The sequence below is a fragment of the Streptomyces sp. H39-C1 genome (assembly GCF_027158125.1).
Lineage (GTDB): Bacteria > Actinomycetota > Actinomycetes > Streptomycetales > Streptomycetaceae > Actinacidiphila > Actinacidiphila fildesensis.
The window spans coordinates 113,821-164,527 of the sequence record NZ_JAPVLS010000009.1 but is presented as its reverse complement, the minus strand read 5'-3'; the positions used below and the strand labels follow the sequence as shown (position 1 = coordinate 164,527).

Annotated in this window: 40 protein-coding genes, 2 tRNA genes and 1 pseudogene (1 of these 43 cut by a window edge); 32 read left to right on the top strand and 11 right to left on the bottom strand. The window is 71.4% G+C overall.

All coding sequences use genetic code 11. The annotated features are described in order from the left end of the window. From O3W51_RS08925 to O3W51_RS08905, 5 genes are all read left to right on the top strand, one after another. Positions 1-3,360, top strand: a 3,360-nt coding sequence (locus O3W51_RS08925) for an Rne/Rng family ribonuclease (protein WP_269285060.1), incomplete at its 5' end; no start/stop codon positions are given. 262 nt (positions 3,361-3,622) lie between these two features. After that, positions 3,623-3,943, top strand: a complete 321-nt coding sequence (rplU, locus tag O3W51_RS08920) for a 50S ribosomal protein L21 (RefSeq protein ID WP_138359423.1) — start codon at positions 3,623-3,625, stop codon at positions 3,941-3,943. Positions 3,944-3,957: 14 nt separating this feature from the next. Beyond that, on the top strand, positions 3,958-4,215 hold the full coding sequence (gene rpmA / locus O3W51_RS08915; RefSeq protein ID WP_138359421.1) for a 50S ribosomal protein L27: 258 nt from the start codon (positions 3,958-3,960) through the stop codon (positions 4,213-4,215). A 136-nt stretch (positions 4,216-4,351) separates the two neighbouring features. Next, the gene (gene obgE / locus O3W51_RS08910; RefSeq protein ID WP_138359419.1) at positions 4,352-5,782 is read left to right on the top strand and encodes a GTPase ObgE; all 1,431 of its coding nucleotides are present in this window, start codon (positions 4,352-4,354) and stop codon (positions 5,780-5,782) included. A 111-nt stretch (positions 5,783-5,893) separates the two neighbouring features. Beyond that, positions 5,894-7,456 carry a glycosyltransferase family 2 protein gene (locus O3W51_RS08905; protein ID WP_269285057.1) on the top strand — a complete coding sequence of 521 codons (1,563 nt, stop codon included), beginning with the start codon at positions 5,894-5,896 and terminating at the stop codon, positions 7,454-7,456. A gap of 103 nt (positions 7,457-7,559) precedes the next feature. Here O3W51_RS08905 and O3W51_RS08900 read toward each other — a convergent pair whose 3' ends face one another. Continuing rightward, positions 7,560-11,129 (bottom strand): bifunctional glycosyltransferase/CDP-glycerol:glycerophosphate glycerophosphotransferase, encoded by a 3,570-nt coding sequence (locus O3W51_RS08900; protein WP_269285055.1) that lies wholly within the window; start codon positions 11,127-11,129, stop codon positions 7,560-7,562. Positions 11,130-11,252: 123 nt separating this feature from the next. On the opposite strand from O3W51_RS08900, the gene galE reads away from it, so the two are divergent. The 6 genes from galE (at position 11,253) to O3W51_RS08870 (ending at position 17,319) form a co-directional block, all read left to right on the top strand. Continuing rightward, a complete protein-coding gene (galE, locus tag O3W51_RS08895; RefSeq protein ID WP_138353134.1) occupies positions 11,253-12,233 on the top strand; it encodes a UDP-glucose 4-epimerase GalE in 981 nt (326 codons plus the stop codon). Between the two features lie 167 nt (positions 12,234-12,400). Next, positions 12,401-13,531, top strand: a complete 1,131-nt coding sequence (gene proB, locus O3W51_RS08890; RefSeq protein ID WP_244809168.1) for a glutamate 5-kinase — start codon at positions 12,401-12,403, stop codon at positions 13,529-13,531. Between the two features lie 156 nt (positions 13,532-13,687). Continuing rightward, positions 13,688-14,140 (top strand): hypothetical protein, encoded by a 453-nt coding sequence (locus tag O3W51_RS08885; protein WP_138353135.1) that lies wholly within the window; start codon positions 13,688-13,690, stop codon positions 14,138-14,140. Positions 14,141-14,311: 171 nt separating this feature from the next. Beyond that, positions 14,312-15,619 (top strand): glutamate-5-semialdehyde dehydrogenase, encoded by a 1,308-nt coding sequence (locus O3W51_RS08880; protein ID WP_138353136.1) that lies wholly within the window; start codon positions 14,312-14,314, stop codon positions 15,617-15,619. Between the two features lie 95 nt (positions 15,620-15,714). Beyond that, positions 15,715-16,149, top strand: a complete 435-nt coding sequence (locus O3W51_RS08875; RefSeq protein WP_138353137.1) for an SCO2583/SCO2584 N-terminal domain-containing protein — start codon at positions 15,715-15,717, stop codon at positions 16,147-16,149. Between the two features lie 66 nt (positions 16,150-16,215). Beyond that, entirely contained in the window at positions 16,216-17,319 is a 1,104-nt protein-coding gene (locus O3W51_RS08870) for an SCO2583 family membrane protein (RefSeq protein ID WP_138353138.1), read from the top strand. A 75-nt stretch (positions 17,320-17,394) separates the two neighbouring features. Here the strand turns inward: O3W51_RS08870 and O3W51_RS08865 are convergent, their stop codons facing one another. After that, entirely contained in the window at positions 17,395-18,540 is a 1,146-nt protein-coding gene (locus tag O3W51_RS08865) for a M48 family metallopeptidase (protein WP_198357365.1), read from the bottom strand. 136 nt (positions 18,541-18,676) lie between these two features. Here O3W51_RS08865 and O3W51_RS08860 point away from each other — a divergent pair, with 136 nt between their 5' ends. The 6 genes from O3W51_RS08860 to O3W51_RS08835 all read left to right on the top strand — a co-directional run bounded on the left by O3W51_RS08860 (position 18,677) and on the right by O3W51_RS08835 (position 22,592). Next, complete coding sequence (locus O3W51_RS08860; RefSeq protein WP_187144878.1) at positions 18,677-18,829, top strand: hypothetical protein; 153 nt, start codon at positions 18,677-18,679, stop codon at positions 18,827-18,829. 8 nt (positions 18,830-18,837) lie between these two features. Beyond that, a complete protein-coding gene (nadD, locus tag O3W51_RS08855) occupies positions 18,838-19,440 on the top strand; it encodes a nicotinate-nucleotide adenylyltransferase (RefSeq protein WP_138353140.1) in 603 nt (200 codons plus the stop codon). A 27-nt stretch (positions 19,441-19,467) separates the two neighbouring features. Then, positions 19,468-21,201 carry an LCP family protein gene (locus tag O3W51_RS08850; protein WP_198357366.1) on the top strand — a complete coding sequence of 578 codons (1,734 nt, stop codon included), beginning with the start codon at positions 19,468-19,470 and terminating at the stop codon, positions 21,199-21,201. 139 nt (positions 21,202-21,340) lie between these two features. Beyond that, a complete protein-coding gene (gene rsfS / locus O3W51_RS08845; RefSeq protein ID WP_138353142.1) occupies positions 21,341-21,775 on the top strand; it encodes a ribosome silencing factor in 435 nt (144 codons plus the stop codon). Next, complete coding sequence (locus O3W51_RS08840; protein ID WP_232485017.1) at positions 21,772-22,425, top strand: histidine phosphatase family protein; 654 nt, start codon at positions 21,772-21,774, stop codon at positions 22,423-22,425. Before rsfS ends, O3W51_RS08840 begins: the two co-directional genes overlap by 4 nt. A gap of 94 nt (positions 22,426-22,519) precedes the next feature. Beyond that, positions 22,520-22,592: transfer RNA gene (locus O3W51_RS08835), tRNA-Ala, on the top strand. A 93-nt stretch (positions 22,593-22,685) separates the two neighbouring features. Here O3W51_RS08835 and O3W51_RS08830 read toward each other — a convergent pair. After that, complete coding sequence (locus tag O3W51_RS08830) at positions 22,686-23,183, bottom strand: MarR family winged helix-turn-helix transcriptional regulator (protein WP_138353144.1); 498 nt, start codon at positions 23,181-23,183, stop codon at positions 22,686-22,688. A gap of 44 nt (positions 23,184-23,227) precedes the next feature. On the opposite strand from O3W51_RS08830, the gene O3W51_RS08825 reads away from it, so the two are divergent. Beyond that, entirely contained in the window at positions 23,228-24,211 is a 984-nt protein-coding gene (locus tag O3W51_RS08825; protein WP_244809166.1) for an EamA family transporter, read from the top strand. A 5-nt stretch (positions 24,212-24,216) separates the two neighbouring features. Beyond that, positions 24,217-24,855: an NAD(P)-dependent oxidoreductase gene (locus tag O3W51_RS08820; protein WP_198357368.1), complete on the top strand. Its 639-nt coding sequence runs from the start codon at positions 24,217-24,219 to the stop codon at positions 24,853-24,855. Positions 24,856-24,906: 51 nt separating this feature from the next. Here O3W51_RS08820 and O3W51_RS08815 read toward each other — a convergent pair whose 3' ends face one another. Next, complete coding sequence (locus O3W51_RS08815; protein WP_306664960.1) at positions 24,907-25,869, bottom strand: helix-turn-helix transcriptional regulator; 963 nt, start codon at positions 25,867-25,869, stop codon at positions 24,907-24,909. A gap of 102 nt (positions 25,870-25,971) precedes the next feature. Here O3W51_RS08815 and O3W51_RS08810 point away from each other — a divergent pair, with 102 nt between their 5' ends. Beyond that, complete coding sequence (locus tag O3W51_RS08810) at positions 25,972-27,420, top strand: MFS transporter (RefSeq protein ID WP_187144877.1); 1,449 nt, start codon at positions 25,972-25,974, stop codon at positions 27,418-27,420. A gap of 126 nt (positions 27,421-27,546) precedes the next feature. Here O3W51_RS08810 and O3W51_RS08805 read toward each other — a convergent pair. Then, a pseudogene (locus tag O3W51_RS08805) lies at positions 27,547-28,613 on the bottom strand (alkene reductase). A gap of 89 nt (positions 28,614-28,702) precedes the next feature. On the opposite strand from O3W51_RS08805, the gene O3W51_RS08800 reads away from it, so the two are divergent. Then, the gene (locus O3W51_RS08800; protein ID WP_198357369.1) at positions 28,703-29,275 is read left to right on the top strand and encodes a MarR family winged helix-turn-helix transcriptional regulator; all 573 of its coding nucleotides are present in this window, start codon (positions 28,703-28,705) and stop codon (positions 29,273-29,275) included. Here the strand turns inward: O3W51_RS08800 and O3W51_RS08795 are convergent. Beyond that, entirely contained in the window at positions 29,265-30,617 is a 1,353-nt protein-coding gene (locus O3W51_RS08795; protein ID WP_307811308.1) for a glycosyltransferase 87 family protein, read from the bottom strand. The genes O3W51_RS08800 and O3W51_RS08795 overlap by 11 nt on opposite strands. Before the next feature lie 209 nt (positions 30,618-30,826). Between O3W51_RS08795 and O3W51_RS08790 the strand changes: the two genes are divergently transcribed. The 9 genes from O3W51_RS08790 (at position 30,827) to O3W51_RS08750 (ending at position 43,917) form a co-directional block, all read left to right on the top strand. Then, a tRNA-Ala gene (locus O3W51_RS08790) sits at positions 30,827-30,899 on the top strand. Positions 30,900-31,446: 547 nt separating this feature from the next. Beyond that, on the top strand, positions 31,447-33,408 hold the full coding sequence (locus O3W51_RS08785) for a S53 family peptidase (protein ID WP_198357370.1): 1,962 nt from the start codon (positions 31,447-31,449) through the stop codon (positions 33,406-33,408). Positions 33,409-33,662: 254 nt separating this feature from the next. After that, positions 33,663-36,551, top strand: coding sequence for a leucine--tRNA ligase (leuS, locus tag O3W51_RS08780; protein WP_138353149.1), 2,889 nt, complete (start codon positions 33,663-33,665; stop codon positions 36,549-36,551). A 168-nt stretch (positions 36,552-36,719) separates the two neighbouring features. Next, complete coding sequence (locus O3W51_RS08775) at positions 36,720-37,331, top strand: hypothetical protein (protein ID WP_164293976.1); 612 nt, start codon at positions 36,720-36,722, stop codon at positions 37,329-37,331. A gap of 114 nt (positions 37,332-37,445) precedes the next feature. Further along, the gene (locus O3W51_RS08770; RefSeq protein ID WP_164293977.1) at positions 37,446-38,291 is read left to right on the top strand and encodes a DegV family protein; all 846 of its coding nucleotides are present in this window, start codon (positions 37,446-37,448) and stop codon (positions 38,289-38,291) included. Between the two features lie 335 nt (positions 38,292-38,626). Further along, a complete protein-coding gene (locus O3W51_RS08765; protein ID WP_269285038.1) occupies positions 38,627-39,343 on the top strand; it encodes a ComEA family DNA-binding protein in 717 nt (238 codons plus the stop codon). Then, positions 39,340-41,961 carry a ComEC/Rec2 family competence protein gene (locus O3W51_RS08760; RefSeq protein WP_443048257.1) on the top strand — a complete coding sequence of 874 codons (2,622 nt, stop codon included), beginning with the start codon at positions 39,340-39,342 and terminating at the stop codon, positions 41,959-41,961. Before O3W51_RS08765 ends, O3W51_RS08760 begins: the two co-directional genes overlap by 4 nt. A gap of 43 nt (positions 41,962-42,004) precedes the next feature. Next, positions 42,005-42,634 carry a winged helix-turn-helix domain-containing protein gene (locus O3W51_RS08755; protein ID WP_138353153.1) on the top strand — a complete coding sequence of 210 codons (630 nt, stop codon included), beginning with the start codon at positions 42,005-42,007 and terminating at the stop codon, positions 42,632-42,634. A gap of 2 nt (positions 42,635-42,636) precedes the next feature. Then, a complete protein-coding gene (locus O3W51_RS08750) occupies positions 42,637-43,917 on the top strand; it encodes an MFS transporter (protein ID WP_138353154.1) in 1,281 nt (426 codons plus the stop codon). Between the two features lie 38 nt (positions 43,918-43,955). Here O3W51_RS08750 and O3W51_RS08745 read toward each other — a convergent pair whose 3' ends face one another. From O3W51_RS08745 to O3W51_RS08735, 3 genes are all read right to left on the bottom strand, one after another. Then, positions 43,956-45,404 (bottom strand): APC family permease, encoded by a 1,449-nt coding sequence (locus tag O3W51_RS08745; RefSeq protein WP_138353155.1) that lies wholly within the window; start codon positions 45,402-45,404, stop codon positions 43,956-43,958. Between the two features lie 212 nt (positions 45,405-45,616). Next, positions 45,617-46,048: a pyridoxamine 5'-phosphate oxidase family protein gene (locus tag O3W51_RS08740; RefSeq protein ID WP_232484971.1), complete on the bottom strand. Its 432-nt coding sequence runs from the start codon at positions 46,046-46,048 to the stop codon at positions 45,617-45,619. Between the two features lie 182 nt (positions 46,049-46,230). Then, on the bottom strand, positions 46,231-46,482 hold the full coding sequence (locus tag O3W51_RS08735) for a hypothetical protein (protein WP_138353157.1): 252 nt from the start codon (positions 46,480-46,482) through the stop codon (positions 46,231-46,233). Positions 46,483-46,539: 57 nt separating this feature from the next. On the opposite strand from O3W51_RS08735, the gene holA reads away from it, so the two are divergent. After that, positions 46,540-47,526, top strand: a complete 987-nt coding sequence (holA, locus tag O3W51_RS08730) for a DNA polymerase III subunit delta (RefSeq protein WP_138353158.1) — start codon at positions 46,540-46,542, stop codon at positions 47,524-47,526. 97 nt (positions 47,527-47,623) lie between these two features. On the opposite strand, the gene O3W51_RS08725 is transcribed toward holA, so the two are convergent. Both O3W51_RS08725 and rpsT read right to left on the bottom strand, forming a co-directional pair. Next, positions 47,624-48,478: a hypothetical protein gene (locus O3W51_RS08725; RefSeq protein ID WP_232484972.1), complete on the bottom strand. Its 855-nt coding sequence runs from the start codon at positions 48,476-48,478 to the stop codon at positions 47,624-47,626. Positions 48,479-48,680: 202 nt separating this feature from the next. Next, on the bottom strand, positions 48,681-48,947 hold the full coding sequence (rpsT, locus tag O3W51_RS08720) for a 30S ribosomal protein S20 (RefSeq protein WP_138353159.1): 267 nt from the start codon (positions 48,945-48,947) through the stop codon (positions 48,681-48,683). 197 nt (positions 48,948-49,144) lie between these two features. On the opposite strand from rpsT, the gene lepA reads away from it, so the two are divergent. Next, positions 49,145-50,707 carry the 5' portion of a translation elongation factor 4 gene (lepA, locus tag O3W51_RS08715; RefSeq protein ID WP_138353160.1) on the top strand. It continues 324 nt past the right edge of the window, so 1,563 of the gene's 1,887 nt are visible here — the first part of the coding sequence; it begins with the start codon at positions 49,145-49,147; its stop codon lies off the right edge, out of view.

The window sequence follows — 50,707 nt, the reverse complement described above, 5'->3', positions numbered from 1 at the left end:
CGTGGCCGCCGCTCCGCCCGCCAGCGCGTCGCTCCCCCCGCCCCGGCGGCCTCGTCGGCCGCGGGCGACGGCGCCCGCCGGCTGAAGCCGGGCGCGCTGGCACCGAAGGACGACACCTTCGCGCAGGCCGCACCGGCCGCGCAGCCCGTCGTGCCGGACGAGGAGGACACCGAGGCGCCCGCCGCGCCGCGTGCCGCCCGCCGCGCCACCCGTAAGGGCAACGCCGAGGCCGCCCCGCAGTTCACCCCGGTCGAGGAGGCCGTGGCCGAGGCACCCGAGGCGGAGGCCCCGGCCCGCAACCGCCGCACCCGCAAGCGCGCCGTCGCCGCCGAGCAGGCCGTCGAGGCCGCCCGTCCGGTCGAGCCCGCCGAGCCCGAGGAGACCGCCGCGCCGGTGGCCGTCGAGCCCGAGGAGGCTCCGGCCGAGCCGGCGCCGACCCGTGGCCGCCGCCGTGCGGTGCGCCCGCCGACGATGGTCTTCCAGCCGCCGGTCTTCCAGGCTGCCGAGCACGTCACCACCCCCGTCGCCGCCGAACCGGTCCAGGAGGAGCCGCCGGCTCCGGCCGTCCGGTCCCGTGACGAGGACGACGAGCAGGAGGGCGGTTCGCGTCGCCGCCGCCGTCGCCGCGGCGCCCCGGCCGAGGACGTGGTGACCGAAGCCGCGCCCGTCGAGGCCGAGGACGAGACCGCCGACGCGGTGTCCGAGGAGACCGTGTCCGACGAGGACGACGACGAGTCGGACGACCGTCCGTCGCGCCGCCGCCGCCGTGGTGGCCGCCGCCGTCGCCGTGGCGAGTCCGCCGAGGGCGACGAGCAGTCGGCCGAGGACGAGGAGCACGAGGACGACACCGAGGACGACGCCGAGGCGTCGGACGGTGGCCAGGACGACGACCACGGCTCCACCAGCAGCCGTCGCCGGCGCCGTCGCCGTCGCCGCAGTGGCGACTCGGGCGGGGACGACGGCACGGTCGCCGACGACCCGGAGCGCACGGTCGTCAAGGTCCGTGAGCCGCGCGCCAAGGCCGTGCCCAGCCTGGGCACCGGCTTCGACGAGGTGACCTCCATCAAGGGCTCCACCCGCATGGAGGCGAAGAAGCAGCGCCGCCGTGAGGGCCGTGAGCAGGGCCGCCGCCGCGTCCCGATCATCACCGAGGCCGAGTTCCTGGCCCGCCGCGAGGCCGTCGAGCGCGTCATGGTCGTCCGGCAGAGCGGTGAGCGCACCCAAATCGGCGTGCTGGAGGACAACGTCCTCGTCGAGCACTACGTGAACAAGGAGCAGGCCACCTCGTACGTCGGCAACGTCTACCTGGGCAAGGTCCAGAACGTGCTGCCGTCCATGGAGGCCGCCTTCGTCGACATCGGCAAGGGCCGCAACGCGGTGCTGTACGCCGGCGAGGTCAACTTCGAGGCGCTCGGCATGGGCCACGGTCCGCGCCGGATCGAGAGCGCGCTGAAGTCCGGCCAGTCGGTCCTGGTGCAGGTCACCAAGGACCCGATCGGCCACAAGGGCGCCCGCCTCACCAGCCAGATCTCGCTGCCCGGCCGCTACCTGGTCTACGTGCCCGAGGGCTCGATGACCGGCATCAGCCGCAAGCTGCCCGACAACGAGCGCGCCCGGCTCAAGACCATCCTCAAGAAGATCGTCCCCGAGGACGCGGGCGTCATCGTGCGCACCGCCGCCGAGGGTGCGAGCGAGGAGGAGCTGCGCAGCGACGTCGACCGGCTGCAGGGCCAGTGGGACGACATCCAGAAGCGCGCCAAGGGCGGCAACGCCCCGACGCTGCTCTACGGCGAGCCGGACATGACGGTCCGCGTCGTCCGCGACATCTTCAACGAGGACTTCACCAAGGTCATCGTCAGCGGTGACGAGGCGTGGGAGACGATCAACGAGTACGTCCACCATGTCGCTCCGGACCTGACCGACCGGCTCAGCCGGTGGACCTCCGAGGTCGACGTCTTCGCGACGTACCGGATCGACGAGCAGCTGCTGAAGGCGCTGGACCGCAAGGTCTGGCTGCCGTCCGGCGGTTCGCTGGTGATCGACAAGACCGAGGCGATGATCGTCGTCGACGTCAACACCGGCAAGTTCACCGGTCAGGGCGGCAACCTCGAGGAGACCGTCACCAAGAACAACCTGGAGGCGGCCGAGGAGATCGTGCGCCAGCTGCGGCTGCGCGACCTGGGCGGCATCGTCGTCATCGACTTCATCGACATGGTCCTGGAGTCCAACCGCGACCTCGTCATGCGGCGGCTGCTGGAGTGCCTGGGCCGGGACCGGACCAAGCACCAGGTCGCCGAGGTCACCTCGCTCGGTCTGGTGCAGATGACCCGCAAGCGGGTCGGCCAGGGCCTGCTGGAGTCGTTCTCCGAGGTCTGCGTGCACTGCAGCGGGCGCGGCGTCATCGTCCACATGGACCAGGCGACGACCACCGGTGGCGGCGGCAAGCGCAAGCGCCGCGGCAAGGCCGGGACCGGTGCGGGCGACGAGCACACGCACGAGCACGACACCGAGAACGAGAACGGCAACGACACCGAGAACGACGAGTACGAGGCGCACGAGGACGCGGACGAGTACCCGGAGCTGGAGCCGGTCGCGGTGACCGAGGCCGAGCTGGTGCCGACGGTCGCGACCGACGACGAGTGGTTCAGCAGCGCCGCCGAGGCCGAGGCCGCGGCGACGTCGCGTGGCCGTGGCGGCCGCCGCCGGGCGAGCCGTAAGGCCACCGCCCCGGCGGGCGCGCCCTTCGCGGACCGGCAGTCGCCGGCCGCCGAGGTGATCGAGTTCGTGATCGAGCCCGCGGCCGAGGCCCCGGAACCGGTCGTCGTCGAGCCGGTCGCGGAACCGGCACCCGTCGCGGAACCGGTCATGGAGCCGCAGGCCCCGGGCCGTACGCGCCGCCGTGCCACCCGCAAGGTGAGCGCCCCGGCGGGTTCGCCGGCCTCCTCCGAGGCCGAGCCCGTCACCGTGGTCGAGGCCGCCCCCGTCGTCGAGCCGACGCCGGAGCCGGTCGTGGAAGCGGCAGTGGAGGCGGCGCAGCCCGCTCCCTCCGCCGCACCGCCCCGCGCCCGCCGCCGTGCGACCCGCGAGGTGACCGCTCCGGCGGCCGAGGGCGCCGCAGTGGTGGTCGTCGGCACCGAGCCCGCCACCGAGGCCGCGGAGGCCGTCCAGGAGGCCGCTGAGGCCGACGGGGCGGTCACGGAGCCCAAGAAGCGGGCGCCGCGCAAGGCGGCCGCGAAGAAGGCGCCGGCGGCGAAGAAGGCCGTGGCGAAGAAGACGGCGGCCAAGAAGACCGTCGCCAAGAAGGCACCGGCCAAGAAGGCGGCCACGAAGAAGACCGCCGGTACGGCCGACAGCGAGTAGCTCAACTGCTGGTGTGACAAGCCGTCTTGAGACGGTGAAGGGCGGGCCCGGAGACCTCGGGCCCGCCCTTCCGCACTACGTCCGCCGGCCGCCCGGCCACCCGGTTTGACCCTGCGCCACGGGCCCCGTAGCCTTGGCCTTCGGCGTTTTTGCGCCCGCTCCTGAGCAAATCCCTCCCGGTCCGCCGGGAGAGGCCCCCCAATGCAGGACAGGGATGGCTGGCTTCAGGAGTACCCGATTCGAGCTTGAGAGTGAGTTCCGCGTGTACGCAATCGTGCGCAGCGGCGGCCGCCAGCACAAGGTGGCCGTTGGCGATGTCGTCGAGGTAGACAAGATTTCCACCGGCAAGGTGGGCGACGCGGTCGAGCTCTCGACGCTCCTCGTGGTCGATGGCGACTCCGTCACCAGTGACCCGTGGGTCCTGGCCGGAATCAAGGTCGCGGCCGAGATCGTGGACCACCACAAGGGTGTCAAGATCGACATCCTGCGGTACAAGAACAAGACCGGTTACCGCCGTCGTCAGGGTCACCGTCAGCAGTACACGGCGATCAAGATCACCGGTATCCCCGCGGCTGCGAAGTAAGGGACTGAGAAAACATGGCACACAAGAAGGGTGCATCGTCCACCCGTAACGGACGTGACTCCAACGCTCAGTTTCTCGGCGTGAAGCGTTTCGGCGGCCAGGTCGTCAACGCCGGCGAGATCATCGTCCGCCAGCGTGGCACGCACTTCCACCCCGGTTCGAACATGGGCCGCGGCAAGGACGACACGCTGTTCGCTCTCGCCGCCGGTGTGGTCGAGTTCGGCACCGCGCGTGGCCGCAGGGTAGTGAACATCGTTCCGGCCGCCGTCTAATACGGCTCCGCAACGAACACAGACACACCACTGAGGGCGGATCCCACTTCCCCGACGCGCACCGCGCGCGGGAAGAGGGTCCGCCCTTGGTGCGTTAGTACTGAGACAATCCCGTATTTATCTGGAGGCAATCCGTATGACCACCTTCGTGGACCGCGTCGAGCTGCATGTCGCCGCGGGTAACGGAGGCCACGGCTGCGCCTCCGTTCACCGGGAGAAGTTCAAGCCGCTCGGCGGTCCGGACGGCGGCAACGGCGGCCGTGGCGGCGATGTGATCCTGGTCGTGGACCAGGACGTCACCACGCTCCTCGACTACCACCACACCCCGCACCGCAAGGCCACCAACGGCAAGGGCGGCGCGGGCGGCAACCGCACCGGCTCCGAGGGCCAGGACCTGGTCCTGCCGGTGCCGGACGGCACCGTCGTGCTGGACCGGGACGGCAACCTGCTCGCCGACCTCGTCGGCCAGGGCACCACCTTCATCGCCGGCCAGGGCGGCCGCGGCGGCCTGGGCAACGCGGCGCTGGCCTCGGCCCGCCGCAAGGCCCCCGGCTTCGCGCTGCTCGGCGAGCCCGGCAAGGCCCGGGACATCGTCCTGGAGCTCAAGACCGTCGCCGACGTGGCACTGGTCGGCTACCCGAGCGCAGGCAAGTCCTCGCTCATCTCGGTGCTCTCGGCCGCCAAGCCGAAGATCGCCGACTACCCCTTCACCACCCTGGTCCCGAACCTGGGCGTGGTCACCGCCGGTGAGGTCGTCTACACGATCGCCGACGTCCCCGGCCTGATCCCGGGCGCCAGCCAGGGCCGCGGCCTGGGCCTGGAGTTCCTGCGGCACGTCGAGCGCTGCTCGGTGCTCGTGCACATCCTGGACACCGCCACGCTGGAGTCCGACCGGGACCCGGTGACCGACCTCGACGTCATCGAGGCCGAGCTGGCCGAGTACGGCGGCCTGGGCGACCGGCCGCGCATCGTCGTGCTGAACAAGATCGACGTGCCGGACGGCAAGGACCTCGCCGACATCATCCGGCCCGAGCTGGAAGCCCGCGGCTACCAGGTCTTCGAGGTCTCGGCCGTCTCCCGGCTGGGCCTGCGCGAGCTCTCCTTCGCCCTGGCGAAGATCGTCGCCGAGACCCGCGCCGCCAAGCCCGCGCAGGAGTCGACCCGGGTCGTCATCCGCCCGGTCGCGGTGGACGACGCCGGCTTCACCGTCACCGAGGAGGAGGGCTCCTACCGCGTCCGCGGCGAGAAGCCCGAGCGCTGGGTGCGGCAGACCGACTTCTCCAACGACGAGGCCGTCGGCTACCTCGCGGACCGGCTCTCGCGCCTCGGTGTCGAGGAGCGGCTGGTGAAGGCCGGCGCCCAGGCGGGCGACGAGATCATCATCGGCGAGGAGGAGAACGCGGTCGTCTTCGACTGGGAGCCGACGATGGCCGCCGGTGCCGAGATGCTGGGCCGCCGCGGCGAGGACCACCGCTTCGACCCGCCGCGCCCGGCGGTCAACCGCCGCCGCGACAAGAGCGACAAGGACGACGCGCAGCAGGAGTTCGACGACTTCGAAGCCTTCTGAGCAGTCGTTCCGAACAGCCCCCGAGGAGCGCCGGACCAGGCGCTCGTCGGGGACTTTCCGGCCGGCGCCGGATGAGATGATCTCCTGATGGTCAGGGACATGGGGTCGGGTATGGGACACGTCAGCATCGTTGTGATCGTCTACAACGACGCCTCCCGCATCGTGAGCGCCGTTGAATCCGCGCTCGCGCAGGGGTCCGAGGTCGGCGAGGTGATCGTCGTCGACGACTGTTCGACGGACGGCACCCTCGACGCGCTCGCGCCGCTCGCCGCGGACCCGCGGGTGCGGATCCTCCCCAGGGCGACGAACAGCGGGGGCTGCGGGACACCGCGCAACGACGGCATGGCCGCCGCCGCCTTCCCGTACGTGATGTTCCTCGACAGTGACGACATCCTGCCGCCGGGAGCGATCGGCGCCCTGCTGCCGATCGCCGAGCAGCGGCGTGCCGACGTCGTCGCCGGCCAGTGCCTGCGCGTGGAGCTCCCGGACGGCGCGACCACCGTCTGGGCCCCGCTGATCTACGACCGGTCGGCGGGTGCCGATCTGCCCGGCAGCGTGATCCAGGGGATCGAGGACCGGCCCCGCATGCTGTGGGACACCCTGTCCGTCAACAAGCTCTACCGCCGGGCGTTCCTGGAGAAGCACGCCATCACGTTCCCCGACGGCGCCTTCCACTACGAGGACTTCGTCTTCACCGCGCGGGTCTACGCCGCCGACCCGCGGCTGGCGGTGACCGACGAGGTCGTCTACCTCTGGCAGGTACGCAGGCAGGCGGCGAAGCTGTCGATCTCGCTGAGCCGCGGCGCCATCAGGAACTGGCAGTCCCGCGTCACCGCCCACCGCGGCGTCGTCGAGGTGCTGCGCAACGCCGGACGCGAGGAGCTGGCGCTGCATGCGCAGGCCAAGTTCTGCGACTACGACCTGCCGCTCTATTTGCGTGAACTCCCGCAGCGCGACCGGGAGTACGTGGCCGACTGGTGGCGGATCACCCGTGACTACCTGGCCGGGTTCGACTCCGAGGGCATCGCCTGCGCGGCTGTCGTCTCGCGCTGGATCGCCGGTGCGATCCTGGCCGCGCCGGAGCCGGCCGAGCTCGGCCGGCTGGTGGAGCTGACCGCCCGCCCGCCCCGGCTGATCCCCCCGTACGACCCGGCCGCGCTGCCCGTGGGTCTCGGTCTGCTGGCCACCGCCGAACTGCCGGTGGCCGTCGACGGCCGGGTCAGGGCGGGCGGCAGCACCCGGCTGAGCCTGCGCGTGCACGAGCTGTACGGGCGGCTCGCGGAGCTCGGCCCGCGCACGATCCATGTCGAGCTGGAGGAGCGGACCGGAAGCCGGCCCGCGGTCGGCGTGGAGGCACCGCTGGTCCCGGACGGCGACGGCTGGACCGCCGACGTACGGCTGTCGACACCGGCGCTGGCCTGCCCCGGGCAGCTGGGCGTGTGGAACGTACGGGCCGAGATCCGGTACGCCGACGGCGCCGCGACCCCGGTGGAGGTGCGGGCCGCCGGAGCCCAGGCGCCCCGCCGGGGCATCGTGGTGCGCCCCACCGGCCGGGTGCTGCTGGTCCAGACGCATGTCACCGGCGGCCGGGCGCTCGTGCTGCGGGTCGCGGACGGGCTGCAGGGCGCCCGCAGGGTCGCCGAGGCCCGGATGCGCCGGCTGCTCGGCCGCTGACGCTGCCGCCTTCCGGTCTTCTGCCTCCGCCTTCTGCCGGACTCACCCGAAAGGGCGGCCACCCCGAGGGGTGGCCGCCCTTTCGCGGCTGTGAGCGGGGAGGTCAGTCCTCCTTCGCCAGCTCCTGCATCCGGTCGATGACCCGGCCGGCGGCCTGGCCGTCGTCCAGGTCGCAGAAGACGTCCTGGAACTTCTTGTACGCGTCCTTGTACCGGTCCGTCACCGCGTCCAGGTCCTTGAGCGACGCGATCAGCTCGTCCGACGTGGAGATCAGCGGCCCGGGGGCCTCCTTCTCGAAGTCGAAGTAGAAGCCGCGCAGCTGGTCGCGGTAGTGCGCCAGGTCGTAGGTGAAGAACAGCATCGGGCGGCCGGTGTTCGCGTAGTCGAACATCAGCGACGAGTAGTCCGTGATCAGAACGTCCGCGGCGAGGAACAGCTCGCCGATCTCCGGATACTCCGAGACGTCCCAGACGAAGCCCTCGCCCGCACCCGGCACCGTGTCCACCACGTTCGGGTGGCGCCGGACCAGGAGCACGAAGTCGTCCCCGAGCTCCTGCTTGGCCTTCACCAGATCGACCTGGAGGTCGAGCTTGTACCGGCCGGGGCCGTAGTACTGGTCGTCGCGCCAGGTCGGGGCGTAGAGCACGACCTTCTTGCCCGCGGGGAGCCCGATGCGCTCGCGCACCTTCTGGGCGATCTCGTCGCGCTCCGGTGCGTAGAGCATGTCGTTGCGCGGGTAGCCCGCCTCCAGCAGCTCACCGTCGAACGCGAAGGCGCGCTTCAGGATCGGCGTGCTGAACCGGTTGGGGGAGACGATGAAGCTCCAGCTCTTCGACTCCTTCGCCACGTTCTCCAGGTACCGCCCGTTGGTGAACTGGACGTCCTCGATGTCGTGGCCGATCTTCTTCAACGGGGTGCCGTGCCAGGCCTGGACGACGACCTGGCCCGGACGCCGCTTCAGCCAGTACGGCAGGTGCGCGTTGGTGACGATGTACCGGCTGCGGGCCAGCGCCTCGAACCACTCGCGGCCCCACATGCGGACGGCCTTCGCGCCCGGCGGCAGTTCCACCTGCTCGTCGCGGACGACCCACAGGTGCTCCAGGTCGTCGCCGCGCCGCATCAGTTCCTCGAACACCGCGCGCGGCGAGTCGGAGAACTGCTTGCCGGTGTAGCTGTCGTACAGCACGGACTCGCGCAGCGGCTGGGTGCGGGCCTCGGGGTAGAACTGCGTCCGCAACTGGCGCTGCCGGTACGGGCCCTGCTCGTCGGTCCGCAGCGACGCGGTGACCTCGAGCGCCAGCCGGTCGTAGGAGTGCGCGGCCGCGACGTACTTGCGGCCGGCGACCATGGTCTCGGCGGGCAGGTCGTCGATCAGCGCGGGGCTGATGACGACCGGGGTGCGCTCGTTGTCCTCCACCGAGTTCTGGAACATCAGGTTCCAGCGGCCGGGACGCAGCGGCAGGGTGCCGGCCATCCCCGGGACGGCGTGCACGGTGAGGGTGGCGGTGAACCGGTTGTCGGCCACCGTCACGGGGAAGACCTTCTCCTCGTGGTGCGCCCGGTGCATCAACACCAGGTTCGCCGGGTCGGTGGCGCTGGTCGGGCACTCGCCCTCGACCAGCAGCGAGCCGTCCGACTGCCAGGTCAGCCGGTCCACGACGGGCCGTACGATCCGGTCGCTCAGCAGCAGGTAGCCCGGTGCGTTGCGGTGCAGGGCCAGCTCACGGGGGAGACCCGAGGCCGACGGTGCCAGCGCGTACCGGCCCGGCGCCAGATCGTCGTCGGCGATCAGCTGGCGTGCCTTGCGCTCACCGGGAACGATGATCTCGGTGCGCCAGGTCTCGCTGTCCGGCGCCTTGACCGAGGACAGTGCGACCTCCGTCATCCGGCCGTCGACGATGTCGTCCAGCGGGATCCGTACGGTGAAGGTCGTCTGCCCCTTGGGGGAGCTTCCGGTGATCTCCAGCGGGTACTCGTGCGAGCTGGGGGTCTTGAGGTGCTGCATGCTCAGCAGGCTGCCCTCGGCGAGCTTGCCGGCCGCCACTCCGCGGATCTCGATGAATCCGTCGGTCAGTTCGTGCCCGGTGACCCGGGCGCGGACCTTCTCCACCCGCAGCCGCAGCCGGCCGCCGATGAACAGCGGGACGATCCGGGTCTCGGCGTCGACGTAGTGCACCGGCGGGTGGGTGCCGGAGCCGAAGGCCCCCGGGTTCAGGGCGCCCTTGCGCAGCAGGCCGCGGCTGAGGTTGCCGATCGCGAAGCGCCAGGTCGACTCGTTCCAGTGGCCGCGCTGCTTGAGCTTCTGCGCGTTGACCGTCAGCTCGAAGCCGGACCAGTCGTACGAGTAGCGGTTCTGGCCGGAGGTCGACGTGGCCTCGGGACGGAAGACCGTACGCGCCGGAATGACCAGCGTGCGCTTGGACTTGCTGTTGCGCAGCGCGATGACCTTGAGCGACATCCGCCGCTTGTGGACGTTCAGGTTGCTGACGTAGGAGAAGCCCTCGATCTTCAGTTCGTCGCCGTGCCAGGTGATCGAGGACACCTTGGTGCGCAGCGCCAGTTCCTGCTTGAGGCGGTACACGTGATTCGGCACACCCACGGTGCGGTTGCCGAAGAACGGGAACTTGCCGTAGCGGCGGAACCGCCGGACGACCGGCAGGGACGCGCCGGTCTCCTTCTTCTCGTACGACAGGACTTCGAGCAGCTCGTCCAGCTTGCCGTGCCGGATCAGGTGCCACTTCAGCCGCATGAGGGCCGGCAGCGCGTCCAGGGCGCGGGGCTCCACCCGGCTCAGGAAGTCCGAGGCGACCTGCATGAAGAGGTCGCGGAACTCCTGGTCCGCGTCGGGCAGCACATTGATGAAGATCCGGATGTCGCTGGCGAGGGCCGTCTCGTCGTACCAGCGCTTGTACTTGCGGTACTCCTTGCCCGGCTGCGCGGCGAGGAAGCGGCTCACCGAGTCGACGGCGGCCACGCGGTCGCGGACCGACTTCAGCTCGGTGCGGCGCTGGGTGATGGACGGTGCGGCGCCGCCCTCACGCTGCCGCCAGTAGTACGTGGGCTCACCGAGGATGTCGACGCTGCGGGCCCTGAAGTGCGCCGGGACCGTCAACGGAGTGTCCTCGTAGAGCACACCTTCGGGGAATTCCATCGCGTACTTGTCCCAGAAGGTGCGGCGGAACACCTTGTTGGGGGCGAGCCGGTCGGCGATGAGTGCCGGGTCACGTGTGATGTGGGTCTTCAGCCGCGTCGTCGCCGTGGCCTTGCGGTGCATCGCCGACTGGGCGGTGCCTTTCGAGTCCAGCGTGAACACGTTGCCGGACGCGAAGTCCGACCCCGTCTCGTCCAGCGTCGACAGGAAGTGCTCGTAGGCGTAGTCCGGGATGATGTCGTCGCTGTCGACGAATGTGAGGTAATCCACCCCCGGAGTGCAGTTGCGTACACCGGTGTTACGGGCGTGGCCAAGGCCGCCGTTCGTCTGTTCGACAAGGCGGAACCGCGGGTCGCGGGCGGCGAAGGCGGTGGCGATCTCACCACTTCTGTCCGTCGAACCGTCGTTGACCATGATGACTTCGAGCTCACGGAGCGTCTGGCCGGCGAGGGATTCGAGGCACTCCTCGAGAAACATCTCGACGTTGTAAATCGGCACTACCACCGAGAGCCGAGGGACCATGGGTCAGGACAACCTTTCCGTGGCGGGAAATGACGAACCGAGGTCCTGCTCCGGGGGAGCGCAGCCTGCTGAGGGTTCACTCCGAGTTTATCGCATGGCTACTCACCGACTTAGACTGACCGGATGACCTGGATGATCACCGGCGGCGCCGGATATATCGGATCGCATGTCGTCAAGGCGCTCGTCGAGAGCGGTGAACAGGTGGTCGTCCTCGACGATCTCAGTACCGGTGACGCGGCGCGGCTGCCCGCCGGTGTTCCCCTGGAGCAGGGTTCCGTGCTGGACCGGGCGGCGCTGGACCGCGTCCTGGGGCAGTACGAGGTGCGCGGGATCGTGCACATCGCGGCGAAGAAGCAGGTCGGCGAGTCGGTTGAGCGCCCGCTGCACTACTACCGCGAGAACGTCGTCGGCCTGCAGACGGTCCTCGAGGCCGCCGCCGAGGCCGGGGTGAGCCGCTTCCTCTTCTCCTCCTCCGCCGCGGTCTACGGCATGCCGGACGTCGAGCTGGTCACCGAGCGGACCCCCTGCGACCCGATGAGCCCCTACGGCGAGACCAAACTCACGGGGGAGTGGATGGTCGGCGCGGTCGGCCGGGCGCACGGCATGGCCACCGCCTCGCTGCGCTACTTCAACGTGGCGGGCGCCGCCTCCGCGGAACTCGGCGACCCGGGGATCTTCAACCTGGTGCCGATGGTGTTCCAGCGACTGGCCCAGGGCAAGCCGCCACTGATCTTCGGCGACGACTACCCGACGCCGGACGGCACCTGCGTCCGTGACTACATTCACATCGAGGACGTCGCCTCCGCCCACGTCGCCGCGGCGCGCCGGCTGACCGCCGACCCCTCGGCGTCCCTGAAGCTCAACATCGGCACCGGCGAGGGCGTGTCGGTGGCGGAGATGATCGACCTCATCCGCGAGGTGTCGGGACACACCGACCTCGCGCCCGAGATCGTCCCGCGCCGCGCCGGCGACCCGGCCCGGGTCGTCGCCTCGGCCGAGCTGATCGGCAAGGAGCTGGGCTGGTCCGCCCGGTACGACGTCCGCCAGATGGTCACCTCGGCCTGGGCCGGCTGGCAGCTGCGGCACCCGGACCCGCAGGCCTGACCTGTGATCCGCCGGCCTGACCCGTATCCCGGACCCGTCGCCCCGGCGGGTGCCGGGGCGCGGTGTCCAGGGCGCGATACGCCCGGCCGCGCGGTGCCCCGGATCACGTAGATTGCACGGATCGGGGCAGGCGGACCGACGGGAACAGGCGAGCACAGGGGACGTACGTGGCAGCGGCGCGGCAGGACGTGGTGGAGGCCCGCAGGGTCGTGGTCAAGGTCGGTTCGTCCTCGCTGACGACGGCCTCCGGCGGGCTGGACGCGGATCGCGTCGACGCGCTGGTGGACGTGCTGGCGACGGCCCGGGAGAACGGCCCGAAGGAGATCGTGCTGGTCTCCTCCGGCGCCATCGCCGCAGGCCTCGCCCCGCTCGGTCTCGCGAAGCGGCCGCGCGACCTGGCCCGCCAGCAGGCCGCCGCCAGCGTCGGCCAGGGACTGCTGGTGGCGCGGTACACCGCGTCGTTCTCCCGCTACGGGATCCGGGTCGGCCAGGTGCTGCTGACCTCCGACGACATCAGCCGCCGCGCCCACTACCGCAACGCGTACCGGACCCTGGACCAGCTGCTCGTCATGGGCGCGGTGCCGGTCGTCAACGAGAACGACACCGTGGCCACCGACGAGATCCGCTTCGGCGACAACGACCGGCTGGCGTCCCTCGTCGCCCACCTGGTCCGCGCCGACCTGCTGGTGCTGCTGTCCGACGTGGACGGCCTCTACGACGGCGACCCGCGCTCGCCCGGCGCCACCCGGATCGACGAGGTTGCGGGACCCGCCGACCTCGAAGGCGTCACCATCGGCAGCGCCGGCAAGGCCGGGGTCGGCACCGGCGGCATGGTCACCAAGGTCGAGGCGGCCCGGATCGCGGCCGCCGCCGGCATCCCGGTCGTGCTCACCTCCGCCAGCCACGCCGCCGACGCCCTCGCCGGCCGCGTCACCGGCACGCTCTTCCACCGCACCGGCAAGCGGTCCGCCGACCGGCTGCTGTGGCTCGCGCACGCCTCCACCCCGCGCGGCGCGCTGCGCCTGGACCCGGGCGCGGTCAAGGCCGTCACGGAGCGCCGTACCTCGCTGCTGCCGGCCGGACTGACCGGCGTCGAGGGGCAGTTCGTGGCCGGCGACCCGGTCGACCTGCTCGACGAGTCCGGCCGGGCGGTCGCCCGAGGCCTCGTCAACTTCGATGCCAGGGAGCTGCCGCGGCTGCTCGGCCGCTCGACGCACGACCTCGCCCGCGAACTCGGACCCGCGTACGAGCGCGAGGTCGTGCACCGCGACGACCTCGTTGTGCTGCACCAGCACTGAGCGAACGGCCGGCCCGGCAGACCCAGTCGGGGACTTCTTGTCGAAAACGCCCCCGCGGTAGCCCGCACCCTGGTCAACTTTGAAGCGGAGGAGTCGCCAATACCGCCGCGGGGACGGGCGGCGCTCGCAAAGCAGAACGCCACAGGGAGGCCGCCGGTGAGACGAGGGCGCCCAGGTTCGTTCCCCCGGGGGACGACGGAACGGGCACTGGTCAGCGTCGACAGCGGAGCGGATACCAGTGCGGACCATCAGCCGGAAGCGCGCACCAGCTCCCGGCTCTGGCACGTCACGCTCAGCGTCTCCGGGCCCGGGGCCCCGCTCCCGGAGGTCAGACGCGCGCTGGAACAGCTCGCGCACGATCACCCGTTCCTGCTGACCAGCCGATATGCCCATGACCACGCCGAGATCAGGTACTGGGAGGAGGCCCGTGACCTCCACGATGCCGCGGCCATCGCGCTGCGCCTGTGGGGCGAGCACCGCTCGACGGCCAAGCTCCCGCCATGGGAGACGGTCGGCCTCGAAGTGATCGACCGTGAGACCTATCACCAGCGCATCTCCGAGGGCTACGGCCCCCCGCCGGCCGTGCCGGTGGGTGTCCACCCCTTCTAGGCCGTCTCTGTGTTTCCCCAGCACCCCTGACCACTGCCGAGTGGTGCCCCAGCCCGGCCCGGGTCCCGCCCCGGCCGGGCGGCGGGGGAGCCGGCAGGCCGGGGCGGCGGGCCGTCTCAACGGCCGGAATCCCGTCCCGCCGTCCCCGGGAGGCGCCGTAGGCTGCCTGACATGAGCAGTAGCCATGACGCCCCCTCCCTGCCCTCCCCCCTGCCCGAGTCCGCCGTGCTGCGGGCCGCCTACCGGGCCAGGGCCGCCGCGGCCGACCTCGCGCCGCTGCCGCGCTCGGTGAAGGACGACGCGCTGCTCGCCATCGCCGACGCGCTGGTGGTGCGGACGAAGGAGATCGTCGAGGCGAACGCGCGCGACGTGGCGCGGGCCCGGGCGGCGGGGAGCAGCGACACGGTCATCGACCGGCTGACGCTGACCCGCGAGCGGGTCGCGGCCATCGCCGCCGACGTCCGCGACGTGGCGGGCCTGCCGGACCCGGTCGGCGAGGTCGTCCGCGGCTCGACGCTGCCGAACGGGCTCGATCTGCGCCAGGTGCGGGTGCCGCTCGGCGTGGTCGGCATCATCTACGAGGCCCGGCCGAACGTGACCGTGGATGCGGCCGCCCTGTGCCTGAAGTCCGGGAACGCGGTGCTGCTGCGCGGTTCGTCCTCCGCGTACGCCTCCAACGAGGCACTGGTGAAGGTGCTGCGGGACGCCGTCGGCGGTGCCGGGCTGCCGGCCGACGCGGTGCAGCTGGTGCCGGGCGAGAGCCGGGAGTCCGTCAAGGAGCTGATGCGGGCCCGCGGCATGGTCGACGTCCTCATCCCGCGCGGCGGAGCGTCGCTGATCAGGACGGTCGTCGAACAGTCGACGGTGCCGGTCATCGAGACCGGTACCGGCAACTGCCACGTCTACGTGGACGCGCAGGCCGACCTCCCGATGGCGGTGGAGGTGCTCATCAACTCCAAGGCGCAGCGTCCCAGCGTCTGCAACTCCGCGGAGACCCTGCTGGTGCACCAGGACATCGCCGAGGCGTTCCTGCCGCTGGCGCTGGCGGCGCTGGCCGAGGCCGGGGTGACCGTGCACGGTGACGAGCGGGTGCTGGCGCTGGCCGAGCGGACCGGCTCCAAGGCCACCGTGGTGCCGGCGACCATGGAGGACTGGGAGACCGAGTACCTGAGCTACGACATCGCGGCGGGAGTCGTCGACTCGCTGGACGCGGCCGTCCACCACATCCGGCTCTGGTCGTCCGGCCACACCGAGGCGATCGTCACCACCTCGCAGCCCGCGGCCCGCCGGTTCACCCAGTTGGTGGACGCGGCCGCGGTCGTCGTCAACGCGTCGACGCGGTTCACGGACGGCGGTGAGTTCGGGTTCGGTGCGGAGATCGGCATTTCCACCCAGAAACTGCACGCCCGCGGCCCGATGGGGCTGCCGGAGCTGACGTCGACCAAGTACATCGTGACCGGCGACGGCCACATCCGGTAGCGGGGCGGTCCGTCCACAGGGCCAACTGGGCGGGGGGGCAGTGTATTTCATCCGCTCCCTGCCCAAAGCGCCGTTGGCCGGACTACCCTGGTGCGATGCCGGATGATGACGAGTTCGCATCCCTGGTCTTCGACGAGGACTTCGTACGGTCCGCGCCCGTGCACGAGCCCACCGCGCGCCAGCGCATGCTCGCCGCCGCGCGGGCCCGTGCCGAGGCCGAAAGCGTTTCCGGCGGCGGGTCCGCGCCGGCCGATCCCGTCCGGTACGACACCGGCGAATCCGACGACCTGTATCTGCAGCACGTCCGTATGGCCGAAGGCCGCCCGTACCGCGGCGGCAGTGTCCGCTGGCACCGTTCACTCGCCTGGCTGCTCGCCGTGCTGATGGGAATCGGCGTGGTGGCGCTGACCTTCGCGGCCGTGTACCGGGGTGCCGGGGGCGGCCGCCAGCCCGCCGTACCTGCGCCTCCGTCGAGCGGCCGGGTCGGCAGCCAGACCCTGCCGCCGGTCGCCGCGACCCCGCTTCCCTGAGCTGCTGTCAGAAGTTGTCGCGTATCACGGCGTTTATATGTGCCTCCGGAGACTTAACCTTGTGGTATGGCCGGTCCTGGAGACCCTCCTGAGGGCGCCCCTGAGGGAGTCCCGGGAGGTGGTGAGGACGAGTACCGATCCGTCGTCTTCGACGAATCGTTCGTTCGAGCTGCCCGTATCCAGGAGTACTCGGCCCGTGAGCGGCTGGACGGGACCTCGCGGGCGGTGCGCGTCCGCCATATGTGGCCCGTCGCCGGCGCCCCGCGCCAGGCCCTGATCCTGGTCGTACTCATCGCCGTCGCCTTCGGCACCGCGATCTACCTGGGCATACGTCATCCGTACAGCAGTTCGGGGCCGGATGCGGTGGAGCCGCTGCGGATCACGCTGATACCGCTGGTGCCGCCGGGCCCGGTACCGGCCGTGGACACGAAGTCGCTGTACGCGAACGATCCGGCCGCGCACTACCGGGCCGGTGCCGAAGGGCTTCCGCTGCCGACCGCGCGCCGTGTCGGGGACTTCACCGAGAGTCAGGTGATGCAGGCGCTCAGCACCACCAAGGAGTACCTGGTGGCCTCGTCGCTCGACCCGGAAGCGGTTACGGGCGGCGGTGTGCGCGCCGTCCGGGATCTGATCGATCCCGGCCAGGTCGACCAGTTCGACCGCAGCCTGAGCGCCCCGGGCGACGACGGGCAGCACGCGGCGACCGGCTGGCTGGTGCGGCTGGACCCGGCCAAGGTGCGGCTGGCCGACCAGAAGGTACGGGTGAACGGCACCATCGCGGTGGCCCAGGTCGGTGACGACCGGCTGGAGGTCGTCGCCGACCACACCTTCGTGTACGCGGTGCAGGGCGTCACCGGTTCCGGGGCGGCGCAGGGCACCACCTCGCTGTTCACCGTGCGGCGCGAGATGCGGTTCCGCTTCGACCGGGACGACCTGCGCGACCACCACATGGAAGTGGTGCAGGCCGATGTCGCCGCCGGACCGCTGTCCTGCACGGCCCCGGCCGCCGACTACTTCCGGCCGCTGCTCGCCGGCCAGTCGCCGCAGGGCCCGACCACCGCCGATCCGTACGACCGCGACCGTCCGGCAGTATCCGTCTGCGCGGGGCTGGCGAACGGCGCCACCGGTACCCCGGCGGCGCCCTCCACCACGTCCTCAGCAGCTCCCTAGGCCGCGCCCGAGGGCGTTACGGCCCGGAGGCGGTGCCCGGAGCCGGTGCCTGGAGCCGGTGCCCGGGAATCGGTGTCACTCCGCGCGGGGACCGTTCTCCGGGCTGTCCCCGGGGCCTTCCTGCGTCTCGTCCGCCGGCCGCTCCTGGGTGCTGGTCTGCGTGCCGCCCGGACCGGTGAACTTGTTCCTGAGCTTGCCGCCGATGTCGCCCGCGCCCGTCGATATGTCGCGGATCAGGCCCATCAGCGGGTCCTTGCTGGTCTTGACGTTCTCCGCGTAGTGGTTCGCCGACTCCTTGAAGGTGTCGTAGACCGAGGTGTCCTTGTCCTCGCTCCTGCGCGGGTAGTGCCCGTCCATCAGCCGCTGGTAGTCGCGGCTCGCCGCCCACTTCTTCAGCTCGGCGGCGCGCACCGTGGTGAAGGGGTGGGTGCGCGGCAGCACGTTCATGATCTTCAGGACGGAGTCGCGCAGGTCGCCGGCGGCCTCGTACTCGTCGGCCTGCTTCAGGAACGCGTCCACGTTCATCTCGTGCAGGTGGTTGCCGCCGGCGATCTTCATCAGCCCGCGCATCGACGCCTGCAGGTCCTGCCCGACCAGCAGCCCGGCCCGGTCGGCCGACAGCTCGGACTTGCGGAACCACTCGCGCAGCGCCGTGACGATCGCCAGGATCGCCAGGTTGCCCAGCGGGATCCACGCGACCCGCACGGCCAGATTCGTCAGGAACAGCAGGATGGTGCGGTAGACCGAGTGGCCGGAGAGCGCATGGCCCACCTCGTGGCCCACGACCGCCCGCATCTCCTCCTCGTCGAGCAGCTCGACGAGGCCGGTGGTGACCACGATGATCGGCGAGTCCATGCCGATGCACATCGCGTTCGGCTGCGGGTCCTGCGTGACGTACATCGACGGGACCTTCTCCAGGTCCAGGATGTAGCAGGCGTCGAGCAGCATGACGTTCAGGTGCGCGAACTGCTGGTCGCTCACCCGGACGGAGTCCGAGAGGAACAGCAGTCTCAGCGAGCGCTCGGGGAGCAGTCCGCTGAGCGCCTTGAAAGCGGTGTCGAAACCGGTCAGCTTGCGGAGCGCGACCAGCGCGGACCGGTCGGCGGGATGCTCGTACGCCCTGGAGGAGATCCCCGGGAAGCGCTTGCGCGTGCGGCTGGGCACCTTCGCGGCACCGCCACTGGACTCCGTGGAGTCGCTCGGATCGTTCGGCACGGACATAGTGACCCAACCCCCAGATAGCCAACCGGTACATACTCTGGACGCGCGGAGCCTGCGCTAAGTTCCACAGGGCCCGCCCGTACGATGTGCGTGAGTCTTCCCGTCCACCCTCGAAACCGCAAAGGTCCTGCCGACCATGACGTCATACGCAGCTGCCGCACTGACCACCCTCGCCGAGGAGTCGGGTGGGGGGAACCACGAGAGCCTCAGCCCGTATCTCACGGGCGGTGGCGCGCTGTTCGCGCTGCTCCTCCTGCTGTGGATCACGACCCGCTTCAACCGGGACTAGTCTCCGCGATGCCTGGGAACGTGAAGAAGCGGATCGGCGTGATGGGCGGAACGTTCGACCCCGTCCACCACGGTCACCTGGTCGCCGCCAGCGAGGTGGCGAGTCTGTTCCAGCTCGACGAGGTCGTCTTCGTGCCGACCGGCCGGCCGTGGCAGAAGGCCGACAAACCGGTCTCGCCACCCGAGGACCGGTATCTGATGACGGTGATCGCCACCGCCTCCAACCCGCAGTTCTCGGTGAGCCGCAGTGACATCGACCGCGGCGGCAAGACGTACACCATCGACACCCTGCGGGATCTGCGCGACGAGCACGCGGACGCGGACCTCTTCTTCATCACCGGCGCGGACGCGCTCAACCAGATCTTCTCCTGGCGGAACGCCGAGGAGCTCTTCTCCCTCGCGCATTTCATCGGGGTGACGCGTCCTGGGCATACCCTGGCGGATCCGGGCTTCCCGGAGGGCGGGGTCTCGCTGGTCGAGGTTCCCGCGCTGGCGATCTCGTCGACGGACTGCCGCCAGAGAGTGGCCAAGGGCGATCCGGTCTGGTACTTGGTGCCGGACGGGGTGGTGCGCTACATCGACAAACGCAGGCTCTACCGGGACGACGGGTAGCGGACGCATCGCAGTGAAGGGGTCCTCGTGAACGACGCAAACCCCCGTTGGCAATACGCCGAGGGAGGTCCTGAGAACGGTCAGGACCCGAACGCCCCGCAGGACCCGCCCGCGCCCCAGGACCCTTACTACCAGCAGCAGTACGGATACGACCCGTATGCACAGCAGCCGGAGCAGCAGCCCCGGCAACAGCAGCCGCCGCAGCAGCAGCCGGGGTACGCCGACCCGTACTACGCGGACCCGGCGCAGACGTACGCGGGGCAGCAGCAGGGCTGGATCCCGCAGCAGCAGCCGTATCCGGACCCCCAGTACGCGCAGCCGCAGCCCTTGCAGCAGCCGCCGTACCAGGACCCGCAGTACCAGCAGCAGCCGCAGTACGGCGCGCCGCCCGCTCAGCCGTACTACGCGGCGCCCGCCCCGGCCGCCGCCCCGCCGGCCGCCCCGGTGCCCGCGCAGGTCCCCGGGCCCGACGCCGTACCGCCGCGGCAGCAGGCCGGACAGGACTACCGCACCGAGCAGTTCGCCTTCGTCGACGAGGACGACGAGGAGTCGGAAGAGGTCATCGACTGGCTGAAGTTCTCGGAGTCCCGCACCGAACGCCGTGCCGAGACCAAGCGGCGTGGCCGCAAGCGCAAGATCGCCCTGGTGCTGCTGGTCGTGGTGGCGCTGGTCGGTGGCACCGGCTACCTCTGGAAGACCGGCCGGATCCCCGGCCTCGGCGGCTCGGGCAAGAACACGGCGGCGGCCGGCGCGGGCGGCCAGAAGCGCGATGTGATCGTGGTGAACCTGCGGCCGGTGGACGGCTCGGAGTCCTCCACGGCGCTGCTGGTTAGCAACCAGACCACCGGCAAGGGCACCACGGTGCTGCTGCCGAACACGCTCGCCCTCAGTACCGACGACGGCGGTTCGACCACCCTCGGCAAGCAGATCGACCAGGGCCAGGAGCCGACCCGGCAGGGGCTGAACACGCTCCTCGGGTCCGACATCAAGGGCAGCTGGCGGCTGGACACCCCGTATCTGGAGATCCTCGTCGAGTCCCTCGGCGGCATCACCCTGGACACCGACACCGCGGTGAACGGGACGCAGAAGGACGCGGGCAAGGTCCTGGTCACCCAGGGCAAGGCGCAGGAGCTGAACGGCCAGGGGGCCGTCGCGTACGCCACCCACCGCGGGCCCGGCGAGGCACAGGCCAAGCAGCTCATCCGCTTCGGCCAGGTCATGCAGGCCGTCCTGGCGAAGATGCCGAGCGACTCCGCCTCGGCGACGAAGACCGTCGAGGCGCTGAACTCGATCCCGGACCCGTCGCTGCCCGTCAACGCGCTCGGCGCCTCGCTGGCGCAGCTCGCGGAGCAGGCGAAGACGGGGACCTACAGCACCGCGCTGCTGCCGGTGCAGCCGAACGGGACGCTGAGCGCGCAGGCCACCGAGAGCGTCGTGAAGGACGTGCTGGGCGGCACCGTGAAGAACGCCGGGGCCTCGGCGCAGGCCAGGGTGCTGATCAAGGACGCCTCCGGCGACAAGAAGGCGGCGGGCCTGGCCCAGGCCGCGATCCTGAACGGCGGCGTGTACACCTACGTGGCGGGCGGTACGGCCCCGTCGTCGCAGCCGGCCTCCGAGGTGCTCTACGCCGACGACGCCCGCAAGGCGGCGGCCGCCGATGTGGCCAAGACCCTGGGGCTGCCGGCGGGCGCGGTGAAGAAGGGAACGGTCGCCGCGAATGCGGACATCACGGTCGTCCTCGGCAAGGACTACAAGGGCTGACACCCCCCTGAGCGGCGGCCCGGGACCGGCCGGGAATCCGCTCAGGGGGCCTGACCAGGCCTGATGGATAACGGGTCGGGGGCTGTCCGTGGGGCGTGAGACCCTGGAGAGACACGCCCTCGACCCGAAAGCCTCACCTGTGACCGCCACTGACCACTCCATCGAGCTCATCAAGGCCGCCGCGCAGGCCGCCGCCGACAAGCTCGCGCACGACATCATCGCCTATGACGTCAGCGACGTCCTCTCCATCACCGACGCGTTCCTGGTGGCCTCCGCCCCGAACGACCGGCAGGTCAAGGGCATCGTCGACGGCATCGAAGAGGCGCTCCTCAAGGAGCTGGGCACCAAGCCGGTGCGCCGCGAGGGCGAGCGCGACGGCCGCTGGGTGCTGCTCGACTACATCGACATCGTGGTCCACGTGCAGCACTCCGAGGAGCGCGTTTTCTACGCCCTCGAGCGGCTCTGGAAGGACTGCCCCGAGATCGAGCTGCCCGCCGACGCCGTCGCCACCCGCGGCAAGGGCGAGGAGCACGCGAAGCTGTACGCGGCCGAAGCGGATGGAGACCTGAGCTGAACGGGCACACGACGGGCCGCGGCCGCCGGATCGTTCTTTGGCGGCACGGCCAGACCGAGTGGAACCTGGAGCAGCGCTTCCAGGGCAGTACCGACATCCCGCTGACCGCGGACGGTATCGCCCAGGCCCGGCGCGCCGCCAGGCTGCTCGGCGCTCTCGAACCGGCCGCGATCATCGCGTCCGACCTGCAGCGCGCCTCCGCGACGGCCGCCGAGCTGGCCGCCGTGACCGGCCTCGGTGTGACCCACTACGAGGGGCTGCGCGAGACGTACGCGGGGGACTGGCAGGGTCTGACCCACACGGAGATCGTGGGGCGGCACGGCGAGCAGTACGCCGCCTGGAAGCGCGGCGAGCCGGTACGGCGCGGCGGCGGTGAGCTGGAGACCGAGGTCGCGGACCGGGCGGCGCCCGTGGTGCTGGGCGAGGCCGACAAGCTGGCCGACGGCGGCACTCTCGTGGTGGTCAGCCACGGCGGCACGATCCGCACCACGATCGGCCGGCTGCTGGGGCTGGAAGCGGGCAACTGGGAGGCCCTCGGGGGTCTGTCGAACTGCTGCTGGTCGGTGCTGGGCGAGGGAGCGCGCGGTTGGCGGCTGCTGGAGCACAACGCGGGCACGCTGCCCGAACCGGTGCTCGGCGACGACAACTGATCCACTCGCCGGTGGATCACCGGGCGGATTTCGCATCTGCCCCGGAGACCGGTTAAGCTTCTTCTCGTTCCCAGCGCGAGCCGCTGGAAACGGCGGGGCTGTAGCTCAGTTGGTAGAGCGCTTGCATGGCATGCAAGAGGTCCGGAGTTCAATTCTCCGTAGCTCCACGATAAGGATCCCGTCCGATCACTGCGATCGGGCGGGATCTTTGCGTTTCCGCAGGTCAGCCGCGTGTGGGTCCGGCTCTGGCCGGGCGCGGGTCAGTCGATGGTGTCGCCGAGGGACTCGGAGAGATGCCGCAGGGCGTTGGCGAGGGCCGCCCGCTCGGGTTCGGTCAGCGCGGCGAGCAGCCGGTTCTCGGTGGCGAGGTGGTCGGGCAGCACCTCGTCGATGAGATCGCGGCCGTCACGGGTGAGAGCGACATGCACCACACGGCGGTCCGACGGGCTGGGGGTGCGCGTCACCAGGCCGCGGTCCTGGAGGCGGTCCAGCCGCTGGGTGACGGCTCCTGAGGTGACCATGGCCGCCAGCATCAGCTCGGCCGGTGTCAGCCGGTTCTCGGGGCCGCTGCGGCGCAGCGTGGCGAGGACGTCGAACGACGCGGCGTCGAGTCCGTGCGCGGCGAACGTACGGCGGAGTTCGGCGTCGATCACCCGCGAGAGCCGTTTCAGCCGGCCGATCACCGCCATCGGCGAGACGTCGAGGTCGGGGCGCTGCGTTCCCCACTGCTCCAGCACGCGGTCCACATGATCTGCCACCTGAGTACTGTACCAATGTCTTAGCGATGAGATACATTGCCTTAGTGCTAAGTAATCGAGTCCGGATCATCGTCGTGACCGCGCTGGCGCCCGCGATCTGGGGCACCACCTACCTCGTCACCACCGAGCTGCTACCGCCCGACCGGCCGCTGCTGGCCGCGCTGCTGCGCGCGCTTCCCGCGGGCCTCGTGCTCGTCGCCCTCACCCGGCGGCTGCCGCAGGGGTCGTGGTGGTGGCGTGCCCTGGTGCTCGGCTCCCTCAACATCGGGGCGTTCCTCGCGCTGCTGTTCATCGCCGCCTACCGGCTGCCGGGCGGGGTCGCCGCGACCCTCGGCGCGCTCCAGCCCCTGCTGGTCGCGGGCCTGTCCTCCGGTCTGCTCGGCGAGCGGCTGTCCCCGCGCACCGTCCTGGCCGGCATAGCGGGCGTGGCCGGCGTCAGCCTGCTCGTGCTGCGGGCCGACGCGCGGCTCGACGCGATCGGTGTCGCGGCCGCTGTCGGCGGCGCCGTCGTGATGGCCACCGGAGTGGTGCTCAGCAAGCGGTGGACGTCACCCGCACCGCTGCTCGCCACCACCGGCTGGCAGCTCGTCGCGGGCGGCCTGCTGCTGCTGCCGGTCGCCCTCCTCGTCGAAGGCCCGCCCCCGGCGAACCTGACAGCCGAGAACCTGGCCGGCTACGGCTATCTCTCGATCATCGGCGCGGCATTCGCCTACGCCCTGTGGTTCCGGGGGATCCGCGACCTGTCGCCCACCAGCGTGACGTTCCTCGGTCTGCTCAGTCCCGTGGTCGCCACGGTGCTCGGCTGGCTCGTCCTGGACCAGGAGCTCACCGCGGCCCAGATCCTGGGCGGGCTGATCGTCCTGGCCGCCCTCGTCGTGGCCCAGACGCGGAACGCCGCGCACCGGCCGGGCCCCGGCGGACCGCCGCGGTTCCGGAGCGCCGGCACCGCTATGGGCGGCGCCCCCGAAGCCGGCGACGTCCGGAACCCCTCGTCCGTCCCCATCGACAACTCATCGAGCAGGAGCTGAGATTGATGCGCATCACCGTCTTCGGAGCAGCGGGCAACGTAGGGCGCCGGGTGGTGGCCGAGGCGCTGGCGCGGGGCCATCAGGTCACCGCCGTCGTGCGCGATCCGGCCCGCTTCCCCGAGCTGCCGTCCGCCGCCGACGCACGGGCGGGCAACGCCGCGAACGCCGACGACGTGGCCGAACTGAGCGCAGGCCAGGACGTGGTGATCGGAGCGACCCGTCCCGCCCCCGGCAGCGAGGGCGAACTCGTCACGGCCACCCGGGGGTTGCTGGCCGGGCTCACCGGGACCGGCGTCCGGCTGCTGGTCGTCGGCGGCGCGGGTAGCCTGACCGTGCCCGGCACCGGGGGCGTCACCGTCGTCGACGGACCCGGCTTCCCCGCCTCGTGGCGCCCGATCGCGCTGGCGTGCAACGAGCAGCTCGCCGTCTGCCGCGCGGAAACCGCGGTGGACTGGGCCTACTTGAGCCCGTCCGCGCTGCTGGAGCCGGGAGTGCGCACGGGCCGCTACCGGCTGGGCACCGATGAACTGCTGGTCGATGCCAAGGGCGACTCGGCGATATCCATGGAGGACCTGGCGGTGGCGCTGCTGGACGAGGCCGAGCGGCCCCGCCACCACAGGACCCGCTTCACCGCCGGGTACTGATCCCCGGGTGGCCGCCGGCCGCGCCCGCCGGTGTGCGGGTGTCCCGCCCCCTCACGGGAGGCGGGACTCCACCGGCTCCGCCACCCGGTCGGGCACCCGCTCGGCCACCCGTTCCGCCGCTCGCTCCGCTTCTCGTTCCGCCACGATCTCCGAGACCTTCCGCCGGTGCACGGGGCAGCCGATCATCGGCTCGGCCATGACGCGCAGCCGCTCGATCTGCGCGCGGCTCTCGTCGTCGGCCGGGGTGTAGACGACGATCCGGTGCTCGGCCATGCCGTCGATGGCCAGCGACACCGAGGTCAGGTTGATCAGCCCGACCGACGCGTGCCGGAACACCTTGAGCCGCGGTCCCGGCGAGGCGACGTCACCGCGTGCCCACATCTGCGCGAACTCCGGGCTCTCGTGGATCAGGCGCGCGATGAACGTCTCCCAGACCGGCTCCCCGACATGCCGGCCGTACGCGGCGCGCAGCTGACCGACCATGCGGGGCAGTTCCTCGTCGCTGTTCACCATCGACGAGCAGCAGTCCGGGATGGTGAACAGCTTCAGCAGCACATTGCGTTCCGCGCGCGGGACGAACGTGGTCGCCGGCCAGATGTCGCGGTAGGCGGCGTTGGAGGCCTGTACGTCGTAGCGCGCGCTGTAGACCACGGCGGGCAGCGGGTCCAAGGCGTCGAGGATGCCCTGCACCTCCTCGCCCACCACCTCCGCGTCGGAGACGTCCTGGCGGACGAACGGCACCCCGGCCAGCCGGTAGAGGTGCTCGCGCTCGGTCACGTCGAGCTGGAGCACCCGGCCGACCGCGTCCAGCACCTGCACACTGGCGTTGATCGGGCGGCCCTGTTCCAGCCACGTGTACCAGGTGACCCCGACCCCTGCGAGCTGCGCGACCTCCTCGCGCCGCAGACCGGGGGTACGGCGCCGCAGCCCCGGCGGCATGCCGACGTCCGCGGGGGTGATGCGGGCGCGGCGGCTGCGGAGAAAGGCGGCCAGGGCGGTGCGGCGTTGGGGCATCTCCCCATCCTCCATCGGCCCGGGCACGCTTGCCAGGTGCTGCCGGTACCAGCATCACAGGGCTCTCGTTACCAGTAGTGCGCCGCGCGCAGGCTGGCGGACATGACGAATTCCGTGCTCCCGTTCCCCGTCACCGACAAGGAGACCACCCCCGGCGCCGACCGGCGCCCGCGCACCGGCCTGCTGCTCGGCATCATCCTGACGGGCCAGTTCATGGCCCTGCTCGACGTCTTCATCGTGAACGTCGCCGCGCCCACCATCCGTACCGATCTGCACGCCTCGGGCGCCGGGCTGCAGCTCATCGTGGCCGGCTACACCATCGCGTACGCCGTGCTGCTGATCACCGGCGCCCGGATCGGCGATCTGCTCGGCCACCGGCGGGTCTTCCTGTCAGGACTGGCCCTCTTCACGGCCTCGTCGCTGGCCTGCGGCCTCGCGCAGTCCACGGGTCAGCTGATCGGCTTCCGGTTCGTCCAGGGCGCGGGCTCGGCCCTGATGATTCCGCAGGTGCTCAGCCTGATCCAGCTGACGTTCAGCGGCGAGGCGCGGTCGAAGGCGCTCAGCGTCTACTCGGCGGTGATCGCCTCGGGCGCGGCGATCGGCCAGTCGCTCGGCGGGGTGCTCGTCAGCGCGGACCTGTTCGGCACCGGCTGGCGGCCGGTGTTCCTGGTGAACGTACCGATCGGGCTGGTCATGCTGGTCGTCGCGCCGCGGGTGATCCCGGCCGACGTCCGCAGCGCCCCGGAACGGCGGCGCGGACTCGACCTGCCGGGACTGGTGACGCTGGCTGCCGCGGTGACGCTGTTCACCGTGCCGCTGGTGCTCGGGCAGGAGGAGGGCTGGCCGGTGTGGGGCTGGATCTGCCTGGGTCTGAGCGTGGTGCTGTTCGGGCTGTTCACGGTGCTGGAGTCGCGGCTGGCGCGCCGTGGCGGCGCCCCGCTGGTGTCCGGGCGGGTGCTGCGGGCGCCGGGGATGGCGCGGGCGGCGACGATGATCGGCCTGGCGATGGCGGTCAACGCGGGCTTCCTGTTCAGCATCGCCCTGCATCTGCAGACCGGGCTGGGGGACAGCGCGCTGCGCACCGGCCTCACCTTCGCCGTCGCGGCGGTGTTCTTCGGTGGAGTCGGCCTCAACTGGCGCCGTCTGCCGCAGAGCTGGCACCGGTGGCTGGCCCCGGCCGGCTTCGCCGTCGGGGCGCTCTCCTTCGCCGTGCTCGGCCTGGCGCTGCGCGGCGGCGGGCACGGCGGGTTCGCGCTCTTCGCCGGACTGGCGGGGATCGGCACGGGGCTGGGATCGGCGTTCAGCCCGACCCTCACCCGCGCGCTGGGGAAGGTGGCCCCGCAGGACGCGGCCGACGCCAGCGGGCTGCTGGCCACCGTCACCCAGCTCGGCATGCTGGTGGGCGTGGCCACCCTCGGCACCCTGTTCCTGAACCGCCTCGACGTCGCGGGGCCGCACCCGGCGGCCCATGCCTTCGCGGTGACCGCGGCGGCGCTGACCGTCGTCGCGGTGGCCGGGGCGCTGCTGGGGCTGCGGCGCGACAAGGCGTAGGGCCGGACGGAGCCGGGACCGCATCCCGGCTCCTCCCGCCCCCGGCCCCGCGCTCCGACCGCCTCGCTGCGAACCGTTCCGCTGCGAACCATTCCGCTCGGAACCGTTCGGCTCCGCCCGCTCCGTTCAGACCAGCGCGGGATAGTCGGTGAAGCCGCGCTCGTCCCCGCCGAAGAACGTGGCGGAGTCGGGGGTGTTGTACGGGCCGCCGGCCGCGAGGCGGCGCGGCAGGTCCGGGTTGGCGAGGAACAGGGCACCGTAGGACACCAGGTCCGCGGTGCCGTCCTCGATGAGGGCGAGCGCGTCGGGACCGGTGGGGCGCCGCTCGGACCAGACGTTGAGAACGAGGGTCCCGGCGTACTGCTTGCGCAGCCGCAGCGTCAGCCCGCGGTCGCCGCCCTCGACCAGGTGCAGATAGGCCAGGCCGAGCGGTTCCAGCGCGCGCACCAGCGCGCTGTAGACGGCCTCCGGCTCGGGCTCGGCGATGTCGTTGTACGGGTTTCCCGGGGAGATCCGCAGACCGGTCCGGTCGGCGCCGATCGCACCGGCCACCGCGCGGGTCACCTCGACGGCGAACCGGATGCGGTCCTCGCCGTCGCCGCCCCACTCGTCGGTGCGGCGGTTGGTGTTGGGGGCCAGGAACTGGTGGACCAGGTAGCCGTTGGCGCCGTGGATCTCGACCCCGTCGAAACCGGCCTCGACCGCGTTGCGGGCGGCGGTCGCGAAGTCGGCGATGGTCCGCCGGATCTCCGCGTCGTCCAGCTCACGCGGCGCGATGAACTCCTTCGGCCCCTCATGGGTGTACACCCGGCCCTCGGCGGCCACCGGAGAGGCGCTGACCGGGACGAGCCCGTCCGGCAGCAGGTCGGGGTGGCCGATCCGGCCGGCGTGCATCAGCTGGGCGAAGATCCGGCCGCCCGCAGCGTGCACGGCGTCGGTCACCGTCCGCCAGGCGGCGATCTGCTCCGCGCTGTGCAGCCCGGGGGTGTCGGGGTAGCCCTGGCCGACGGCGCTGGGCTGGATCCCCTCGGTGATGATCAGCCCGGCCGAGGCGCGCTGGGCGTAGTACTCGGCCATCGCCGGGGTCGGGGTGGCACCGGGACCGTAGCCCGGCTGCGGGTCATCGGGGCCATCGCTATGCGGTTGGGAAGCCGGGTACCGGCGAGGTCGATGGGGTCGAAGGCATTGGGCATGAGGGTCTCCCCAGGAGTTATGTGGTCGGCCAACCAATCAACCGCGCATCGCTCCAGCACATTCCTTGGCCGGCCAACATAATGGGTTCATGACCCCGACGAGCCGCCCTGCTGCCACCGAAGACCCCGCCTGTACGCCGCCGCGGGCCCCCGTCGGCCGTACCGGCATCAGCCACGCGGTGTTCCGCACCGCACGCGCCCACCGCATGGCCGCCGGCCGGCTGCTGCGCGGCGCCGGCCTCTACGCGGGACAGGAGCTGCTGATGATGCGGCTGTGGGACGCGGGACCCCAGCGGCAGTCCGAGCTGATCAAGCTGCTGGACCTCGACCCGTCGACGGTGACGAGGATGGTCCAGCGCCTCGAACAGTCCGGTCTGGTCACCCGCCGCCCCGACCCCGACGACGGGCGCGCGGTCCTCGTCGAGGCGACCGAGGCCGGCCACACGCTGCGCGCACCCGTCGAGGACGCGTGGCGGCAGCTGGAGGAGATCACCGTCGCGGGGCTGTCGGCGGCCGACCGCCGGGAACTGGCCCGGCTGCTGGCCCGGGTCGAGGACAACCTGCTCCGCCGTGGCATGGACGGGGCGGAAGAGACGGACGGGACGGGCGAGGCGGCTGCGATGGGGACGACTGCCGGGGTAGAGGGTTCGGTCAGCGGTTGACGTAGTCGTACGCGGCCGCCCGCCGCGACGACAGCACGGGTGTGGAGCGCCGTCGGCGCGGATCGTTGCGGAAGGCCTGGAACGCCACCGTGCCGGTCACCGCGAGGAACGCGGCGCCGATCGCTGGATAGACCGCGGACAGCGCCATCTGCCCGCCGCTCTGCCCCAGTTCGAACCGCCCGGCGCCGTGCGGGACCAGCCACAGCATGAACGAGCAGAACAGCAGCCCCACCAGGGCCGCCCCCGCCGCCCACAGCGCGTCCCGGCGGCGCAGCGCCTCGGTGCCGAGCAGGATCACCATCGGCACCCCCCACACCCAGTGGTGCGACCAGGAGATCGGGCTGACCAGCAGCGCGGTCACCGCGCAGGCCAGCGTCGCCCAGGCCACGTTGTAGGGCAGCCGGTCCCCGGCGAGCAGTGCCGCGACCGAGACGGCCAGGCCCGCGCAGCCGACGACGGCGGCCGCCAGCAGCCAGCCGCTGCCCGGGTCGCCGGTGTGGAGGGCGCGGGCGAAGATCCCGCGCAGCGACTGGTTGGCGGTGTCCTCGCCGAAGCCGACCCGGTCCGCCGCGAAGAGCATCTCGGTCCAGAACCGCCGTGAGTCGTGCGGTAGCGCCACCGCTGCCATCGCCACCGTCCCGACGAACGTGATGACGGCCACGGCGGCCCGCCGCAGGTGCGGATTCCAGGGGCTGTGGCCACGGCGCAGCCGCCGCCAGCCCAGCGCCACCCCGGCCACCGCCAGCAGCACCGCGAACAGCGCGGGCGTCAGCTTGATGCCCGCCGCGATCCCGGTCCCGAAGCCGGCCCAGCGATGGCCCGCGCGCCGCGTCAGGTCCCACAGCACCAGCACGGCCAGCAGCAGGTTGATCTGCCCGTACCGCAGGGTCGTCCACACCGGCTCGCACCACACCGCGACGGACGCGACGGCCAGCGTCACCGCCGCGGCCGGCAGCTTGGCCGGCCGCCCGGTCAGCCGCAGCGACAGATGCACCAGCGCCACCAGCAGGCCCAGGTTCGCCACCGTCGCCACCGCGCGCATCCCGCCCACGCCGATCCACGTCAGAGGCATGAACATCAGCGCGGCGAAGGGTGGATAGGTGGTCGGGAGGTTCGCGTACGTGGCCCGCATCTCGTACAGGTCGCCGCCGTTGCGCACGGTCGCGCCCTCGGCCCGGTAGACCATCAGGTCGATCATCGACACATGGGAGGCGCGCTGCGCCATCCAGAAGCCGGCGAAGGAGACCAGGCAGACCGCCGCGGCGAGCAGCGTCGGTCGCCGCAGAATGAACGTCCTGGCCGCAATCATGCGGGTGTCGGCGGTCAGCTGCGTCGCTGTCACAGTGCGCTGCTCCAGGGAGACTGGTGGGGGGCACGGGGCGCCGGTGAACCTGGCACGGAATCCCGACATTACCTGGCTCGGCCTCGGAACAGCAGAGCAACCGTTCCTCCAGGTGAGCCCCCGGCTTCCCGGTAAACGATTTGGCGAAACACCCCCAGGGCCGTGTAATGTATGCCGAGTCGCCGGGGGAACCCGGCGGGGTACACCGCGGGGCTGTAGCTCAGTTGGTAGAGCGCTTGCATGGCATGCAAGAGGTCCGGAGTTCAATTCTCCGTAGCTCCACAATCAGAAGGCCCGATCGCCGAACCGGCGGTCGGGCCTTCTTCTCGTCCGGCCTTCTCCTCGGTCTTCGGGTCTTCGCGTCTTCGGGTCGCAGCGCCGGCGCCGGACAGCGGCGGACCGCCCTGGCCGGCCGCCGGTCACCGCCGCTGCCGCGGTGAGCCGGGCGCGGTGCGCCCCGAGCGCGTGACCCCGGCCGAGCCCGCAGCCGCGGTCGTCCTCCGGCGGCCGGCTTCCGGCAACTCCGGCCACGCCGTTGCCGCCGCTGCTAACGTCGATCCGACCGGGTGCCGGATTCCCCGTCAGCACCCGCCGATCGGACCGCGGTTCCGGTCGGCCCGGCCACGGTTCCCACCGGCCGGGCAGCGGCTTCCGCCCCTCGTGACCGGCTCGTGCCGCTTACCGTTCGCTGGCGTTTCTTTGGCCTGCTCTTGGCAATTGCATGCCCCTGACATGAGCTTTTCGGCGAAAGAGTGGCGCTCTGCGGTACGAGCCGTACGCATAGCGGCGACACCGTAATCGGCGTCAACTCGCTTCGCATGGGGGTTTCATGAGATTTGAGCGCAAAAGAACGCGTGCCGGGCTGGCGGTGGCCGCAGCGCTGCCGCTGATGGCCGGCGCGCTCGCGCTGGGCACACCTGCCGCGCAGGCTGACCAACCGCACGACAGGCAGCTGCTCAGTGGCACCAAGCCGCTGTGGGCAACCGCCAATGCGGACAAGGGCGACACGGCGGACGCCAGCGGCGTTACCGCCCGTGTCTACCTGGCGGGCCGGGACGCGAAGGGCCTCACGGCCTATGCGACCGCGGTTTCCGACCCGAAGTCGGCTTCCTACGGCAAGTATCTGACCGCGGCGCAGACACAGGCGCGGTTCGGTGCGACGAAGGACCAGATAGCCCAGGTCACCGCCTGGCTGAAGTCCTCGGGCCTCAAGGTGACCGGTACCACCCAGCACTACATCACCGTGAGCGGTGACGTGGCGGCCGCGGAGAAGGCGTTCGGCACCCAGCTGCACAACTTCGCCAAGGACGGCAAGACTTACCACGCCCCGGCGACGACGGCGTCCGCGCCGGCGGCGCTGAACGGCGCGGTGCTCACGGTCGTCGGCCTGGACAACGCTCCCAAGATCGCCAAGCACGACGAGGCGCTGCCGCCTCCCGGCGCGGTGTTCAAGAACGCCGGGCCGTTCTCGAGCTACTTCGGCTCGAACACCAACAAGAAGCTCCCGTCCGCCTACGGCACCAAGGCGCCGTACGCGATCAAGGGCTACACCGGCAAGGACCTGCGCGCCGCCTACGGTGCGAAGAGCTACACCGGTAAGAACGTCACGGTCGCGATCACGGACGCGTACGCCTCGCCGTACATCGTCCAGGACGCGAAGAAGTACGCCAAGAACAACGGTGACCAGGCGTACCGCAAGGGCCAGCTCTCCCAGGTGCTGCCCGCCGACTACAACTCGACCGAGGCCTGCGACGCGGGTGGCTGGTACGGCGAGGAGACGCTCGACGTCGAGGCCGTGCACGCCGTGGCCCCGGACGCCGACATCGTCTACGTGGGTGGCGCGTCCTGCCAGGACAACGACCTGCTCGACGCCCTGAACAAGATCGTCGACGGCCGGCTGGCCGACATCGTCTCCAACTCGTGGGGCGACGTCGAGGCCAATGAGACCCCGGACGTGGCCGCGGCCTACGACCAGACCTTCCTGCAGGGTGCTGTCGAGGGCATCGGCTTCTACTTCTCCTCCGGTGACTCCGGCGACAACGTCGCCAAGACCGGCAAGAAGCAGGTCGACACCCCCGGAAACTCCCCCTGGGCCACCTCGGTCGGCGGCACCTCGCTGAACGTCGGCAAGGGTGAGAAGTACCAGTGGGAGACCGGATGGGGCACCGAGAAGGCTGTGCTGTCGGCTGACGGCAACAGCTGGACGGGCTTCCCCGGCGCCTACACCTCAGGCGCGGGCGGCGGCACCAGCAACCTGTACGCGCAGCCGTTCTACCAGCGCAACGTCGTCCCGGACTCGCTCGCCCTCGCCAACGGCGGCGGCGTGAAGCAGCGCGTCGAGCCGGACATCTCGGCGGTCGCCGACCCGAACACCGGCTTCCTCGTCGGTCAGACCCAGTCCCTCGCGGACGGTTCGCTGGCGTACAGCGAGTACCGGATCGGCGGCACCTCGCTCGCCGCCCCGGTGATCGCCGGCGTCCAGGCGCTCGTGCAGCAGGCGCGGCACGGGGTCCCGGTCGGCTTCGCCAACCCGCTGATCTACGACCGGTACGCCACGTCGGCCTACCACGACGTCACGGACCACCCGCTGGGCCAGGGCCGTGACCAGGCGGTCGTCCGCGTTGACTTCGTCAACGGTGTCGACGCGGCGGACGGCACGATCACGTCCCTGCGCAGCCTCGGCAAGGACGCGTCGCTGCACGCCACGGTCGGCTTCGACGACGTCACCGGCGTCGGTACCCCTGGTGCCGACTACGTGACCTCGTACCTGCCGAAGAAGAACCACCGCTGACCTCACGGTCGGCGCACGGGCTGAGCTCCTGAGCCAGTGCACGGGCCCGCACCGGGGCATTCCCGGTGCGGGCCCCTCGCGCGCTGCGGTAACCTGACCCCATGCGTGCCGTACGCCTTCTGCTTAGCAAGCCGCACTGACGACGAACCGAGTCAGTGCGGCGGCCCCTCCTGTGCGAGGGGTTTTTTCGTTTCCGCAGGCAGGCAGCAGACGCGGCGTACGCCCGTCATGATCACGATGGAGCTTCGAGGACGATGAGCGAGACCACCGCCGCCACTGAGGCAGCCGAGCCGCACCGTACTGTGCCGACCTTCAAGTACACCGCTCAGCTGGCCGCCGACATCGAGGCCCGCTGGCAGGACTTCTGGGAGGAGTCCGGTACCTACGAGGCGCCGAACCCCAGCGGTGACCTGGCGGGGGATGCCGAGCTGGCCGCCAAGCCCAAGAAATTCATCATGGACATGTTCCCGTACCCCTCGGGCTCGGGACTGCACGTCGGCCACCCGCTGGGCTACATCGCCACCGATGTGTACGCCCGCCACCAGCGGATGACCGGCCACAACGTGCTGCACACCCTGGGCTTCGACTCCTTCGGGCTGCCCGCCGAGCAGCACGCGGTCGCCACCGGGACGCACCCGCGGGCCTCCACCGAGGACGCCATCGAGAACATGCGGCGCCAGCTGCGCCGGCTGGGCCTGGGCCACGACATGCGCCGGTCGGTCGAGACGATCGACCCGGCGTACTACAAGTGGACCCAGTGGATCTTCCTGCAGATCTTCAACTCCTGGTACGACGAGGAGGCGGGCCGGGCCCGTCCGATCGACACCCTGGTCGCACAGTTCGCCTCCGGCGCCCGCCCGACCCCGGACGGCCGCGCCTGGGACGCGCTGAGCGCCATCGAGCGCTCCGACCTGCTGGGCGAGTACCGGCTGGCGTACGCGTCCGAGTCGCGCGTCAACTGGTGCCCGGGGCTGGGCACCGTTCTGGCGAACGAGGAGGTCACCGCGGACGGCCGCTCCGAGCGCGGCAACTTCCCGGTCTTCAAGTCCAAGCTGCGCCAGTGGAACATGCGCATCACGGCCTACGCGGACCGGCTGATCGACGACCTGGAGCCGCTGGACTGGCCCGAGGCCATCAAGCTGCAGCAGCGCAACTGGATCGGCCGCTCCGAGGGCGCCCGGGTGGACTTCGCCGTCGGCGACGAGAAGATCACCGTCTTCACGACCCGCCAGGACACGCTGTTCGGCGCCACCTACATGGTGCTGGCGCCCGAGCACGAACTGGTCGAGACGGTCGTCCCGGCCGCCTGGCCCGAGGGCACCCACGACGTGTGGACCGGCGGGCACGCCACCCCGGGCGAGGCCGTGGCCGCGTACCGCAAGATGGCCGCCGCCAAGTCCGACGTCGAGCGGCAGGCCGACGCCAAGGAGAAGACCGGCGTCTTCACCGGCGCCTACGCCGTGAACCCGGTCAGCGGGGACCAGGTCCCGGTCTTCATCGCCGACTACGTGCTGATGGGCTACGGCACCGGCGCGATCATGGCCGTCCCGGCGCACGACAGCCGCGACTTCGCCTTCGCCCGCGCCTTCGAGCTGCCGATGCGCTGTGTCGTCCAGCCCTCCGACGGCCGCGGCACCGACCCGGCGGCGTGGGACGACGCCTTCGCCTCGTACGAGGCGAAGCTGGTCAACTCCGCCAACGACGAGTTCTCCCTGGACGGCCTGGGTGTCGTCGACGCCAAGGCGAGGATCACCGAGTGGCTGTCCGGGCACGGCATCGGTGAGGCCACCGTCAACTTCCGGCTGCGCGACTGGCTGTTCAGCCGACAGCGCTACTGGGGCGAGCCCTTCCCGATCGTCTACGACGAGGCCGGCGTGGCGCACTCGCTGCCCGAGTCGATGCTGCCGCTGGAGCTGCCGGAGGTCGACGACTACTCGCCGCGCACCTTCGACCCGGACGACGCGGACACCCGCCCGGAGACCCCGCTGTCCCGCAACGCGGACTGGGTGAACGTCGACCTGGACCTGGGTGACGGCAACGGGACCCGGCGCTACCGCCGCGAGACCAACACCATGCCCAACTGGGCCGGCTCGTGCTGGTACGAGCTGCGCTACCTGGACCCGAACAACAGCGAGCGGCTGGTCGACCCCGCGATCGAGCAGTACTGGATGGGCCCGCGCGAGGGCCAGCCGCACGGCGGCGTCGACCTGTACGTCGGCGGCGCCGAGCACGCCGTGCTGCACCTGCTGTACGCGCGCTTCTGGTCCAAGGTGCTGTTCGACCTGGGGCACATCTCGTCCTCCGAGCCGTTCCACAAGCTGTACAACCAGGGCATGATCCAGGCGTTCGTGTACCGCGACAGCCGCGGCTTCCCGGTGCCGGCCGCCGAGGTCGAGGAGCGCGACGGGGCCTACTTCCACCAGGGCGAGCCCGTCAGCCGCGTACTGGGCAAGATGGGCAAGTCCCTGAAGAACGCCGTCACCCCGGACGAGATCTGCGCCGAGTACGGCGCGGACACCCTGCGCCTGTACGAGATGGCGATGGGCCCGCTGGACGTCTCGCGCCCCTGGGACACCCGCGCGGTGGTCGGCCAGTACCGGCTGCTGCAGCGGCTGTGGCGCAATGTCGTCGACGAGGAGACCGGTGCGGTCACCGTGTCCGACGCCGAGCCCGACGAGGCGACGCTGCGCGCGCTGCACAAGGCGATCGACGGCGTCGGCCAGGACATGGCGGGCCTGCGCTTCAACACCGCCATCGCCAAGGTCACCGAGCTGAACAACTTCCTGACCAAGGCGGGCGGCGCCGTGCCGCGTGCCATCGCCGAGCCGCTGGTGCTGCTGGTCGCCCCGCTGGCCCCGCACATCGCCGAGGAGCTGTGGCGCAGGCTGGGCCACGACGACTCGCTGGTCCACGCAGCGTTCCCGGTCGCGGACCCGGCGCTGGTCCAGGACGAGGCCGTGATCTGCGTCGTTCAGATCAAGGGCAAGGTCAAGGCCCGTCTGGAGGTGCCGCCGACGATCTCGGACGCGGACCTGGAGGCGCTGGCGCTGGCCGACGCGGGCGTGGTCGCGGCGCTGGGCGGGGCCGCGGTGCGCAAGGTGATCGTGCGGGCGCCGAAGCTGGTCAACATCGTCACCGGCTGACGCTACGGAGTGCGCAGAACCCCTGGTATCCGGCGGTGCGCCGGGTACCAGGGGTTTCCCTTACGGGCGGATTGGGGGTTCGTACGGAGCCACCGATCCGCCCGGTGCGTTTACCGTTGACGGTGGGCCCACCCGGCTGCCCGCGCCCGTTCGACCGGAGGAGCACCCGTGGATATCGCCGTCGTTGTGCTGCTGCTGCTCTTCGCGTCGTTCGTGGCGGTGGGCGTCGTCGCCACCGTACGGACCGTGCGGGCGGTGAAGCGCGGCGTGGAGCGCGGCAGCGCGCAGGCCCGCCGGGTCGTCGAGGACACCGCGCTCAAGGCCCGCCGCTACACGCTGATGGGGGCGGCGGGGGAGCTGGCGCAACTCCGGCTGGACCTGCGGACCTCCATCGACAGCACCTACCGGGCGCTGGAGGCCGGCTCGGCCGAGGACGCCTCGCTCTCCGAGGCGTCCGCCCTGCTCGCCCGGCTCAACGATCACGCGCGGGTGCTGGACACCGAGCTGAAGGTGCTGGAGCGCGAGCCGGACAAGGCGCGGATCGCCGACCGGCTGCCGTCCCTGGCCGAGCGCACCGAGCGGATCACCCACTCCGCCGACGCGCTGCGCTGGGCCGCCCAGGACCGGGCCCGGCAGTTCGCCGACGACGATCTGACCGCGCTGGCGCAGCAGATCGACATCGAGGCCGGAGCGCTGCGCCACTGGGCGCCGAGCACGCTGCCGACCGGCGGCCCCACGGGCGGCCCCGCCGGCGATCCCAAGCACATCAGCCGATCTTGACCCGGGCCGCACAAGCACATCAGCCGATCTTGACCCGGGCCGCACAAGCACATCAGCCGATCTTGACCCGGGCCGCACTGTCGCCACGCCCGGGCCCCGGGTAACCTCCCGCACATGTCCCCGCATGTCGCTATCGTCACGGATTCCACGGCCTACCTCTCGCAGGAGGCACTGGCCCGGCACGGCATCACCGTCGTTCCGCTGACCGTGGTGATCGGCGACGAGGCGTTCGAAGAGGGCACGGAGATCTCCGCCCCGGCGGTTGCCAGAGCCCTGCAGCGCAGACGTCCGGTGACCACCTCGCGACCCGGCCCGGCGGAGTTCGCCGCGTGCTACCGGGCCGCGGCGGAGGCGGGGGCGGACCACATCGTCTCGCTGCATCTGTCCGCCGAGTTCTCCGGGACCCATGACGCGGCGCTGGTCGCCGCGCGCGACTCGCCCGTTCCGGTACGGGTCGTCGACACCGGAATGGTCGCGATGGCGCTCGGTTTCACGGTTCTGGCGGCGGCCGAGACCGCCGGTTCCGGGGGCACGGCCGACGAGGTCGTGGCCGCCGCCGAGAAGCGCGCGGCGGACACCTTGGCGTACTTCTACGTCGACACCCTGGACTATCTGCGGCGCGGTGGCCGGATCGGTGCCGCGCAGGCGCTGTTCGGGTCGGCGCTGGCGGTCAAGCCGATCCTGCAGCTGGTGGACGGCAGGATCGAGCTGCTGGAGAAGGTCCGTACGGCCTCCCGGGCGATCACGCGGCTGGAGGAGATCGTCGTCGAGCGGGCCGGCAGCCGGCGGGTGGCCGTCGCGGTCCACCACCTGGCCGCCGCCGACCGTGCGGCGGCGCTGGCCGAACGGCTGCGGGAGCGAGTGCCGGGGCTGGACGAGCTGGTGGTGAGCGAGGTGGGCGCGGTGATCGGCGCGCACGCGGGGCCGGGGCTGCTCGGAGCGGTGATTTCACCTCATTGAGTGAGCGAGTTGTCCACAACTCGTGGGTTATCCACAGGATTTGGCAGTGATCATCTTCATTCGGCGATTCCGCCTAGTTTCGTGGCATGGGAACCACAGCGCTCACCACGATCAGCCGCCGCCGCAGTCACCTCCAGGGCAATCGGGGCGTTCAACACCTCCAGGGGACGGTGGGGGAGCGCGCCGCCGCGCTCTTCGACCCACCGGACCCGCACCCGGACCCTCGCCCGGATCCGCCACCGTCACCGCCCGCTGGCTCCAGTCCTTCTACTGCTCCTTCTGCGGCTTCTTCGGCCGCGCCGTCGACCTTGGCGTCGGGGTCGGTGCCTGAGGGCATGGCGCGGTTCCGGGCGACTCCTGCCGAGCGGTTACGAGCCTTCCGCGGCTGGCTGTATGTGCGCTGCGGCCTGGAGTTCAGGACCGCCGCTGCCCTGCTGGTCGTCCTGGCCGTCGCCGTCGGCTTCGCTGTGCAGCACTTCTGGACCGGGCGCCCGCGGACGGTCTCCGCTCCGGCGCGCGTCGACGGACCGTCGCCCGGAGCGTCCCTGTTCCCGATGCGGGGGCCGAGCGCCGCGCCCGGCTCCGGGCCGGCCGGGTCCGTGCCGAACGTGCCGGCCGCCGTGGGGGCGGCGAAGACGGTCCTGACGGTGGACGTCGCGGGCAAGGCCCGCCGTCCCGGGCTGCTCAGGCTGCCCGCCGGGTCGCGGGTGGCCGATGCTCTCGCGGCGGCCGGCGGGGCGCTCCCGGGGACGGACACCAGCGCGCTGAACCTCGCCCGGGTGCTCGCCGACGGTGAGCAGGTCGTCGTCGGCGGGCCGCCCGCACCCGCCGCCCCCGGACCGGGAGGCGGTGCGCCGGCCGGTCCTGTGAGCCTCAACTCCGCGACCAGCGCCCAGTTGGAGACCCTGCCGGGCGTCGGACCGGTCCTGGCACGGCACATCCTCGACTACCGAGCCCAGCACGGCGGCTTCGCCTCCGTCGACCAGCTGCGCAATGTGACCGGCATCGGTGACCGGCGCTTCTCCGACCTCAAGCCCCTGGTCCAGCCGTGACCCGTCCCAGGGCGGGCCCCGACGCGGCGGCGGGGCGCCGGGCGGATACGGGCGCCGTGGCGCGCTCGGCCGTGCACGCGTCGGCGGTATCACCGCTCGGCGCGTCCAACCCGCACCAGGAGGGCCCTGCGGACCTGCGGCTCGTGCCGCCGGCCCTCGCCGCCTGGCTCGCGTCGGCGCTCGCGCTGGGGATGCCGGGAGAGATGGCGGCCTGGTGTGCGGTGGTCACCGCCGTACTGGGGGTGGCGCTGCTGGTGGCCCGGCGGGGGCGGCCCGCCGGGCTGGCGGTGGCCACCGCCACCGCGCTGCTGTGCGCTTCCGCGGCGACGGCCGTCGCCGCGCTGCATGCGGCGGACGGTCATCGCGGGCCGCTGCCGGCGCTGGCCGCCGAACATGCCCACGCTGTCGTCGAGTTGAGGATCACCGGCGATCCGCGGCCGACCCTCCCGCACGTCCGGGGCGCGGCCCGCGCCCCGGACGCCGTGATCGTCGCGGCGGAGGCCGTCCGTGTCACCGCGCACGGGGTGACCACGAAGGTCCGCACGCCGGTCCTGGTCATCGCCGAAGCGGGCGCACCGCGCAAGCCGGCACCGGGACAGCGGCCGGGGCCACGAACGGGACCGGGCTCGCGCCCGGCCGGGTCGGGTCCCGCGGAGGGCCGGGTGTCCGCGTCGTCCGCCGATCCGTGGCTCGGACTGCTGCCGTCCACCCGGGTCACCGTGGCGGCACGGATCGCACCGTCGGTCCTGCCCGGCGAGCGGAGCGCCGCCGTGCTGTCGGTGCGCGGGCCGCCGCACATCAGTGGCCCGCCCACCGCGACGCAGCGTTTCGCGGGGCGGCTCAGGGCGGGGCTGCGCGCGGCGACGGACGGGCTGCCGCCCGATGCGCGGGCGCTGCTCCCCGGGCTCGTCGACGGGGACACCGCACGGCTCACTCCGGAACTGCGCGAGGCGTTCCGGACCACGGATCTGACCCATCTGACGGCGGTCTCCGGTTCGAATCTGACCATCGTCCTGCTGCTGCTCATCGGGCCGCCCGGCCTCGCCATCCGCGCGGAGCGACGTGGGCTCGCCCCGCGGATCGGGATCCCGCTGCGCACGACCGCCGTGCTCGGCGGGCTGCTCACCGTCGGGTTCGTCATCGTCTGCCGTCCCGATCCGAGTGTGCTGCGGGCCGCCGCCTGCGGGCTGATCACGCTGCTGGCGATCGGCACCGGCCGCCGCCGCGCCCTGCTGCCGGCGCTGGCCGCGGCGGTGCTCCTCCTCGTCCTCTACGACCCCTGGCTCGCCCGCTCCCACGGATTCCTGCTCTCCGTGCTGGCCACCGGCGCGCTGCTGACGATCTCCCCGCGGTGGAGCGCGGCCCTGCGCCGCCGCGGGATGCCGCCGGGACCGGCCGAGGCGCTGGGCGCGGCGGGCGCCGCGCAGGCGGTCTGCGCCCCGGTGATCGTGGTGCTCGCCGGGCAGGTGAGCCTGGTCGCGATCCCGTGCAATCTGCTCGCGGAACTGGCGGTGGGGCCGGCCACGGTGCTCGGGTTCGGGGCGCTGGCCGCCGCGCCGTTCGCGATGCCGGCCGCCGAGTGGCTGGCCTGGCTGGCCGGGTGGCCCACCGGCTGGATCGCGGCCGTCGCCCGGCGGGGCGCGGCACTGCCCGGTGCCGGGATCGGCTGGCCCGGCGGATGGGGCGGGGGCCTGCTGCTCGCCGTGCTCACCGTGGCGGTGGTGACGACGGGCCGCCGGCTGCTGGCCCGCCCATGGCTGTGCGCGGCGGTCGCGCTCCTGCTGCTGCTCGCCGTGCTGCGGCCCGTACCGCTCCCGCGCGTCATCACGGGCTGGCCGCCGCCCGGCTGGCGGCTCGCCATGTGCGATGTGGGCCAGGGGGATGCCCTGGTGCTGTCCGGGACGGACGGCTCGGCCGTCGTCATCGACGCCGGGCCGGAGCCGGCCCTCGTCGACCGGTGTCTGCGGTCGCTCGGGGTGACCTCGATCGCGCTGCTGATCCTGACCCACTTCCACGCGGACCATGTGGACGGGCTCCCGGGAGTGCTGCGCGGTCGCAAGATCGGCGCGATCGAGACGACGACGCTGGACGAACCGCCCGAGCAGGCGGCCTTCGTCCGCAGACAGGCGGCCGCCGCGCGGATCCCGGTGGTCCGTGCGGCGGCGGGGGAGCGGCGCCGGCTGGGAGGGCTGGAGTGGCAGCTGCTCTGGCCGCCCGTGACCCCGGGCGAGCTGCCGGACAACGGTCCGAACGACGCCAGCGTCGTCCTGCTGGTCCGTACGGCGGGGCTGACGTTCCTGCTGCTCGGTGACCTGGAGCCGCCGGCCCAGCGGCAGTTGCTGGCGGCCGTCCCCGAGCTGCCCCGGGTGGATGTCCTGAAGGTCGCGCACCATGGCTCGGCCTACCAGGACCCGGTGCTGCTGGCCCGGCTCCGGCCGCGTCTGGCGCTGATCTCCTGCGGCGCGGACAACCCGTACGGCCACCCGGCGCCGCGTACGGTCTCGGCGCTGCGCGCGCAGGGCGCGAGGGTGCTGCGGACGGACACCGACGGATCGGTCGCGGTCGTGGGGGACCGTGCGGACGATCTCCGGGCCACCGTGGTGGGGAGTTCTATGTAAAGACTTCGTTGTAAAGATTTCTTTCTAAAGGTATCTTTACATCATGACCGAGCGGCAGATACACCTCAGCGACCCGCGCGCCCTGCGGGCCTACGCCCACCCGACGCGGATGAAGCTCACCGGTCTGCTCCGCCGGGAGGGCCCGTTCACCGCGACGCGGGCCGCCGAGCTGACGGGGGAGTCCGTCGCCAGCTGCTCCTACCATCTGCGGGTGCTCGCCAAGTTCGGACTCGTCGAGGAGGCCGAGGGCGGCCACGGCCGGCAGAAGCCGTGGCGGGCGACGGCGCGCTTCACGGACTGGCCCGGCTACTCGGACGACCCGGCGGTGGCGGACGCGGCGGACGCGCTCACCGTCGCCGTCGCCGAGGACTACTTCCGGAAGATGACCAAGGCGCTGGAGACCCGCCGTGAACTGTCGCGCGACTGGCAGGAAGCGGAGCAGTTCGGCGACACGTGGGTCTATCTGACCCCGGAGGAACTGACCGCGCTGGGCGCGAAGGTGGACGAACTGCTGGAGACGTTCGCCGACCGCGACACGGATCCCGCGCTCCGCCCCGACGGCGCGCAGCGCGTCTCCGTCCTGCGGATCGCCTTCCTGGACCGGGAAGCCGAGGCCCCCGCCGACAACCCGGCCCCCGGCAACGACCCCGACCCTGACACCGCCGAGGAGTAGTCATGAAGGTCGCCGAGCGCATGCCGGCTCTGCTGCGCGAACGCCCGTTCCGCCAGTACTGGACCGGCCAGACCGTCTCGCTCTTCGGCGACCAGGTGTCGTTCCTCGCGATACCGCTCGCGGCCGTCCTGGTGCTGCACGCGGACGCCGCCCAGATGGGCTGGCTCTCCGCCGCGGGTCTGCTGCCGGCCCTGCTGTTCTCGCTGCCCGCGGGCGCGTGGGCCGACCGGCGGAGCAGGAGGCGGCGCATCATGATCGCCGCCGACCTGGTCCGCGCGGCGCTGATGCTCTCGCTGCCCGCCGCCTATGCCCTCGACGTGCTGACCCTCACGCACCTGTATGTGATCGCCTTCGCCGTCGGCGCCTGCAGCGTCGCCTTCGACGTCTCCAACGCCACGCTCTTCGTCTCTCTCGTGCGGCCCGGCCAGTACGTGGACGGCAACGCGCTCGTCAACGGCAGCCGGGCCTTCTCCTTCGTGGCGGGGCCGAGTGTGGGCGGTCTGCTGGTGCAGATACTCGCCGCACCGCTCACGCTGCTCGTCGACGCCGTCTCCTACCTCGTCTCGGCCGGCTACCTGGCACGCATCTCCCCGGTGGAACCACCGGTCGCCCCGGCGGAGAAGGGGCACTTCACGGCCGGGCTGCGGTTCATGGCGGGCTCCCGCATCCTGCGCCCGCTGCTGGCCGCCGCGGCGACCGTGAACTTCTTCAACTTCGTCTTCCACACCATCGTCGTGCTCTACGCGGTCGGTGAACTCGGCCTGAACGCGGGCGTGCTGGGGCTGGTGATCGGCGCCGGGGCGGTCGGCGGACTCATCGGCGCCGCCCTCAGCGGCCGGATCGTCCGGCGGATCGGGATCGGCCCGGCGGTCGTCCTCGGCTTCGCGGTCTTCCCCACCCCGCTGATCCTGGTGCCGCTGGCCGGCGGACCCACCCCGCTGGTCCTCGCCCTGCTCTTCCTCGCCGAATTCGTCTCCGGATTCGGGGTGATGGTGCTGGACATAGCCAGCGGCTCCCTGCAGAGCGCTGTCATCCCCGACCGGCTGCGGGCCCGGGTGACCGGGGCCTACCGCATGGTCAACCACGGCGTCCGCCCGCTCGGCGCCCTGGCGGGCGGCGTGCTCGGCACGGCACTCGGACTGCGGCCCACGCTGTGGATCGCCACCGTCGGCGGAGTGCTGTGCGTCCTGTGGCTGCTGCCCTCGCCGGTACCCCGGATACGCGAACTCCCGGACCAGGAGGAGATCCCGGCCCGGGAGGCCACAACGATGGAGCCGGCGTGACGCGGCGCCCGCAGCGCCGCCGCACAACCGCGGTGTTCTCAGCCGGCCGTGGCGTGCACGGGCTCGTCCTCCAGGCCCAGCTGCTCCTCCGGCACCGTGATCACCCAGCGGGTGTCCTGGCGGGGCCGCAGATAGAGCAGCCAGTACAGGCAGGCGACGGCCACGATGCCGCCGGTGATCGCGAGGTCCTTGATCTCCTGCACGTACAGGACGTAGGCCATCACCAGGATCAGGACCGCCGGGACCACGGGCCACAGCGGCATCCGCCACGCGGGCCGCGACTTGTGGCTGCCGCGCCGTGAGGCGAGGGCGCCGACCGCGACCAGCAGATACATCCCGGCGACCGCGACCCCGGTGACATTGGTGAGCGTGTCCAGCGGGGCGAAACAGAGCGCCGCACCCGGCACGCCGACCGCGAGGGTGGCCACCCACGGGGAGCCGAAGCGGCTGTTCAGCGTGGAGAACGCCTTGTTGACCGGCCGCGGCCAGGCGCGGTCGCGGGCCGAGGCGTAGAGCACCCGGGAGTTCTGGATGACCATGACGATGCCCGCGTTGATGATCGCCAGCGCGATGCACAGGCTGACGAACGTCCCCACGGCGGAGTTGCTCCAGGCCTTCACCATCGCCGAGAGGTTGCCCTCGGTCAGGGTCTGCATGTCGGGCGCGCCGAGCGTGATCGCGATGGTGGGGACGATGACGACCACGGCGCCGATGCCCAGTGTCCACAGCACGGTCCGCGAGACGTTCCGGCGCGGGTTCTCCATCTCCTCCGACAGGTACACCGCCGTGCTGAAGCCCTGCAGCACGAAGAGCGCGACGGCCAGCCCCGCGACGATCGCGCCGCCGGTGAGGGCGGCGGTGGCCGGGCTGCCCGGCGCGCCGCCGGTCGCCTCGACGACCGGGTGGATGAGCGTGGACGCCGAACGGGAGGAGTGCGAGAAGCCGAGGACGGCGACCACTCCGGCCGCGATGACCTCCAGGACCAGGAAGATGCCGGTGATCCAGGCGTTCGCCCGCAGATCGAGCAGGCCCATGACGGTGGCGAGCAGCATGACGCCCGCGCCCGCCCACTGGGCGTTGATGTGCATGATCGGTTCGAGGTACTCGCCGGTGCCGAGCGCGATGATCGGCGGCACGATCATGACCACGATCAGCGACAGGATGAAGACGATCCAGCCCGCCAGCCGGCCGATCAGCGTCCCGACCATGGCGTACTCGCCGCCCGCGCTCGGGATGAGGGTGCCGAGCTCGGAGTAGCAGAAGGCCACCGCGATGCACAGGACGGCCGCGATCACGATGGTCAGCGCCGTCCCGGTGCCGAGATCCCCGAAGAGGCCCGGCACGATGACGAAGAGCGACGAGGCGGGCGTCAGGCAGGACAGCGTCAGCAGCGTGCCGCCGACCACGCCGATGGACCGGGTGAGGGCCTTCGGCGGGGTGACGGGCGGCGCGATGGGGGAGTGCGGAGGACGCAGCGTGTCAGTCATGCGGGGTCCGATCGGATGGTGCTGAGGGGGGCTTACCGCCTCCGGTCCAGGGAAAATCGAAGCGGAACGGCCGCTTCATCCCCGGCATCAAACCCCGGCCGCCAAGAACGCGTCAAGAGATTCAGAACAACGAAATCCGTCGTCAATATTGCCGTTCCATGGTGTATGCGAAGCAATGGATCACCCGAGCTGTCGACCTCGATAGATTCCCGTCAGAGAAGCCACTGGCCATCACGCATCAGGTCCCGGTCCTTCAACTCGGCCACGGTGCCCCACGCCTGGACGGTGTGCGGCTGGACCCGGAACCACAGATAGGACGGTCCGTCGCCGCGCGGATCCCAGTCGCCCTTCGCGGCGAAGGCATCACCGATCTCGACGGGCAGCTCCGCGGCGGTCAGGGTGCCGGCCGTGGCATCGATCTGGACGACGTCACGGGTGTGCCCCAGGCAGACCCGCACCAGCCCGCTCTCCCGCAGATTGCGGCCGGTGGGATTCGTACCGCGGGTGGACAGCCACAGCGCCTCGCCGTCCCACAGGAAGAACAGCGGCACCAGGCACGGCGCCCCCTGGGCGTCGGCGGTGGCCACCCATACGTCCGCGTCGTGTTCGAGCCGGTGCAGCGCCTCGTCCTTGCGCTGCTTCAAGCTCCGGGGCCCGTCCGGAACGGGCGAAGGGGGCGAAGCGGGAGAGACGGCAGCGGAAGAAGGGGCGGAAGGCGTGAGCGGTGCGGAAGGTGTCGTCATGCCCCGTGACGCTACCGAGCACCGACGGACGCCACCAGAGCCCGCGGCACTAGATCTCCGGACCTAGGCCGCCCGGCGACCCGCTACTCGCGGGGCTGTTCCCGCCAGCCGTCGAACTCCTCCGCCAGGGCGTGCAGGGCGGCGCCTTCGAGGCGGCCCTCCTCGTCCTCCACCACGACCAGCCACTGGGCGTCCTCGGCGTCGTCCTCGCCGGCCAGGGCGTCACGGACGAGCTGCGGCTCGAAGGGGAGGCCGAACCGCTCCATGGCCGCCTCTGCGGCCTCCTCGGCGGCATCGCGGTCGGGCAGCACCAGGACATGTCGTACGTCGCTCACCGGACCATTCTCCGCCATGGCCGCCGCTGTCAGTCCCCCGTGGGATGCTGGTCCGCGATGGCCAGGAAGAGTTCCCCAGACGATCTGCTCGCTCCGCTCACGCTCGCCGTGGGCCAGGAGGACCTGCTGCTCGACCGCGCCGTGCGGGAGGTGATCGTGGCGGCGCGCGCCGCCGACGCCGACACCGATGTGCGCGACCTCGCCCCCGGAGTGCTGCAGCCCGGCACCCTCGCCGAGCTGACCAGCCCCTCGCTCTTCGCCGAGCGCAAGGTCGTCATCGTGCGCGACGCGCACGACCTCGGTGCGGACACGATCAAGGACGTGAAGGCGTACCTGGACTCGCCCGCCGAGGAGATCACCCTGGTGCTGCTGCACGCCGGCGGGGCCAAGGGCAAAGCTCTGCTGGACGCGGCCCGCAAGGCGGGGGCCCGCGAGGTCGCCTGCCCGAAGATGACCAAGCCGGCCGACCGGCTGGCGTTCGTGCGGAGCGAGTTCCGCGCCCTGGGCCGCTCCGCGACCCCCGAGGCCACCCAGACGCTGGTCGACGCCATCGGCAGCGACCTGCGCGAGCTGGCCAGCGCCGCCGCCCAGCTCGTCGCCGACGTCGAGGGCACGATCGACGAGGCCGTCGTCGCCCGCTACTACACCGGCCGCGCCGAGGCCACCGGCTTCGAGGTCGCCGACTTCGCCGTCACCGGCCGGACCGCGGAGGCGCTGGAGCGGCTGCGCTGGGCCCTCTCGGTGGGCCAGCCGCTGCCCGGCATCACCTTCGCCCTCGCCTCGGGCGTGCGCGCCATCGGCAAGCTCGCCTCCGCCCCGCGCGGCGCCAACCCCGGCCAGCTCGCCCGTGACCTGGGCATGCCCCCGTGGAAGATCGACCGGGTGCGCCAGCAGATGCGCGGCTGGACCGGCGACGGGGTCTCCGCCGCGCTGCGCGCCGTCGCCGAGGCGGACGCCGCGGTCAAGGGCGGCAGCGCGGACCCCGCATACGCCCTGGAGAAAGCCGTCGTGGCGGTGGCCCGCGCCGCCCGCGACCGCTCGTAGAAGCCTGGCGGCTCCTGGAGTCGCGGGCGGCCCAGCAGGCCTCCGGCCGGGCCGCCCGGCTCAGGTCCTCAGCCCCGGCTCAGTTCTTCGGCCCCGTTCAGTTCTTCAGCTTGGCCAGCGTCGCGGTGGTGGAGCTCTTCACCCAGCCGGTGACCTCGCTCACCGACGGCGGGGTCTTGTCCTTGTCGAGCGAGGACAGATACATGCTCCAGGCCATCTGGTACGTCATCCAGCCGTCCCGCACGGCCAGCGTCACCGAGCGCGACCCGGACGAGCCGCTGATCGTGTCCTCGGTGATCAGATAGGCCGCGTCGCCGAAGCCGGTGACCTTCTCGGCCTTGTAGTCGCCCTTGCGCTGCGTGTAGCTCTCCCACCGCGCCACGAACTCGGCCGACGGATCGGTCGTCTTGTGCAACTGCACCGTGGTGGACAGATAGGCGTCCGCGTAGGTCGACCCCGAAGCCTTGAGGTCCATGTCGCAGTACATGTCGTCCAGCGCGTCGTGCTTGAGCGTGTACGTCACCGGGGAGCTGTCGCTCTCCGGGTACTTGCCCTTGAAGGCCGAGATCTCGGCGGCCGAGCAGACATCGGACTGGACCTTGTACCCCTTGAGGTCGGCGGTCGCGGTGTCCTTGTCCTTCCCGCCGAGCAGAAGCACTCCGCCGCCCCAGAAGGCGGACGCGACCAGCGCGCCGACGGCCGCCCACAGCACGGCCTTCCCGGCGCCCGAGCCACCGCCCGGCGGCGGTGGCGGCAGCTGCGGTATCGGCGCACCCTGCGGTCCGTAGTACGACCCGGGCTGGCCCGGCTGCGGCGGTACCTGCTGCGGCATGGGCTGCGCGTACGGGTTCTGCTGGGCCGGAACCGGCGGCCCGAACCCCGGCGAGGGCTGCGCGGCGGACTGGGGACCCGGATACGGGTAGGCGCTCGGCTGATCAGGCGGCGTCGACATGCCGTGAGGATATGGCAACGCCGAAGGCCCCGCTGCCGTCCCGTGAGGATGGCTGCGGGGCCTTCGGATGATGCTGTGTGCGCCGCACCCGCGTGGCGAACGGCCGAGCGCGGCGCGATGTCTTTCGGTTGCCGGTCCGGGCGGTAGAGGGGCCGCTGGTTCCGTTTCCGGCGAGATGGGGCCAGGGGCCCCGGTCAAACGGTCAGGCCTTGATCGAGGCGACCTTGTGAGCCAGCGCGGACTTCTTGTTCGCGGCCTGGTTCTTGTGGATGACGCCCTTGCTGACGGCCTTGTCGAGCTTCTGTGCGGCCTCGCGGTTGGCGATGGTGGCCTTCTCGAGGTCACCGGTCGCCGCGGCCTCGCGGGCCTTGCGGATCGCGGTCTTGAGGGAGGACTTGACCGCCTTGTTGCGCAGGCGCGCCTTCTCGTTGGTCTTGTTCCGCTTGATCTGGGACTTGATGTTCGCCACGAAGGAGCCTTCTCAGGTTCGGGTACTTTTCATTGAGCGCCTCGGGTCACAGGGCACGAGGCACAGTGCTCCAGGCTACCAGCCGCCCGCACGACCTCCCAAACCGGTCCCAGGCCTCCAGTCATGGGACGATGGGGGTCAACGTATCGATCCGCCTACAGACGTCAGACGTCAAGCGTCGAGAAACAGGACCCTGCGTGCCCGCGACCCCGATCAATGTTCCGCAGCCGAGCCGTACCGACCCGGCGCTGATCCGTAACTTCTGCATCATCGCGCACATCGACCATGGCAAGTCGACGCTCGCCGACCGGATGCTCCAGCTGACCGGCGTGGTCGATCCGCGGCAGATGCGTGCCCAGTATCTCGACCGCATGGACATCGAGCGTGAGCGTGGCATCACGATCAAGTCCCAGGCGGTCCGGCTGCCCTGGGCGCCCACGGACGGCGACGCCACGGCCCCGACCCACATCCTGAACATGATCGACACCCCGGGCCACGTGGACTTCACGTACGAGGTCTCGCGGTCGCTCGCCGCCTGCGAGGGCACCGTCCTCCTGGTCGACGCGGCGCAGGGGATCGAGGCCCAGACCCTCGCCAACCTGTACCTGGCGTTGGAGAACGACCTCGCGATCATCCCGGTGCTCAACAAGATCGACCTGCCGGCCGCCCAGCCGGAGAAGTTCGCCGAGGAGCTGGCGCACATCATCGGCTGCGAGCCGTCCGATGTGCTCAAGGTCTCCGCGAAGACCGGCGTCGGCGTGGGCGACCTGCTCAACGAGGTCGTGAAGAAGGTGCCGGCCCCGGTCGGCGCCAACATCGCCGAGGCCCCGGCCCGCGCGATGATCTTCGACTCGGTCTACGACTCCTACCGTGGCGTGGTCACGTACGTGCGGGTCGTGGACGGTGAGCTCAAGAAGCGCGAGCGCATCCAGATGATGTCGACCGGCGCGACCCACGAGCTGCTGGAGATCGGCATCTCCGGTCCGGAGATGACGCCCTCCGACGGTCTCGGGGTCGGCGAGGTCGGCTACATCATCACCGGTGTGAAGGACGTCCGGCAGTCCAGGGTCGGTGACACGATCACGTCGCAGTCCAAGGGCGCCACCGTGGCCCTGGGCGGCTACAAGGACCCCAAGCCGATGGTGTTCTCCGGCCTGTACCCGCTCGACGGCTCGGACTACCCGGAGCTGCGGGAGGCGCTGGACAAGCTCCAGCTCAACGACGCCGCGCTGGTCTACGAGCCGGAGACGTCCGCCGCGCTCGGCTTCGGCTTCCGCGTCGGCTTCCTCGGCCTGCTGCACCTGGACGTGGTCCGTGAGCGGCTGGAGCGCGAGTTCGGCCTCGAACTGATCGCCACCGCGCCCAACGTGGTCTACCGCGTGGTGATGGAGGACCGCTCCGAGCACATCGTCACCAACCCGAGCGAGTTCCCCGAGGGCAAGATCACCTCGGTGTACGAGCCGATGGTGAAGTCGACGATCCTCGCGCCCAACGAGTTCGTCGGCGCGATCATGGAGCTGTGCCAGTCGCGTCGCGGCTCGTTGCTCGGGATGGACTACCTGTCGGCGGACCGCGTCGAGCTGCGCTACGACCTGCCGATGGCCGAGATCGTCTTCGACTTCTTCGACAACCTGAAGTCGAAGACCCGCGGCTACGCGTCGCTGGACTACGAGCCCAAGGGCGAGCAGACCGCCGACCTCGTCAAGGTCGACATCCTGCTGCACCACGACAAGGTGGACGCGTTCTCCGCCATCCTGCAC

What these genes read in the sequence shown, in the direction of transcription:
- rpmA (WP_138359421.1), top strand. Translation starts at nt 3,958, where the DNA reads ATGGCACACAAGAAGGGTGCATCGTCCACCCGTAACGGACGTGACTCC.
- obgE (WP_138359419.1), top strand. Translation starts at nt 4,352, where the DNA reads ATGACCACCTTCGTGGACCGCGTCGAGCTGCATGTCGCCGCGGGTAAC.
- O3W51_RS08905 (WP_269285057.1), top strand. Translation starts at nt 5,894, where the DNA reads ATGGGACACGTCAGCATCGTTGTGATCGTCTACAACGACGCCTCCCGC.
- O3W51_RS08900 (WP_269285055.1), bottom strand. Translation starts at nt 11,129, where the DNA reads ATGGTCCCTCGGCTCTCGGTGGTAGTGCCGATTTACAACGTCGAGATG.
- galE (WP_138353134.1), top strand. Translation starts at nt 11,253, where the DNA reads ATGACCTGGATGATCACCGGCGGCGCCGGATATATCGGATCGCATGTC.
- O3W51_RS08880 (WP_138353136.1), top strand. Translation starts at nt 14,312, where the DNA reads ATGAGCAGTAGCCATGACGCCCCCTCCCTGCCCTCCCCCCTGCCCGAG.
- O3W51_RS08875 (WP_138353137.1), top strand. Translation starts at nt 15,715, where the DNA reads ATGCCGGATGATGACGAGTTCGCATCCCTGGTCTTCGACGAGGACTTC.
- O3W51_RS08870 (WP_138353138.1), top strand. Translation starts at nt 16,216, where the DNA reads ATGGCCGGTCCTGGAGACCCTCCTGAGGGCGCCCCTGAGGGAGTCCCG.
- O3W51_RS08865 (WP_198357365.1), bottom strand. Translation starts at nt 18,540, where the DNA reads ATGTCCGTGCCGAACGATCCGAGCGACTCCACGGAGTCCAGTGGCGGT.
- O3W51_RS08860 (WP_187144878.1), top strand. Translation starts at nt 18,677, where the DNA reads ATGACGTCATACGCAGCTGCCGCACTGACCACCCTCGCCGAGGAGTCG.
- nadD (WP_138353140.1), top strand. Translation starts at nt 18,838, where the DNA reads ATGCCTGGGAACGTGAAGAAGCGGATCGGCGTGATGGGCGGAACGTTC.
- O3W51_RS08820 (WP_198357368.1), top strand. Translation starts at nt 24,217, where the DNA reads ATGCGCATCACCGTCTTCGGAGCAGCGGGCAACGTAGGGCGCCGGGTG.
- O3W51_RS08815 (WP_306664960.1), bottom strand. Translation starts at nt 25,869, where the DNA reads ATGCCCCAACGCCGCACCGCCCTGGCCGCCTTTCTCCGCAGCCGCCGC.
- O3W51_RS08810 (WP_187144877.1), top strand. Translation starts at nt 25,972, where the DNA reads ATGACGAATTCCGTGCTCCCGTTCCCCGTCACCGACAAGGAGACCACC.
- O3W51_RS08800 (WP_198357369.1), top strand. Translation starts at nt 28,703, where the DNA reads ATGACCCCGACGAGCCGCCCTGCTGCCACCGAAGACCCCGCCTGTACG.
- O3W51_RS08785 (WP_198357370.1), top strand. Translation starts at nt 31,447, where the DNA reads ATGAGATTTGAGCGCAAAAGAACGCGTGCCGGGCTGGCGGTGGCCGCA.
- leuS (WP_138353149.1), top strand. Translation starts at nt 33,663, where the DNA reads ATGAGCGAGACCACCGCCGCCACTGAGGCAGCCGAGCCGCACCGTACT.
- O3W51_RS08770 (WP_164293977.1), top strand. Translation starts at nt 37,446, where the DNA reads ATGTCCCCGCATGTCGCTATCGTCACGGATTCCACGGCCTACCTCTCG.
- O3W51_RS08765 (WP_269285038.1), top strand. Translation starts at nt 38,627, where the DNA reads ATGGCGCGGTTCCGGGCGACTCCTGCCGAGCGGTTACGAGCCTTCCGC.
- O3W51_RS08755 (WP_138353153.1), top strand. Translation starts at nt 42,005, where the DNA reads ATGACCGAGCGGCAGATACACCTCAGCGACCCGCGCGCCCTGCGGGCC.
- O3W51_RS08750 (WP_138353154.1), top strand. Translation starts at nt 42,637, where the DNA reads ATGAAGGTCGCCGAGCGCATGCCGGCTCTGCTGCGCGAACGCCCGTTC.
- O3W51_RS08745 (WP_138353155.1), bottom strand. Translation starts at nt 45,404, where the DNA reads ATGACTGACACGCTGCGTCCTCCGCACTCCCCCATCGCGCCGCCCGTC.
- holA (WP_138353158.1), top strand. Translation starts at nt 46,540, where the DNA reads ATGGCCAGGAAGAGTTCCCCAGACGATCTGCTCGCTCCGCTCACGCTC.
- O3W51_RS08725 (WP_232484972.1), bottom strand. Translation starts at nt 48,478, where the DNA reads ATGTCGACGCCGCCTGATCAGCCGAGCGCCTACCCGTATCCGGGTCCC.